The sequence below is a fragment of the Vibrio sp. LB10LO1 genome, from assembly GCF_010092875.1.
GTDB lineage: Bacteria > Pseudomonadota > Gammaproteobacteria > Enterobacterales > Vibrionaceae > Vibrio > Vibrio campbellii.
The window spans coordinates 114,364-172,034 of sequence record NZ_JAADJW010000008.1 but is presented as its reverse complement, the minus strand read 5'-3'; the positions used below and the strand labels follow the sequence as shown (position 1 = coordinate 172,034).

Annotated in this window: 47 protein-coding genes (2 of these 47 only partly in view); 21 read left to right on the top strand and 26 right to left on the bottom strand. The window is 45.8% G+C overall.

The features are described 5' to 3' along the window. A protein-coding gene (gene pulA, locus GXP65_RS08330; protein ID WP_162092527.1) for a pullulanase-type alpha-1,6-glucosidase crosses the window boundary here: on the bottom strand, nucleotides 1–1,815 show its beginning. The gene continues 2,172 nt to the left of window position 1, outside the view; the window shows 1,815 of its 3,987 coding nt (coding positions 1–1,815); the start codon lies at nucleotides 1,813–1,815; its stop codon lies beyond the left edge, outside the window. A gap of 509 nt (nucleotides 1,816–2,324) precedes the next feature. Here pulA and GXP65_RS08325 point away from each other — a divergent pair. The 6 genes from GXP65_RS08325 to pdxY all read left to right on the top strand — a co-directional run bounded on the left by GXP65_RS08325 (nucleotide 2,325) and on the right by pdxY (nucleotide 10,003). Next, a complete protein-coding gene (locus GXP65_RS08325; protein WP_162092526.1) occupies nucleotides 2,325–3,530 on the top strand; it encodes an SEL1-like repeat protein in 1,206 nt (401 codons plus the stop codon). A gap of 473 nt (nucleotides 3,531–4,003) precedes the next feature. Continuing rightward, nucleotides 4,004–4,450: a helix-turn-helix transcriptional regulator gene (locus tag GXP65_RS08320; protein ID WP_009706527.1), complete on the top strand. Its 447-nt coding sequence runs from the start codon at nucleotides 4,004–4,006 to the stop codon at nucleotides 4,448–4,450. A gap of 710 nt (nucleotides 4,451–5,160) precedes the next feature. After that, nucleotides 5,161–7,341: an ornithine decarboxylase SpeF gene (gene speF / locus GXP65_RS08315; RefSeq protein WP_162092525.1), complete on the top strand. Its 2,181-nt coding sequence runs from the start codon at nucleotides 5,161–5,163 to the stop codon at nucleotides 7,339–7,341. A 65-nt stretch (nucleotides 7,342–7,406) separates the two neighbouring features. Then, entirely contained in the window at nucleotides 7,407–8,717 is a 1,311-nt protein-coding gene (gene potE / locus GXP65_RS08310) for a putrescine-ornithine antiporter (protein WP_005437812.1), read from the top strand. 126 nt (nucleotides 8,718–8,843) lie between these two features. Continuing rightward, complete coding sequence (locus GXP65_RS08305; protein WP_020195607.1) at nucleotides 8,844–9,026, top strand: AbrB/MazE/SpoVT family DNA-binding domain-containing protein; 183 nt, start codon at nucleotides 8,844–8,846, stop codon at nucleotides 9,024–9,026. Between the two features lie 107 nt (nucleotides 9,027–9,133). Next, complete coding sequence (gene pdxY, locus GXP65_RS08300) at nucleotides 9,134–10,003, top strand: pyridoxal kinase PdxY (RefSeq protein WP_162092524.1); 870 nt, start codon at nucleotides 9,134–9,136, stop codon at nucleotides 10,001–10,003. An 83-nt stretch (nucleotides 10,004–10,086) separates the two neighbouring features. Here the strand turns inward: pdxY and GXP65_RS08295 are convergent, their stop codons facing one another. From GXP65_RS08295 to malT, 9 genes are all read right to left on the bottom strand, one after another. Further along, entirely contained in the window at nucleotides 10,087–10,581 is a 495-nt protein-coding gene (locus GXP65_RS08295; protein ID WP_162092523.1) for a type IV pilin, read from the bottom strand. A gap of 266 nt (nucleotides 10,582–10,847) precedes the next feature. After that, nucleotides 10,848–12,065 (bottom strand): serine/threonine transporter SstT, encoded by a 1,218-nt coding sequence (gene sstT, locus GXP65_RS08290; RefSeq protein WP_105066466.1) that lies wholly within the window; start codon nucleotides 12,063–12,065, stop codon nucleotides 10,848–10,850. A 364-nt stretch (nucleotides 12,066–12,429) separates the two neighbouring features. After that, nucleotides 12,430–13,506: a ribosome small subunit-dependent GTPase A gene (rsgA, locus tag GXP65_RS08285; protein ID WP_162092522.1), complete on the bottom strand. Its 1,077-nt coding sequence runs from the start codon at nucleotides 13,504–13,506 to the stop codon at nucleotides 12,430–12,432. Nucleotides 13,507–13,764: 258 nt separating this feature from the next. Next, nucleotides 13,765–14,073, bottom strand: a complete 309-nt coding sequence (locus GXP65_RS08280) for a PTS glucose/sucrose transporter subunit IIB (protein ID WP_162092521.1) — start codon at nucleotides 14,071–14,073, stop codon at nucleotides 13,765–13,767. Nucleotides 14,074–14,262: 189 nt separating this feature from the next. Continuing rightward, nucleotides 14,263–14,730, bottom strand: coding sequence for a copper chaperone PCu(A)C (locus GXP65_RS08275; protein WP_162092520.1), 468 nt, complete (start codon nucleotides 14,728–14,730; stop codon nucleotides 14,263–14,265). Then, nucleotides 14,720–15,334, bottom strand: coding sequence for an SCO family protein (locus GXP65_RS08270; protein WP_005532504.1), 615 nt, complete (start codon nucleotides 15,332–15,334; stop codon nucleotides 14,720–14,722). The genes GXP65_RS08275 and GXP65_RS08270 overlap by 11 nt, the downstream gene beginning before the upstream one ends. A 9-nt stretch (nucleotides 15,335–15,343) precedes the next feature. Beyond that, the gene (locus GXP65_RS08265) at nucleotides 15,344–15,769 is read right to left on the bottom strand and encodes a hypothetical protein (protein WP_005429251.1); all 426 of its coding nucleotides are present in this window, start codon (nucleotides 15,767–15,769) and stop codon (nucleotides 15,344–15,346) included. Between the two features lie 185 nt (nucleotides 15,770–15,954). Further along, the gene (locus GXP65_RS08260) at nucleotides 15,955–16,872 is read right to left on the bottom strand and encodes a DUF368 domain-containing protein (protein ID WP_005429253.1); all 918 of its coding nucleotides are present in this window, start codon (nucleotides 16,870–16,872) and stop codon (nucleotides 15,955–15,957) included. A 930-nt stretch (nucleotides 16,873–17,802) separates the two neighbouring features. After that, complete coding sequence (malT, locus tag GXP65_RS08255; protein WP_005429257.1) at nucleotides 17,803–20,511, bottom strand: HTH-type transcriptional regulator MalT; 2,709 nt, start codon at nucleotides 20,509–20,511, stop codon at nucleotides 17,803–17,805. A 568-nt stretch (nucleotides 20,512–21,079) separates the two neighbouring features. Here malT and GXP65_RS08250 point away from each other — a divergent pair. From GXP65_RS08250 to GXP65_RS08230, 5 genes are all read left to right on the top strand, one after another. Continuing rightward, nucleotides 21,080–23,533 carry a glycogen/starch/alpha-glucan phosphorylase gene (locus GXP65_RS08250; protein ID WP_162092519.1) on the top strand — a complete coding sequence of 818 codons (2,454 nt, stop codon included), beginning with the start codon at nucleotides 21,080–21,082 and terminating at the stop codon, nucleotides 23,531–23,533. 117 nt (nucleotides 23,534–23,650) lie between these two features. Continuing rightward, nucleotides 23,651–25,831 (top strand): 4-alpha-glucanotransferase, encoded by a 2,181-nt coding sequence (malQ, locus tag GXP65_RS08245; RefSeq protein ID WP_162092518.1) that lies wholly within the window; start codon nucleotides 23,651–23,653, stop codon nucleotides 25,829–25,831. 226 nt (nucleotides 25,832–26,057) lie between these two features. Further along, nucleotides 26,058–28,286 carry a 1,4-alpha-glucan branching protein GlgB gene (glgB, locus tag GXP65_RS08240; RefSeq protein ID WP_162092517.1) on the top strand — a complete coding sequence of 743 codons (2,229 nt, stop codon included), beginning with the start codon at nucleotides 26,058–26,060 and terminating at the stop codon, nucleotides 28,284–28,286. Between the two features lie 183 nt (nucleotides 28,287–28,469). Further along, on the top strand, nucleotides 28,470–29,147 hold the full coding sequence (gene mtgA / locus GXP65_RS08235; RefSeq protein ID WP_017189694.1) for a monofunctional biosynthetic peptidoglycan transglycosylase: 678 nt from the start codon (nucleotides 28,470–28,472) through the stop codon (nucleotides 29,145–29,147). Between the two features lie 192 nt (nucleotides 29,148–29,339). Next, nucleotides 29,340–31,400, top strand: coding sequence for an alpha-amylase (locus GXP65_RS08230; RefSeq protein WP_162092516.1), 2,061 nt, complete (start codon nucleotides 29,340–29,342; stop codon nucleotides 31,398–31,400). A 113-nt stretch (nucleotides 31,401–31,513) separates the two neighbouring features. Here GXP65_RS08230 and GXP65_RS08225 read toward each other — a convergent pair whose 3' ends face one another. Both GXP65_RS08225 and GXP65_RS08220 read right to left on the bottom strand, forming a co-directional pair. After that, nucleotides 31,514–32,230: a DsbA family protein gene (locus GXP65_RS08225; RefSeq protein ID WP_162092515.1), complete on the bottom strand. Its 717-nt coding sequence runs from the start codon at nucleotides 32,228–32,230 to the stop codon at nucleotides 31,514–31,516. 91 nt (nucleotides 32,231–32,321) lie between these two features. Then, nucleotides 32,322–32,645, bottom strand: coding sequence for a hypothetical protein (locus tag GXP65_RS08220; protein WP_162092539.1), 324 nt, complete (start codon nucleotides 32,643–32,645; stop codon nucleotides 32,322–32,324). A gap of 422 nt (nucleotides 32,646–33,067) precedes the next feature. Here GXP65_RS08220 and GXP65_RS08215 point away from each other — a divergent pair, with 422 nt between their 5' ends. The 4 genes from GXP65_RS08215 to GXP65_RS08200 all read left to right on the top strand — a co-directional run bounded on the left by GXP65_RS08215 (nucleotide 33,068) and on the right by GXP65_RS08200 (nucleotide 35,990). Then, nucleotides 33,068–33,808 (top strand): nucleoside recognition domain-containing protein, encoded by a 741-nt coding sequence (locus GXP65_RS08215; RefSeq protein ID WP_005437881.1) that lies wholly within the window; start codon nucleotides 33,068–33,070, stop codon nucleotides 33,806–33,808. Beyond that, nucleotides 33,808–34,275 carry a YjiG family protein gene (locus GXP65_RS08210; RefSeq protein ID WP_005374849.1) on the top strand — a complete coding sequence of 156 codons (468 nt, stop codon included), beginning with the start codon at nucleotides 33,808–33,810 and terminating at the stop codon, nucleotides 34,273–34,275. Before GXP65_RS08215 ends, GXP65_RS08210 begins: the two co-directional genes overlap by 1 nt. A 9-nt stretch (nucleotides 34,276–34,284) precedes the next feature. Beyond that, nucleotides 34,285–35,409, top strand: coding sequence for a M20 family metallopeptidase (locus tag GXP65_RS08205; protein ID WP_162092514.1), 1,125 nt, complete (start codon nucleotides 34,285–34,287; stop codon nucleotides 35,407–35,409). A 206-nt stretch (nucleotides 35,410–35,615) separates the two neighbouring features. Beyond that, nucleotides 35,616–35,990: a YkvA family protein gene (locus GXP65_RS08200; RefSeq protein ID WP_050909609.1), complete on the top strand. Its 375-nt coding sequence runs from the start codon at nucleotides 35,616–35,618 to the stop codon at nucleotides 35,988–35,990. Between the two features lie 99 nt (nucleotides 35,991–36,089). Here GXP65_RS08200 and GXP65_RS08195 read toward each other — a convergent pair whose 3' ends face one another. The 4 genes from GXP65_RS08195 to GXP65_RS08180 form a co-directional block, all read right to left on the bottom strand. Then, entirely contained in the window at nucleotides 36,090–37,394 is a 1,305-nt protein-coding gene (locus GXP65_RS08195; RefSeq protein ID WP_005429278.1) for a dicarboxylate/amino acid:cation symporter, read from the bottom strand. 321 nt (nucleotides 37,395–37,715) lie between these two features. Beyond that, nucleotides 37,716–38,780 carry a DUF4056 domain-containing protein gene (locus GXP65_RS08190; RefSeq protein ID WP_162092513.1) on the bottom strand — a complete coding sequence of 355 codons (1,065 nt, stop codon included), beginning with the start codon at nucleotides 38,778–38,780 and terminating at the stop codon, nucleotides 37,716–37,718. A 9-nt stretch (nucleotides 38,781–38,789) separates the two neighbouring features. Beyond that, nucleotides 38,790–39,914 carry a BamA/TamA family outer membrane protein gene (locus tag GXP65_RS08185; RefSeq protein WP_122020305.1) on the bottom strand — a complete coding sequence of 375 codons (1,125 nt, stop codon included), beginning with the start codon at nucleotides 39,912–39,914 and terminating at the stop codon, nucleotides 38,790–38,792. A 12-nt stretch (nucleotides 39,915–39,926) separates the two neighbouring features. Beyond that, complete coding sequence (locus GXP65_RS08180; RefSeq protein WP_009706495.1) at nucleotides 39,927–40,733, bottom strand: hypothetical protein; 807 nt, start codon at nucleotides 40,731–40,733, stop codon at nucleotides 39,927–39,929. Nucleotides 40,734–41,014: 281 nt separating this feature from the next. Here GXP65_RS08180 and GXP65_RS08175 point away from each other — a divergent pair, with 281 nt between their 5' ends. Then, complete coding sequence (locus GXP65_RS08175; RefSeq protein WP_162092512.1) at nucleotides 41,015–41,611, top strand: TetR/AcrR family transcriptional regulator; 597 nt, start codon at nucleotides 41,015–41,017, stop codon at nucleotides 41,609–41,611. A 17-nt stretch (nucleotides 41,612–41,628) separates the two neighbouring features. Here the strand turns inward: GXP65_RS08175 and GXP65_RS08170 are convergent, their stop codons facing one another. The 4 genes from GXP65_RS08170 to GXP65_RS08155 form a co-directional block, all read right to left on the bottom strand. After that, complete coding sequence (locus GXP65_RS08170) at nucleotides 41,629–42,900, bottom strand: DUF1835 domain-containing protein (protein ID WP_162092511.1); 1,272 nt, start codon at nucleotides 42,898–42,900, stop codon at nucleotides 41,629–41,631. A gap of 395 nt (nucleotides 42,901–43,295) precedes the next feature. After that, nucleotides 43,296–45,464, bottom strand: a complete 2,169-nt coding sequence (locus GXP65_RS08165) for a polysaccharide biosynthesis tyrosine autokinase (RefSeq protein ID WP_162092510.1) — start codon at nucleotides 45,462–45,464, stop codon at nucleotides 43,296–43,298. 53 nt (nucleotides 45,465–45,517) lie between these two features. Then, nucleotides 45,518–45,958: a low molecular weight phosphotyrosine protein phosphatase gene (locus GXP65_RS08160; RefSeq protein ID WP_162092509.1), complete on the bottom strand. Its 441-nt coding sequence runs from the start codon at nucleotides 45,956–45,958 to the stop codon at nucleotides 45,518–45,520. A 104-nt stretch (nucleotides 45,959–46,062) separates the two neighbouring features. Further along, nucleotides 46,063–47,181: a polysaccharide export protein gene (locus tag GXP65_RS08155; protein WP_005429303.1), complete on the bottom strand. Its 1,119-nt coding sequence runs from the start codon at nucleotides 47,179–47,181 to the stop codon at nucleotides 46,063–46,065. 460 nt (nucleotides 47,182–47,641) lie between these two features. On the opposite strand from GXP65_RS08155, the gene GXP65_RS08150 reads away from it, so the two are divergent. Beyond that, nucleotides 47,642–48,538: a hypothetical protein gene (locus tag GXP65_RS08150; RefSeq protein WP_005429305.1), complete on the top strand. Its 897-nt coding sequence runs from the start codon at nucleotides 47,642–47,644 to the stop codon at nucleotides 48,536–48,538. 78 nt (nucleotides 48,539–48,616) lie between these two features. Here the strand turns inward: GXP65_RS08150 and nfsA are convergent, their stop codons facing one another. Beyond that, nucleotides 48,617–49,339 (bottom strand): oxygen-insensitive NADPH nitroreductase, encoded by a 723-nt coding sequence (gene nfsA, locus GXP65_RS08145; protein WP_162092508.1) that lies wholly within the window; start codon nucleotides 49,337–49,339, stop codon nucleotides 48,617–48,619. Nucleotides 49,340–49,552: 213 nt separating this feature from the next. Between nfsA and GXP65_RS08140 the strand changes: the two genes are divergently transcribed. Then, entirely contained in the window at nucleotides 49,553–50,194 is a 642-nt protein-coding gene (locus GXP65_RS08140; RefSeq protein WP_162092507.1) for a MarC family protein, read from the top strand. 181 nt (nucleotides 50,195–50,375) lie between these two features. Continuing rightward, complete coding sequence (locus GXP65_RS08135; protein WP_162092506.1) at nucleotides 50,376–51,248, top strand: patatin family protein; 873 nt, start codon at nucleotides 50,376–50,378, stop codon at nucleotides 51,246–51,248. A 19-nt stretch (nucleotides 51,249–51,267) separates the two neighbouring features. Here the strand turns inward: GXP65_RS08135 and GXP65_RS08130 are convergent, their stop codons facing one another. From GXP65_RS08130 to GXP65_RS08120, 3 genes are all read right to left on the bottom strand, one after another. Further along, nucleotides 51,268–51,957, bottom strand: a complete 690-nt coding sequence (locus GXP65_RS08130) for a flavin reductase (RefSeq protein WP_162092505.1) — start codon at nucleotides 51,955–51,957, stop codon at nucleotides 51,268–51,270. Nucleotides 51,958–52,001: 44 nt separating this feature from the next. After that, entirely contained in the window at nucleotides 52,002–52,502 is a 501-nt protein-coding gene (locus GXP65_RS08125) for a fasciclin domain-containing protein (RefSeq protein WP_162092504.1), read from the bottom strand. A 79-nt stretch (nucleotides 52,503–52,581) separates the two neighbouring features. Continuing rightward, a complete protein-coding gene (locus GXP65_RS08120; protein ID WP_162092503.1) occupies nucleotides 52,582–54,063 on the bottom strand; it encodes a deoxyribodipyrimidine photo-lyase in 1,482 nt (493 codons plus the stop codon). 109 nt (nucleotides 54,064–54,172) lie between these two features. On the opposite strand from GXP65_RS08120, the gene GXP65_RS08115 reads away from it, so the two are divergent. Next, nucleotides 54,173–54,478 (top strand): DUF6482 family protein, encoded by a 306-nt coding sequence (locus GXP65_RS08115; protein WP_050907436.1) that lies wholly within the window; start codon nucleotides 54,173–54,175, stop codon nucleotides 54,476–54,478. Nucleotides 54,479–54,535: 57 nt separating this feature from the next. Here GXP65_RS08115 and GXP65_RS08110 read toward each other — a convergent pair whose 3' ends face one another. Beyond that, nucleotides 54,536–55,516, bottom strand: coding sequence for a rhodanese-related sulfurtransferase (locus GXP65_RS08110; protein WP_038891950.1), 981 nt, complete (start codon nucleotides 55,514–55,516; stop codon nucleotides 54,536–54,538). Nucleotides 55,517–55,881: 365 nt separating this feature from the next. On the opposite strand from GXP65_RS08110, the gene GXP65_RS08105 reads away from it, so the two are divergent. Beyond that, nucleotides 55,882–56,370 (top strand): GNAT family N-acetyltransferase, encoded by a 489-nt coding sequence (locus GXP65_RS08105; RefSeq protein WP_162092502.1) that lies wholly within the window; start codon nucleotides 55,882–55,884, stop codon nucleotides 56,368–56,370. Between the two features lie 101 nt (nucleotides 56,371–56,471). Here GXP65_RS08105 and GXP65_RS08100 read toward each other — a convergent pair whose 3' ends face one another. Next, nucleotides 56,472–57,671, bottom strand: the 3' portion of a protein-coding gene (locus GXP65_RS08100) for an alpha/beta fold hydrolase (RefSeq protein WP_162092501.1). The gene runs 96 nt beyond the window's last position; 1,200 of the gene's 1,296 nt are visible here — the last part of the coding sequence; its start codon lies beyond the right edge, outside the window; its stop codon occupies nucleotides 56,472–56,474.

Genomic DNA, 57,671 nt, shown 5'->3' with positions numbered 1-57,671 from the left:
CACGTCCATCACCAGCTTCAGATCCATTTTGTGTGTCGCTTGAACCATTTCACGGAATTCAAGGATACGTTTAGAACCGTTTGGATCGGTCGCGTAGCTGCCCTCTGGCACAGTGTAGTGGAATGGGTCGTAACCCCAGTTGAAGCTGTCTAGCATGCGTAGATCGTTCATCAGTGCTTGTGCTGCACCCGTTGCTGGATCGTAGCTGTTTAGTACATCTTCAATGATTTTAGCGTCGTCTTCTGTTTCACAGATTGAAGCCGCTGGTTTGATGCCACATAGCTTGCCCACGGTATCGGTGATATCAACGCGGTTTGCTGCGTTTTCGTCAACCGTTGCAATATCGAACGCTGGAAGAATGTGAAGTGTTGTTAGACCTGCGTCTTTCAGTGCTTGAAGGTGAGTAACTGACTCACGCTCAGGCTCTGTCAGTGCAAGGTACTTACCGTTTAGAGATTGCGTGCCTTTAGTATCGCTAAAGCTGAAGTCACGAAGGTGTGATTCGTAAAGAACGTGGTCTTCATCTTTTGCAACCGTTGGGCGGTCGTAGTTATCCCACTCTGCTGGTTTCAACGCAGCGCTGTCTAGATCGACAACTTGTGAGTACATTGAGTTTTGCGACAAGCTTAGCGAGTAAGGGTCAGTCACTAGGCGAGTTTCAACAACACCAGTCGTTGGGTGATAAACCTTCACTTGGTAACGGTAGAATTTGTTCAGTACGTTGCCTTGCGCTTCCGATTCCCAGATACCTGTTTCTGGGTTCTCAGTCATTGCAACTGTCGCTTCTTCCGCAAAGTTCGCATCGTAGATGATTAGGTCAACGTCTTGCGCTGTTGGTGCCCAAAGTTTGAATGTTGCCGCGCTACCTTCAACAATTGCGCCCAACTCTTCACTGATTGCATTACCTGCATCTTCATCTGCAAATACGGCATCAAGCACGCCTGGTTTTTGTACTTCAGTAGCTGAAGTCACATCGCCATCGGCATTGTAAGCGACCATTACGATTTGTGATTTCAAAATCGTACGTAGTGTCTCGGCATTCACGTCAATACCCGCAGCTTGTAGGCTAGCAAGGTGACGGAAGCGCTCTTTTAGTTCATCAGACAAGTCGCCAGCTTTTGTCAGCTCAACCGCTGTACCGCCAGTGATTTGCTTGTCTTCATCCATCTTGATGTCATTGGTCAAGCTGTAGTAAAGCTTCATTGAGTCAGCGCTACCTGCCGCTTCCCAAGCGATGGTTTCAGCGTCTAACCAGTGGGCTTTTTGGCCATCGATGTCTACTGGGCGTTCTTCGATTGGCTCGTAGTAAAGCTCGCTGCTGCCATGGAAGCCGAATAGACCTTGTGATTCACCTAGCTTGGTCAGTTCCACTTTAGAGTTTGCGCTGCCGAAGGCTTTTTCGTCGCCTTTGTGCAGAATGAAGTTCATACAGTTATGTGGGTCAGACGCATCTGGATCGACTTTAAGCACGTAGTACGCACCGTAAGTGTCGCTGATGCCATCGAATGGAAGTGGTGATGCCCAGTCTGTACCGCCATCAGCAATCCCCATTGCTTCTAGGTCAGTACTGGTACAGCCTTCACCATTCCAAAGGTGCAGACCCCAGCCATCGTAGTCGTTTGCTGTTGAAGCTGATGCTACGTCACGTTTGTAATAGATGACAACTTCGTTCTCTCCCGCAGGGTGTAGGCCAGAGCCCGGGTTCGTTGTGTCATCGCTAGAGCTATCACTGCCACAACCGCTGATAACCGCTACGGAAATCAAAGGCAGAACGGTTTTGGCGATCGCTGATAATTTAAATGTTTTATTGTCCACGTTTACAAATCCATTGTTATTGAATTGATAATAGGTTGGCAAAATGCCGAAAAGGAAATGTTCAACTAGATGCTAATACACTGAACTATCAGCAAAATGTGAAAGCAGGCCGTTAAGTTTTTTACAAGTGAAAATTTTCTATCACAGTAGATTTTGTTCACAAATTAAATAATAAATCTGTCGCATAGTGAGATATCGAGCACAGCCTAATGATGTAAATTTTTATAGGAGGAGAAAGGGGGGATGATAGGGGATGAGAATATCTAAGCCCCAAAACTGTGACTCATTTCTATAAAATTTGGGGTGTTATTTTTTATCTAAAAATAAGTGGCAGTGATATTAACGAAAAAGCCACCATTCGGGACCAGTAAACTTCAGATTTTACTCGATTGGTCGTTATATAATAGAGCGTTGCGTGCTGTGGTTAATGCAGTCGCACAATCACTAAGAATTTTGAAGGTTTCCCAAAGCGGGAAGCCACGATGGGCTCTGACCTAAAGAGGCGGTTTATGAGTAGTATGGGCATTGCTATTGCAGCAACTGGCCTTTCACTCATCCTGATATTTGTTTGGATGATCTCGCTGTCGATGCGTAAACAACGCCTCGAAGCTGAGAGGAAAGCGCGCGAGGCGGCGTATCGAAAGGCGATGCAAAAAGCGCGAGAGCAAGAACGTAAAGAACGTGCGTTTAAGGCGGAAACGGGCCATGTGCCGACCATTCTCTATTTAGCAAAAGAAGCGGAACGAGAAAACATCAAGCAAGCTCTGTATTGGTACGACAAAGCCGCCAAACTGGATAACGTTACCGGCATGTACGGTGTCGTTCGTTTGGCAGAGCGTATGCGTGAAGACGTGATCTTAAGAGAGCAAGCCAACTTTTGGCGCACGGCGATTGCGGGCTTAGAGGGGGATGTTGAGGCAAAGTTTGCCACTGGTAAAGCGCTCGTATTTGGGCGTGGTACAGAGAAAAACATTCCCAAAGGTCACCAATTAATCGAAGAAGCTGCTGATGAAGGCTGTATTCCAGCCATGCTATATATGGGTGAGTGGCAGTTGTCACCAGAAAATACATCAGGTCAGCTAGCAGATGCCTTATTTTGGTTTATGAAAGCCGCAGAACAAGACAGTGCGGATGGCAAAATCCAAGTTGGCCTTTGTTACCTCAATGGCATTGGTACTGAGAAGAGCATGGTAAAAGGCTGCTACTGGTTAGAACGAGCAGCAGAATGTGGCAGTGCAGAGGCCATGTATCATGCTGGTGAAGCTTGGAAAGACACGGGCAAAACAGGTAACGCGATTGCTTACGTTTGGTTGTTCTTGTCTGCGAACATGGGGTATGAGCCTGCGAGAGTTGTGCGCGATGAGGTTGCCAGCAACATCGGTGTCGATGTGGTGGTTGGCTTACAATCAATCGCTAAGCCGCTACAAAGAAAGTTAGCGTCTGGTGTTGTGAAGAAGCATTCCATTATTCGTGCATTGAACAAGGTCTACAAGCGTGAAGTTTACTTCCCTGGTGAAGAGGAGCTAAACGAGCTGCTCAGTGAGGAACATCATGATGAAGCAAGCCTCCTCGGTGACACTCCAGAGTTGAACTTTGAAGCGGAGATGCCTGTTCAACAAGAGTTTGCTTCTCCACCGAAACAACCTTCCAAAGAAGTGCTCGATTTTACGCAAAACTTTTTACAGCCACAGAATCTCAACAAGCCTCATTCGTGAGGCTTTTTTATCACTCAAATTCTTCTTTATTCTATCGCTTGCATAATTGTTGAGTGATCTTTATGCAAAGCTTCAACAGAATTTTACTTGCCACCAATCTATTCTTATATAAACCGATAAATAGAGGGAAATCCCCCCTTGCTGCAAATACATGAATTAAGCTCAAATCCGTTATTATTGATTAGCTCGTACTATAGCTATGAAAATAATTTGTTAGCTTAAATTGTGTTTTTCTAATGACACTCATTAATTTAACTAATATTTGGTATTAAGTTTTATATTACTAAATCTTAATTTCTATTTTTGGTTTCAATTAGTGTCTGTTGATCTTTAACTAAATTAAGCGCAATATACCAAAAAATAAAAATAGCGCACACTCTGCGTATAAATACAGTAAGAAGCAACCTGTTATTATCCTTTTCAACATAAAGGGGCAACGTCATGCTCTTTTTATGTCCATTAGAGATTTGTGTATGTTGAGAATCATTAGTGCAGATAAGTTCATCTCTTCTAGGTTTATCTTGGAATACAGCAAAGTGGAATTTGCATCTTTGTTGGGTGTTTCCGTTGCTAAGATAACCAATATAGAGAACGGCAAAACATCGATTCCCCCGGTGTACGATTACGCCATCAATCACTTGCTTAGTGAGCACCCGTTTAAAGACAGTGCGATGGATGCCTTGTGTTCCCATGAAACGCTTAACTTTGCTCGCCGTGTCGATGTAAACAGTAAGGTGCAACGCTTGTCGTGTAAGCGCTGTGATAGCCGAAGGCTACATGTGATGGCTGGCATGAGTGGCCTGTATTTTGTCGAATGTATGGACTGCAAGCACACCATGTATTCGTCAGGTAACGCGGTGAAACGGTATCAATTGTGGTCGAATAACGGCGTTAAACTCGATAGCCATTTGTTCGATTAGACTGGCTCTCTACGTTTATCGAAGAAAGCACCAAAGAAAAAACAATAACGTGAAAAGCCATCAGCAGAAATGTTGATGGCTTTTTGTTTATACCCAAGTAACCTCGATATGCTAGGTTCAGCGAGACTGACTTGGTTTGTAGACGCGGCGGCGATTTAAAGGTTTAGTGGGTCTAAATCGAGAATCGGCAACAAAGTATACAAGCCAAGGCAGCTCGCCCTTTGGGAGCGTGTCATTGACCCGATTGCTGCGTCAAACAACTTGGAAAGAGCTGGCTATTACACTGCGTTGTTTTCTTTGCTCTCGAATCAATGACAACGCTCTGAATCCTGCATCTTGAAGTTACTTGGGTATATAGTTTATAACTTGTTAAATATAAGCGTATTTATTGTGTTTTTTATTGCTAATAAATCAATCTAGTTAAATATAGAGTGATGAAAATCGCAAAATTTTATTTTCTTTTGATTCCTTTTTTAATAATAACTGGTGAGGTCACATAATTCTTCACCTGAATTCAATTTAAACCAAAATTCAATATCATTGGCTTATCGAAAGGAAAGTGATAAAGATCGCGAAATTTTATTTCGAGAAAATAAGAGTTTTAATTATGAACGAATAATCACGAAATTTGTTTTTTGAATTTTAAATATTAATTTCACTTGTAATATCTGTGCTTGTCGTCTTTACAGAACAAATAAGAGATATTTCAAATGAAACGTTTAATTATCGGTGTTAGTAATTACATGCCAGAAGACTTCAGTTTATTATCTGAATCTTTGGATGAGCAATTTAACCGAACTTTAAAACCACTTGAGCACGTCGAATTAACTGACGTTGGCGCTGCAATTATTACTTCTGCAGATATTAAGGCTGGTCTACACAAAATTATTTCTGAAACGGGTTATGGCATTCCGGTTTTCTTAGTAACAGATGAAAACCCAGTTTCAGCAGAAGATTACGTATGGTTAACCGGCGTTATCGATTTGGAAAGACAGTCAATCGAATACTACGGTCGCCAAATCAATGAGGCTGTCACCAAATACGAATGTCGCCTACTTCCACCTTTCTTCAAACAATTGACTCACTACGTGGAAATGGGCAACTCTGCATTCGACTGTCCAGGACACCAAGGCGGTCAGTTCTTCAAAAAACACCCAGCGGGTAAACAGTTCTACGATTTCTTCGGTGAAAACCTATTCCGTAGTGACTTGTGTAACGCGGACGTTGATTTAGGTGACTTGCTGATCCACGAAGGTTCTGCTCACCAAGCTCAAGCGCACGCAGCAAAAGTGTTCAACTCAGACAAAACCTACTTCGTACTTAACGGTACTTCGGCTTCAAACAAAGTGGTTTGTAACGCGTTAGTAACCGAGGGTGACTTGGTGATGTTTGACCGTAACAACCACAAATCAAACCACCACGGTGCATTGATCCAAGCGGGCGGTATGCCAGTTTACCTAGAAACGGCACGTAACCCTTGGGGCTTTATCGGTGGTATGGATGAGCACTGTTTTGATGAAGAATACATCCGTGCTCAAATCGCGAAAGTGTCACCAGAGCGTGCTCGTGATGAACGTCCATTCCGTCTTGCGATCATCCAATTGGGTACTTACGACGGTACCATCTACAACGCACGTTACGTGATGGATAAGATTGGTCATCTATGTGATTACATCCTATTCGACTCGGCATGGGTGGGCTACGAGCAGTTCATTCCTATGATGAAAGACTGTTCTCCACTGCTACTGGATCTGAAACCAGAAGATGCGGGTGTGATTGTGACTCAGTCTGTTCACAAGCAACAAGCAGGCTTCTCTCAAACCTCGCAAATCCACAAAAAAGACCACCATATCAAAGGTCAGGCTCGCTACTGTAACCATAAACGCTTCAACAACGCGTTTATGATGCACGCGTCTACTTCACCATTCTATGCGCTGTTCTCAGCATTGGATGTGAACGCGAAGATCCACGATGGTGAAGCGGGTCTGCGCCTATGGCGTGATGCGGTTAAGACTGGTATCGAAGCACGTAAAGAAATCCTGAAAAGTTGTGAGCTGATTCGTCCGTTCATTCCTGACCAAGTGGATGGTCAACCATGGGGCAGTTACGACACCGATCTTATCGCAACTAATAAGAAGTTCTTCATGTTCGAGCCAGACGCAAACTGGCATAAATTTGAAGGCTACGGTGAAGGTCAGTACTTCGTTGACCCATGTAAATTGCTACTCACTACAGCCGGTATTGCTGAAGATGGTAGCTACGCAGACTTTGGTATTCCTGCAACGTTATTGGCTAACTTCCTACGTGAGAACGGCATCATCCCTGAGAAGTGTGACTTGAACTCTATCTTATTCCTTCTCACTCCAGCAGAGGATATGGGTAAGATCCGTCATCTTGTGGCGCAAATTAACCGCTTCGAAAAATTCATTCGTGATGACGCGCCGCTAAACATCGTGCTTCCTCGCGTCTATGAAGCGAACAAAGAGCGTTACCGCGGCTACACCATCCGTCAGCTATGTCAGGAAATGCATGACATGTATAAAGAGCTGAATGTGAAACAGCTACAAAAAGCGATGTTCCGTAGCGAATACTTCCCAACTATGGTGCACAAACCAGATGTGGCAACACGCAAATACTTCCGCGGCGAGTGTGATTACTTGCCTCTGAAAGAAGCGGTAGGTCGTGTCGCAGCAGAAGGTGCGCTTCCTTACCCTCCAGGCATTATCTGTGTGATCACGGGCGAAATCTGGACTCAACAAGTGGTCGATTACTTCTTATCTCTAGAAGAAGGCATCAACCGATTCCCAGGCTTCGCACCAGAGATTCAAGGTGTGTACCTAGAAGACGTCAATGGTCGCACCACCGCCCATTGCTACGCCCTTAAAGATTAATCTACCCCGTTCGCATCGTGACTTGGTTGTCGCGGTGCGAACCGTTTATTCGTGGAGAATAATTTATGAGTACTGAAACCAAAAAAATGTCGGTGGTGCAGCTAACCATTCTGACATTCATTAACATGGCTGGCTCGGGCATCATTATGCTGCCAAGTAAGCTGGCGCAAGTGGGCACGATTTCGATTCTATCTTGGCTGATTACTGCGGCGGGTTCATTGGCATTGGCTTATGTGTTTGCAAAATGTGGTCGCTTTAGCAAACGTGACGGTGGTATGAACGGTTATGCGTCGTACGCGTTTGGTAAATCGGGTGCGTTTATGGCGGGTTGGACCTATGGCTTGTCATTGTTGATTGCCAACATTGCGATTGCGATTACCTGTGTCGGTTATGGCTCGGCTTTCTTCGAAGTGACCTTGTCGCCAGTCGAAACCTGTCTGTACACCATCGCTATCCTTTGGATTTGTACCTTCGCTAACTTTGGTGGTGCGAAGATCACCGGTCAAATCGGTTCGTTTACGGTCTGGGGCGTTATCCTTCCTGTGTGTTCTTTGGGTATTGTTGGTTGGTTCTACTTCAGCCCAACCATGTACGTAGAAGCGTGGAACCCACACCACCTACCATTTGGTGAAGCGGTAAGTGCTTCGATCGCGATGACACTTTGGGCATTCCTAGGTCTTGAATCGGCTTGTGCGAACTCAGAAGCAGTAGAAAACCCAGAGAAGAACGTACCGATCGCAGTATTGGGCGGTACGCTGATTGCGGCAGTGGTTTACATTGTTTCAACCAACATCTGTTCTGGTATCGTAGCGAACTCTGAACTTGCTGCCTCTACAGCGCCATTCTCAACAGTATGGACAGTGATGCTAGGTTCTACGGCTGGTAAAGTGGTTGCGGGCATGGCGGTTCTTGCTTGTGCAGGTTCACTACTGGGTTGGCAGTTCACTATCGCGTCCGTATTCAAATCATCTTCAGACGCAGGCTTCTTCCCGAAACTGTTCTCACAAGTTGATAAACGCGGCACACCAATCAAAGGTATGGTGGCCATCACGGTTATCCAATCGGTGCTTTCTTTAATGACTATCTCGCCAACATTGAACGAGCAATTTGAAGCGCTGGTTAACCTCGCGGTAGTGACGAACGTTATTCCTTACATCCTATGTATGGGCGCAATCTTCATCATGCAGCAAGTGGCGCACGTGCCTGAGCGCGAAATGAAGACAACGAATATCATTGCGTTAGTCGGTTCTCTATACAGCTTCTATGCGTTGTACGGCTCTGGCTACGAAGCCATGATGTGGGGTTCAATCGTTACATTCCTAGGTTGGAGTGCGTACGGCCTGATTGCTTCTAAGCATGAACCTCTCGTGAACTAGTTTTTTCAATCGAGCCTTCCCATACGCGGTGTGGAAGGCTCTTTTGCTTTTTATCCATTCAGTAAGTTAAGGAAACAACACCACTCACAACGTGAAAACTCATTTTCGACAATTGGGGGACGAAAGATGATTAGCCAACCTGTTAAGATCGGTGACGATACCGTCGTAGTCATTCCAAGCGTGATCCTGAGCGAGCTCGGGATAAGGGAAGGGGACACCCTCGAAATTGCGCTCAATAAAGACAAAATGGAAATTAAGAAAATGGTACTGAAAACCAGCTCTCCAAACGATTCCAGCGAAGAAGGCTAGAATTGAGTTAGAGAATCTTGGTTTGTCGGATACACTACTGGTTTCGCAAATCTGGCGCTCGCCGCTGTATTTGAACTATTGATAACAACAAGAAGAGGTCTGGTACTATGCAAGGTATCCTCTCTATACAATCTCATGTTTCTTTTGGTCACGCTGGTAACAGCAGTGCCGTTTTCCCAATGCAACGCATGGGTTTCGAAGTGTGGCCTATTCACACGGTTCAATTTTCTAACCACACCCAGTATCAAGAAGGCTGGACGGGTCGCGCGTTTTCGGCTGATGACATCAGCGAATTAGTTCGTGGTCTTGGCAATATTGGTGCGCTAGAAAAGTGCCAAGCCGTTCTGACCGGTTACCAAGGAAGTGCTGAGCAATGTCTGGCAGTAGAAGATACCGTCACTAAAGTTAAACAAGCAAATCCGGAAGCGCTTTACGTGTGTGACCCAGTAATGGGCGCGCCAGACAAAGGCTGTATTGTGGCGCCGGGTATCGCAGAAAACTTGTTGAATCGTCTAATGCCAATGGCGGATGTGATCGTACCTAACCAGTTCGAACTAAGCCAATTTGCTGAGATGGAAATTCATACGTTGGATGACGCGATTAACGCTTGTCAGCGTGCGCTAGCAAAAGGCCCTAAAGTGGTGTTGGTGAAGCACCTTTACTGCCTGTCAGATGACAGCTTCAACATGCTACTTGCGACGTCAGAAGGCACTTACCTAGCGAAGCGTCCACATTTTGAATTTGTTAAAGCACCCGTAGGCGCTGGCGATTTGATTTCGGCGATTTTCACTGCTGGCTTGCTGAAAGGTTGGACGCCAAAACAAGCGTTCCAACACTGCCATGATGCTTGCTATGGCGTACTTAACGCAACTTACCAAGCGGGCGAATGGGAACTGCAAACCATTGCAGCACAACAAGAGTTCGTTGAGCCTAGCGCGCACTTCCCATTGGAAGAAGTGACACTCAGCCAAGCGTAATTTCAGGCTGTAAGCAGTAAAAAGGGAGCACTTAGCTCCCTTTTTGATTTCTATACCCTGTTCTATACAGCGTTAAGTCTGCCCTAACAGCGGGAGGTATCAACCTTAAAGCTGTGTCCATCAATGCCTTTTCCATCCATTCGGTAATAGGCGTAGCATTTTCCTGCCATCAGTGCCTCTGGTGATTCGTCATTACCGTAACCGACAATTGAATAACGATTGTTTTCGATAAAGACCAAGTCTGCTTGTTTCATCTCATCAGTGATGGTCAGATTGTCGAAAAATCCAACTTGCTCACCACACTCACTTTGGGTTTCTGGGTAGCCATTGTAAAACTCTTGATACCCAGCGGCGGTTAAAACGCACTGATCGGCCCCGTGGTCTTGCTTAAAGGCTTTCGCATTCTGATTCAGAATAGAAACGTGATACTGCATGTCAGCGAAGATCACTTGGATGGCGGCTGTGCGAGCATCAGAAGTACGTTGCTTGGAGTGATAAACGGCATAAGCGGTTAAACCACCGAGCACCACGGCTGTAAAAAGCCACTCTTTTGACGAGAATCCAGACAACAATCTCATTGGTTTTTTACCCTATGTACAACTCAACCATACGCATAACAGGGCGGGATTCTACGCATCGATTTTCGAAAATTTAAGGGCAAGTTGCGTATTTCAGAAAATCCTGACGCAAAGTTGAAGTATGATCAAAGTATGAGTAGAGGAGCATATTGCTCCTCTTGCATTTAGAGTTAATTTGGTGTGGCGGTATTAATTGGCGTTTACACAAAAAAGGGGAGCCGCGTTAGCTCCCCTTTCTATTTTTATATCTTACAGATACTCAAGTCTTACTGAATTTTCTTCTGTTCTGATTTGCAAACAGCGGCAGTGAAGATAACGTCTGTTGAGCTGTTTAGCGCTGTTTCAGCCGAGTCTTGAATCACACCGATGATGAAACCAACCGCTACAACCTGCATTGCTACGTCGTTTGAGATACCAAACAGACCACACGCCAGTGGGATAAGCAGTAGAGAACCACCTGCAACACCAGATGCGCCGCACGCTGATACCGCTGCAACAACACTTAGTAGTACTGCCGTCATTAGGTCAACTTCGATACCCATAGTGTGTACCGCTGCTAGCGTTAGGGTAGTGATAGTGATTGCTGCACCTGCCATGTTGATAGTTGCGCCTAGTGGGATAGACACTGAGTACGTATCTTCGTCTAAGTCTAGCTTCTTACATAGGTTCATGTTCACAGGAATGTTCGCAGCACTTGAACGCGTAAAGAATGCCGTTACGCCACTTTCACGTAGACATTGGAACACCAATGGGTATGGGTTTTCTTTGGTTTTGAAGTACACGATCGCTGGGTTAACCACTAGCGCGATGATCATCATTGAGCCTAGTAGTACCGCTAGGAGGTGAGCGTAGCTTGCTAGTGCGCCGAAGCCTGTTGTAGCAAACGTTGATGCAACCAAACCAAAGATACCGAAAGGCGCAAGACGAATGATGAAGCGAACAATGTGAGAAACACTGTGGCTTAGATCTTCGAATACCGCTTTTGTCGTTGCTGATGCGTGGTGAAGTGCAAGACCAAGGCCCACGCCCCAAGCAAGAATACCGATGTAGTTAGCTTCTACTAGCGCGTTTACTGGGTTATCAACCAGTTTGAACAGCAAGGTTTGTAGAACTTCTGCGATACCTTGTGGTGGCGTTGCACCTTCAGCGCCTGTTACTAGCGTTAGATTGGTCGGGAAAAGGAAGCTTAGTAACACTGCGGTTAATGCTGCAAAGAAAGTGCCCGCTAGGTAAAGAACTACGATTGGACGCATGTAAGTGTGTTGGTTTTTCTTTTGGTTCGCGATAGACGCAGCAACCAAGATGAATACCAATATTGGAGCAATCGCTTTTAGCGCACCTACAAATAGACTACCCAGCATACCAACGCTTTCAGCGTGGCTTGGTGAGATCGTTGCAAGCAAGATACCAAAGACGATACCGACAAGGATTTGGAGAACGAGGTTACCGCGAGCGTATCGGGCAACGAGACTGTTGTGTTGCATTTGCATACATCATTCCTGCAATTTTTTGCCTCAGCAACAGCGCAAATTCAGTCATCACACGGCGTAATATTCCCTTGCGTTAAGGGGGCTGAATCTTGTTATTGCGTTGCTAAGACGTCCTGATTATCAATTATCCTGTATTTATAAATTCAGCTATTTTCTTGCTGAATATCACATATCTTAGCTTGGTAATATTTTGTGTCTAGTTTTAGTTTGTTCTTAGTTTAAATGTTTGCTCAATGTTATCGTTATTGGTCTTTTGTGTTGCTTTGTATGGCAAAGTATGAATGATGATTTTTCAGTAAGTTATTAAAAAAGGAGGCCTTAGCCTCCTTTGTTCTATTGATTACGTACTGCTAACAAACTAGTAACCTTGTTGTCGTTTGCGCTTTTCGCCGACCACGCTACGTACCATTTTGCCAAACTGTTTGTTCTGCGCTCGCTGTTTTGCAAGTGTTGCACCGTTATGAGCTTGCTCGCGTAATAACTTTTGATAGTTAGTAAAGCGGCGCGACTCCAATGAACCACCTTCAATCGCGGCTTGAACCGCACATCCAGGTTCGGTTTGATGTTGGCAATCATTGAATCGGCAGTCTTCTGCTAGCGCTTCAATATCAGCAAAGGTTTCGCTGACCCCTGTTTCGCTATCTGCCAACTGGATCTCACGCATTCCTGGTGTATCCATGAGGATTGCACCAGAGGGCAGTAGATGGATTGAACGAGAGGTCGTAGTGTGTCGACCTTTGCTGTCATCTTCACGGATACCACCTGTCGCTTGTTCTTGCTCGCCAAGTAGAGTGTTCACCAAGGTGGACTTTCCTACTCCTGAAGAGCCGATGAACGCGACGGTTTGACCTTCGCCGCACCAACTCATCAACGTAGCAACGCTCGATTCGTCCAGACCATTCACGCTTTCCACCATAAGCAGCGGATCGAGTCTTTGTACTTGAGCCTTGAGTTCGTCAGCATCCTCGCATAAGTCTGCTTTCGTTAGCACAATAACAGGCTCGACGTCGGCTTCATTAACGAGTGATAAGTAACGTTCAATGCGGCTCAGGTTAAAGTCGTGGTTGAGTGAACAAACGATAAATACTGTGTCTATGTTGGCGGCGATAAGCTGCTCAGCGACCTTGCTACCTGCGGCTTTACGGCTAAATAAGCTGCGACGCTCGAGTAAACGAGAGAACTGCTGCTGGTGGTTTAATATTACCCAATCGCCAACGGTCATACTGGGTAATGATGTTTGGATAGGTAAGTGAGTTTCACCTTGTTCGCTAACCACAACGTAACCACTACGATGGTGAGCAATCACTCGCGCGAAAAGCGTGTTCTCGTAATCGTCTAACGTCAGTTGTTGTTGAAAAAATGGTTTCCAACCTAATCGCTTTAATGGGTTAGGCTGAGTTAGTAGTGTTTCACAAAAAGAATGTGTTTTATTCATTGTTGAATTATCCCAGACGCAACAAAGCGCCTTAATACAAATCGCATTAGGGTCTAATTCGCATAGAGCTGACCCCGGTGAAAACCGGGCAAAGAAGGGAGGAGTTGTGGCTTAGCCACGAGAAAAAAGTTGGACGTTTACCCTTTCACTGCCCAGTTAGTGTTATTCATTACAATCATCATATTTCCTCTTAGTTGGTGAGTTAACGGCCGGAGTATAGCGACTGTGCTCCGATTCTTACAACTCCTTTGCGCTTTTTTAGAGCGATACGTGCTTTATTCGACGTTCTTCCATCTCTTGTGAATAGGTGTTGGCTTTTACGCCGTAGATGATTTGGATATGTTGTTTATCAATGATCACCACACCATGTGCCCCGTGTGCTTTCAATGCTTTTTGATTCACGATAGAGGTGTCTTTTAGAGTTAGGCGTAATCTTGTCGCGCAAGCACCGGTTTCCACCAAGTTATCCATGCCACCGATAGCGTCAATGATGGTGTCGACGTCTTGTTCTAGATTTGGATTCACTTGCGTCAGCATTTTGAAGGCGCGAGAAAGGGCTTTTAACATCGCGAGAAACTCGTTTGGCAGCAAAGCCTTGTTTATATCTCAGCGGAGGCTGCTTCGCGCTGATTTAGGACATAAAACTTTGCATTGATTACTTGAGAGATGGTTTCTGATAGCTGTTTAGGGAAAAGATAGAGGTATAAAAAAGCTCCTCACGTTGGAGGAGCTTTGAATTGATTTTCCGATCAACAATTAATGGTGATGTTCGTGCTTTTTCATTCCCGCCGTGACTTTTTTGACCGGTGCGGTAAAGCTTTGTTTCTGACCGTTGTCGTAAGTCACGGTGACTTCGATTTCGTCGCCTTCATTAAGCGGCTGCTTAAGATCGAATAGCATGATGTGTAGACTGCCCGGTTTTAGCTCGGTGGTCCCTTTTGCCGCTAGCGTGATGTGGTCGACTTGACGCATCTTCATCATATCGCCTTCTTTAATCACATCGTGTAGCTCGACTTTTCCTGCCGCTGGGGTTTCCGCTGCAACGATATTGATGTCTTCTTGGCTTCGGTTAGCAAAGGTCACAAACACAGCGCTAGTGACCGCACCTGGCGCCATGGCTCGTGCATACGGCTCATGTGGCATCACGTTGAGATTTGCTTGCGCCAAAGGGCTTAGAAGTAGGGCGGAGAGTGCCAACGTTTTGATTGCATGCTTAGCTTTCATTGGTTTTTCCTTCTGCAGTCAGTTTGGTTATTGCCTCGACAATTGGCGCAGGCGTTAAGGTATGCGGCACTTTGGTGATGAGTGTGCCGTCAGGCTTCAAGAAATAGAAGTAAGAGCTGTGGTCGAGTGTGTATTTCAGCTCCGAGCCTTCAAGCTCTGTTTTACGGAAAATGACACCGTACTTATGAGCAAGTGGGGTGGTCACATCAAGTGGCGCTGACAGACCTTCAATCATTGGGTGGAAGTAATGGGCGTACTTAGCGGATGCATCTGCTTCGTCGCGTTCTGGATCAAGTGAGATGAACATCGGACGCAACTGTGCTTTTTGTGCATCGTCGATTTGGTTGAGAGCGCCGGCTAGCATGGCTAATGAGGTTGGGCACACATCTGGGCAGCGCGTAAAGCCAAAGTAAACAATACGAATTCGATCATCACTAGTGTCGAAGATATCGACAGGTTTATCGCCTTCGCCAAACAACACGCTTTGTTCGGTAGCGACTTGTTGCGGTTTTTTCTCTACCTCTTTTTGGCCGTCTAGATACGTTTTAGTACCAAAGCCGAGAACGAAAGCAACCACGAGAAAAAGAGACCAGTTACGGCTCATAGTTATTCCTTATCTTTGCATTTTGAGGGCTGGGTAGATGGTGTCTTTACCGTCGGAAAGCTCACCAACCCACGTCATTGAATCTTGTGTACAAACGGGCAATGTCACATCGCCCACAAATTTACCCGGCGCCACTTTCTTCAGCATGAATTTTGGCTCGCCCATTTCCATTTCTCGACCAACCAAACTTAATACGAGCTGATCCGCTTCGCTGTCTTGCCATTCGACTTCGAGCTGAGCTGGGATCAGAGGTTGAGCAGTATCGACGCTAAGCGTCATCGCAACATCATGTTGGATGCAAGGTTCAGTAGAGAGGAAACAGTATTCATCGAGCGACTTAGGCTCGGGCGCTGAAGAGAAGTTTTTGAACAGGGTAGGCGCGTAAAAGCCAGCAACCAGTGCAACGGCTATCCCTGCGATTTGTAACACTTTCATTAAGATTCAGTATTTATCACTTAACATTGCCAGCATCCTAGCACAGATGGGATGTAGGAAAACTCGTAACTTCAACAAATTGTGCACTATCCCGATCTATTTGAAACTTTTTTTTTTGTAAAGCGTAAACAAAAAAAGCGGAGCCAATGGCTCCGCTTCCTAAATGTTTAAACAGTGATTTTGCTCTACTTGTTTGAATCTGCAAACTTCTCTAAACCAAGCACCAGCGCGATAGCAGCTAGCATCATGATAACGGCTAACACCAGTTGTGATGGTTGAGACGTGATGTGCTCAAACTCAAACGGTGACAGGTTTTGCTCTAGCAATGGTACTTGTTCACCTTTCGAGTTTGTACGCCATGTTAGCGTCTCTTTCCAAGGCCAGATCTTTGGCAGCGTACCGATCATCAAGCCTGTTAGGAACATCAGAGTGACATCGCGGAACTTGCGGAGTAACCAAGATAACAGATGAGAGAAAGACAACAGACCGACCACACAGCCAACAAGGAACAGCGCAAGGATATCAATTTGGAAACCTTTCACTGCGCCTAAAACAGGTGCGTACATGCCAATCAACAGCAGAATAAAGCTACCTGAGATGCCCGGTAGAATCATCGCACAGATTGCGATGGCACCAGCAAGAATGGTGTTGATCGCCGTTGGTTCCATATGAAGTGGTTTTAGCACCGTGATGCTGTAAGCAAAGCCAACACCAATTAATAGTGCGACAAAGCGAATCGCATCGCGCTTTTCTACTTGGCGAATGATGTGGTAAACCGACACCAAAATCAGACCAAAGAAGAATGACCAAATCGGAATTGGATGGGTCTCTAGTAACCAACTGATCAGTTTGGCCAGAGTTGCGATGCTGGTGAAGATGCCTGCAAACAATGAAATCAGGAAGAAGCCGTTAATGTGGCTAAATGCGGCTTTGAAGCCATCTTTTTTCCAAATCGAGAAAAGTGATGGGTTAATACGTCGAATGCTTTCTAGCAGCGTGTCGTAAATGCCGGTAATGAATGCGATGGTGCCGCCTGATACGCCAGGGACAACATCAGCTGCACCCATAGCCATTCCTTTAAAGTAGGTGATTAGATAGTTCATTTCTCAAGTACTAAGTCATGTTGATGGCAGTGAGTATACAAACATTGATGTCAAAAAAGTATGAAATAGTGCTGCTGAAGATATCGAAATGATTGCTTATCAGAACATCTCGGGTGAAGTTGCGAGTTTCAACAAACCAAAACAGGCAGATAAGCGAGATTGGACGACAAAGACGTTGAAATATAAAAATCGACAAATGGTATAAATTGCCTAGGGCAAACGATAATTCTGGTGAATTTGGTTAATTGATGATTTATTTATCACTTATGTGACCAGTTTGCGTCTTGCAATTGCGCTTTGCATTTTGGTTTTGCATAATGCAAAAGTTGAGGATGTAACAAGATTTGATATGAGATCTTGTGCCCAAAAATAGTGCTTTTCAAATTGGCATGATTAATGCATAATTCTTTTCGACCCTTCTTAAGCCGAGGGTCACCTAGCCAACTGACGTTGTTAGTGAATACACATTGTTCACAAAATACATAAGCCAATCGCCCTAATTGCGGTTGGCTATTTTTTTGTTTGTAATATACCCAAGTGACTTCAAAATGCAGGATTCAGAGCGTTGTCATTGATTCGGGGGCAAGGAAAACAACGCCGTGTAATAGCTAGCTCTTTCCAAGTTGTTTGACGCAGCAATCGAGTCAATGACACGCTCCCGAAGGGCACTCTTTACAAATAGTAAGGGTCTTGGCTTGTATACTTTGTTGCCGATTCTTGATTTAGACCCACTAAACCTTTAAATCGCCGCCGCGTCTACAAACCAAGTCATTCTCGCTGAAAACCTAGCATCTCGAGGTTACTTGGGTATATATGTACAACGTTTCCTACGTGCTTTGCAATTTGCACTTTTCAAAGATTATTGAGTAATAAAAAAGGGCTGACGCATAACGCCAACCCTTGTGTTCACCACTTATTTACTTAATCCAATCAGTAACCCATTAGTTGCAATAAGTTTTCCGCTGTTACGATCGCTTCCTTACGGTTGGCAATGTTGAGCTTCTGGTACAAGTTACGAATGTGAGTCTTAATTGTTGTGCCTGCGACATCCAACTCTTGTGCGATTTGTTCGTTACTAAAGCCTGAGTAAATCAGGCCAAGTACTTGCCATTCGCGTTGAGTCAGTGGGCTAGTACGAACCAATTCTGGTACATTCGGGTGATTGACTAGCTTCTCGATAAAGTCTTCATCGAAGTGAATAGAACGGCTGCGTTGGTTAGATGAAATGTCTTTCATCAACTGTTGCGCACGATGGCGTTCTAGATCGCCCAATTCATGACGCAAGCTCAGCTTCTCTAGCAGACCACCAATGGTTGCGCCGTCAGTTAAGAAGTTACCTACCATGCCTGTCTGATTTGTCATGACCAGTGCTTCTTTCAGCAGTGTTTTGGCTTGCTCTTCGTCTTTCTGGCGTGCTGCCAAGATGGCTTCGACAACCAAGTTACGGTTCGTATCCGTCACCAAATTCGTACGGCGAGCTTCGCTTTGTAAAAAGTCCAGTGCTTCGCGCGCTTCATCATACTGACCAAGGTTGATATGAGCACGAGCAATATTACGCCATTGCAACTGTTGGAAGTGGTTACATGCCGATTCAGGACGAACGGCGGTGTTCAACCATTCTTGAATCGCTTCTGTATTGCCGCGCGCTTGCCAGAATAAGATCAGAGAAAGTGAGGCATTTGCTGTCCAGTCAACGTGGTAAGTGGATTGCTTCATCAAATGCTGGATGTGTTCGATGAATTTGCCAGCTTTATCCAACTCACCACGGCCAATGGCAATGCGAGCCAACATTGAGTAGCTGTGTAAGTGTTTACTTGGTGAGTGGTTTTCTAGGATTTGCAGGCCTTTGTACGCACATTCTTCCGCTTCATCCAAACGGTTCCAGCACCACAATACCTGCGCACGAATACGTAACAAGAACTCATGAAGAGGAACGTGTTGAAGTTGCTGATCTTCAATCAGACGGAAGCCTGAATCTTGAAGTTCAAATGCGGCTTGAACGTAGCCTTGGGCGATCATGATTTCGCTTTGCTGCAAGATTGCCCACAACGCTTGGTGGTAAACCTGATACTGGCGCGCCAGTTTTTCGGTTTGCTGCATCATTGGCAATGCGCGATCCAGTTTGCCTAATACGTGGTTAACTTCGCCGACGACCGACGTAGCCACAATACGGCTGCGGTATACGGTTGGGTCAAGCTGACTTAAGGCAAGCTCGGCAAGTTCTAATGCGTGCTCTGGTTGGTTGCTGTTGATCGCGACCTGAGCGAGTAGGGCATTTGCTTGGCCTTGATAGCCAGAATCGATCTCAATATTACGCTTTTTGTGCTCTTCTTCTGCTTCTGCTAGCAGTTTGCCTACTTGGTTATAGCGGTGTTGACTCTGCGCTAGCCAAGCGCGCAACATCGATAATTTCGGATGGCTGAACAGCAGATCTTTATCAAGTTGGTTGATGGCAGACTCTAGGGTTGTCAACTCGCCTTGGTTGAACATCTTCCAGCCGAACTCATTCAAAATTTCTACGATCAGGTCGGTGTCGTTGGACTTTTGGGCGTGATGAATCGCTTGATGAGGGGCCTTTTGTTTAAGCCAAGCAACCGCGGCATTTCGGTGTAGGTCTTTTTCTTGTTGAGGAATGCGAGCAAGGCGTTCATGAGACAAGAACTCACCAAATAGGTTATGGAAGCGGAACCAGTTTTGCTCACCTTCTAATGGATAGATAAACAAGCCGAAGCGGTTGAGTGATTCAATCATGCCTAGCGCGTCTTCACGCTGAGTCAGGGCAAACACGAGCTCGTCGTTAAAGTGGTCAAGCACCGACACTTGCATTAAGAAATGACGGGTTTCTTGGTCGAGAAGGTCAAAGACTTCCTCTACGAGGTAATCCCACAGATGCGCGTGGTTAAACTGAGACACCGATTCTACGGTTTGTGCCAGTGTGCGGTTCTGGTGCTGCGCCTGCAGTGCGATTAGCTGTAGTGCAGATGGCCAGCCCTCTACGTAAGTGCGCAGGTTATTGGCCATATCTTCATCGATGCCATCGGCAATGCGTTGGTTAAAGAAACGAGTGGTTTCTTCGGTATCGAACGCCAACATTTCGTTGCCAATTTCAATCATCAGATCACGGACGCGAAGGTTCGCAGTGCCCAATGGTGGCGCCGCACGGCTAGTGACCACCACAGTCAGGTTGTCTGGCATGTGCTTTAGGAAGAAGCGCATTGACTCGTGAATTTCGTCGTTAGTGATCAAATGGTAGTCATCTAAAACGACATAGCACTCGTGCTGAAAATCCGCCATCTCAGCGAAAACTTCGCTGAATAAAGAGCGTAAAGAAGAGAACTGACGTTTCTCAGCCAATTTTTGTGCGTTGGAACAGTTGTAGTTGGTGGCTTTGTTTAAAGCTTGCAGCAAATAGTTGACGAAGCGAAAACCATCGTTGTCACTGTCATCTATGCTGTACCAACCCACATTCGGTTTATCTGATAGCCACTGTGCTGCCATGGTGGTTTTCCCGTAACCAGCTGGCGAGCGAAACAGTACCAGTTTGTAGTAAGGCGCTTGTTGTAGTAAGTCCAATACTCGCGGGCGGACGATCGCATTATGCAAGCGGCCAGGGCGAGTAAGTTTTGATGGAATCCACATTATTAATTCTGTCCTTAAATTTTTTAAGCTAGCGAAACTAGAAATTGACTCACACCACTAAATTCTAGTTTGTATAAAAAGTGTACAAGCTTGCGAGTCGTTGTGGATGTTACGACATCAGAAATGCCTCTTACTTTGATCCACTTCCTAATTCTCGAGAGTTGATGTAAATGCCATCAACTACGCCCTGTATTTGTGATTTTGGTCACTTAAAAGCCAGTGGTATTGATCCCATGTAGAAAGAGTTGCACATCTATTAAGGAGAAATTATCAATGTTAAAAGACGTAATGTGATCGATAAGACAGTTTTTACAATGGAGTGAGAAGGGTGAATAAAAAACGTCATGAACAAATTTTAATCTTTCCATTAGGTGGCTGTGATCCGAATCACTAAGAATCGGACGATAGGCTGCTGTGTTGCGATTTAGATCACTAAGTTTGCAAGCTTACGCCCTCTACGCCCTACCCCCTCCTCCTTGTGGGGAGGACAAATGGGAGGATGTTTATTCACAGAGGGAAATGCACGATGTATGGCAGATGAATTACTAAAAGACGTGAGAATTTCTTAATGAAACCTACTCAACAGAAACAATTTGACAAGAAGTCGTTCCAAGAAAGCGTGAAGAAACATCTATCTGTAACTTACGCTCACACGATTGAAAATGCAGATAGCCGCGCATGGTACCTAGCAATGGGTCGCGCACTGGCTGAATTTACGACTTGTGATTTGCTTGCTACTGAAGCGGACGCTCGCATCCAAGAAGCGAAAAGCGTTAACTACCTTTCACTAGAATTCCTTATCGGTCGTTTGACTGGTAACAACCTAATCAGCATGGGTCTTTACGAAGAGATCACTGAAGCTATGGCTGAGCTAGGTCACAACCTAACAGACCTTCTAGAAGAAGAACGCGACCCGTCACTGGGTAACGGTGGTCTAGGTCGTCTAGCAGCATGTTTCATGGATTCATGTGCAGCACAAGAATTCCCAACTGTAGGTTACGGCCTGCATTACGAATACGGTCTATTTAAGCAGTCGTTCAAAGACGGCCGCCAACAAGAAGCACCAGACGCATGGCGTGGTGTAGAAGGTTACCCTTGGGAAGTGGCTCGCCCTGAGCTTGCGCAAGAAATCGGCTTCTACGGTCACGTTGAAGTGGTAAACGAGAACGGTAAAGAAGTTCGTAAATGGGTTCCTGGCATGTCTGTAAAAGCAATGCCTTGGGATCTACCTATCGTAGGTTACGAATCAGACACGGTTTACCCTCTACGTCTTTGGGAATGTCAGGCAATTGCACCATTCTCACTAGAAAGCTTTAACAACGGTGATTACTTCGAAGCTCAGCACGCGCTGATCGACGCAGGTAACATCACTAAAGTGCTTTACCCGAACGACAACCACGAAAAAGGTAAAACACTGCGTCTAATGCAACAGTACTTCCACTCAGCAGCGTCTGTACGCGACATCCTACGTCGCCACGAAGCAGCAGGTTACTCGCTAGCGGATCTACCTAAGCAAGAGACAATCCAGCTTAACGATACGCACCCAACAATTGCTATCCCTGAGCTAATGCGCATCCTAGTGGACGAAAAAGGTCTTACTTGGGAAGCGGCTTGGGAAATCAGTTCTCAGACATTCGCGTACACTAACCACACGCTACTTCCAGAAGCACTAGAGACATGGCCAGAGTCGCTAATCCAGCGTCTACTTCCACGTCACATGGAAATCATTTTTGAAATCAACCACCGCTTCCTACAAGAAGTTCGTAAGATGTGGCCTGGTGACGGTGAGAAGCAAGCGAAGCTTTCTATCATCCAAGAAGGTTTCAACCGCATGGTTCGCATGGCTAACCTATGTGTGATTGGTTCTTACGCGGTAAACGGCGTAGCAGCACTTCACTCTGAGTTGGTTAAGAAAGACCTATTCCCAGAGTTCCACGAGATGTACCCAACTCGTCTACACAACGTAACGAACGGTATCACGCCACGTCGTTGGTTGAAGTTCTGTAACCCAGGTCTTTCTAAGTTAATCACTGAGAAAATTGGTCCAGAATGGCCAGCGAAACTAGAGCAGCTAGAAGGTATTGCTAAGTACGCAACAGACGCGAAATTCCAAAAAGAATTCATGGCTGTTAAGAAAGAGAACAAAGAGCGCCTAGCTAACTGGGTGAAAGAGAACATGGGTATCGAACTAGATACTAATGCTATCTTCGATGTTCAAATCAAGCGTCTACACGAGTACAAGCGTCAGCACCTAGATCTGCTGCACATTCTGTCTCTATACCACCGCATCCTGAACGAACCAGGTTTCGAGTGTGAGCCACGCGTATGTTTCTTCGCAGCAAAAGCTGCACCGGGTTACCACCTAGCGAAAGAAATTATGTTCGCAGTGAACAAGGTTGCAGAGAAGATCAACAATGATCCTCGCATCGGTAACAAGCTGAAAGTGGTATTCATCCCTGACTACCGCGTGAGCATGGCTGAGATCATCATCCCTGCGGCAGACGTTTCACAACAAATCTCGCTAGCGGGTAAAGAAGCATCTGGTACAGGTAACATGAAGATGGCTCTTAACGGTGCCCTAACTATCGGTACGATGGATGGTGCTAACGTTGAGATTCGTGAAGAAGTGGGCGACGAGAACATCTACATCTTCGGTCTTGATGTTGAAGGCGTGAAAGCGGTTAAAGCAGCTGGCTACAACCCTTACGACTACTACAACGCAGATCACCTACTGAAAGCGTCTCTAGACCTACTAACAGGTGAAGAGTTTACGCCAGGTCAACCAGGCCTACTACGCGCTACATTCGATAGCCTACTAGATGGCGGTGACCCATACCTATGTCTTGCTGACTTCGCATCTTATGTGAAAGCGCATGAAGAAATGGGCAAACAATACAAAGACCAAGCAGGCTGGGCTAAGAAAGCGATTCTTAACACTGCCCTAGTTGGTAAGTTCACATCAGATCGCTCTATCCGCGACTACGTGAACAACATCTGGAAACTTGAAGCGGTGAAACGCTAATAGGACCCAGTTAAGACCAAGGTAGCCGAGTGCTACCTTTGGTCATTTTCAAGAATTAGTTATTGATAACAATAAAACCCTACATGGAAGGTGTTGGTATTACCTTCGGAGAAAGCGATGAAAGAACAAACAGCATTAAAGAAAGTCGCAGACATGGCGCGATTAGCTGATAGCTACGTCAGCGCGTGGGGAGACGAGGCAAAAGTTTCTGAAGAAACACTGCGCCGCTTGCTCACTTCACTTGGCTACGATACTAGCAGCGATGAGAAGCTATTGGCTTCTGCTGAGAAAAAACATAAGAAAGACGTACTAGCCCCTGTTCTTGTTTTACGCGACGGCGACCCAGTCGAAGTGGAACTAAACCTAGGTACGAGTGCTCGTGAGAGCGAATTTAGCTGGCGTTTAGAAACAGAACAAGGAGAGGTACTTGAAGGCTATCTTCAGTCGCAAATTGTTCGTGATGAACGAGCTGAGGGTGGCCCTCTAGTGTTTGCATTGCCAAAGAACTTGGCATGGGGTTACCACAAACTGATCATCAGCCGTAAGCGTCGCAAGACCCCTTACGAAATGTCGCTGATCATCACACCTAAAGCGTGTTTCAAACAAGAAGACCTAAACCAACACAAAAAGCTATGGGGTCCAAGCATCCAGCTTTATACACTGCGTACTCAGCACAACTGGGGTATCGGTGACTTCGGTGACCTGAAGCAGTTGGTGAGTGACATCGCATCTCGTGGCGGTGACTTCATTGGTTTGAACCCAATTCATTCATTGTTCCCAGCGAACCCAGAAGGTGCGAGCCCATACAGCCCGTCTTCTCGTCGTTGGTTGAACATCATGTACATCGACGTAAGCTCTGTGCCTGAATTTGCGCTAAGTGCAGAAGCACAACAACGCGTTGGCAGCGCTGAATTCCAACAACGTCTACAAAAAGCACGTGAATCACATTGGGTGAACTACACCGAAGTGTCTGAGCTTAAGATGAGCATTCTTCCGCTGCTATTTAGCGAGTTTAAAGCGCGTCATCTAGACAAGAACACAGACCGTGCTCGTGCATTCCTTGAGTTTGTAGAACTTGGTGGCGAGAGCCTGCTTCACCAAGCGGCATTCGATGCGCTACACGGTGAACTGCACGCTGAAGATTCAAGCGTTTGGGGTTGGCCGGTATTCCCTGAGAAGTTCCGCACGTTCGATGCAGCAGCAACTCAGAAGTACATCAAAGACAACGCAGATCGTGTTCACCTGTACATGTACCTACAGTGGATTGCAGACGATCAAATCAAAGAAGCGCAAGCGCTAGCTGAAGAAAAAGGCATGACAGTTGGTCTGTACCGCGACCTTGCTGTAGGTGTTGCAGATTCAGGCAGCGAGACTTGGGCTGACGACGGCGCGCTAGTATTGGATGCAAGCATCGGTGCACCACCAGATGTGCTTGGCCCACTAGGCCAAAACTGGGGTCTACCACCGCTAAACCCACAAGTGTTGGAAGCAACAGGCTACGATGCATACATCAAGCTACTGCGTGCAAACATGAAACACTGTGGCGCACTGCGTATTGACCACGTTCTTGGTCTGCTTCGTTTATGGTGGATTCCAAAAGGCGAGAAAGCGACAGAAGGTGCTTACCTGTATTACCCAGTTGAAGACATGCTAGCAATCCTAGCACTTGAGTCTCACCGTCATCAGTGTTCTGTAATCGGTGAAGACTTGGGTACTGTGCCTGATGAAATCGTAGATATCCTACGTGACGCAGGTGTCCACTCATACAAAGTGTTCTTCTTCGAAACATCAAAAGACGACGGCGGCTTTATTTCTCCGAAGCACTACGCTGAGCAGTCTATGGCGGCACTGTGTACGCACGATATGCCAACACTACGTGGTTTCTGGCACTGCGACGACTTGAAGATGGGTCGTGAGATCGGTCTATACCCAGACGAGCAACAATTAGAAGGTCTATTTGAGGATCGTTTGAAGTGTAAGCAAGGCATTCTCGACAGCGTACGTTGGCACGGTTACCTGCCAGAAGGTATCGGCTATGATGCGCAATACGTACCAATGGACTCTTACCTAAGTGAAGCATTGCAGTTGCATGTGGCTGCGGGTGATTCAGCACTACTGAGTGTTCAGCTTGAAGACTGGCTAGAGATGGACCAACCGGTCAACATTCCTGGCACGGTCGATGAGTATCCAAACTGGCGTCGTAAACTGTCGATGAACCTCGATGAAATCTTCAGCCGTGAAGACGTTAACCGTATTTCTAAGCGCCTGACTGAAGTGCGCGCGAAAGCGAGCAAATAAGGTGGAATGAGTGATGTAGGAATCCGCGAATTTAATTGCGCTGAGGTACGAAAGTACAGCCTAGGTCACTCATTAAATCGGCACAATCCGTTAGGATGGAGTACCGTTATTATGCCCGCAACAATAGCGGGCATTTTTGTTTTTTGACGCTATTTTATTCATCTCTTGGATAGAGTGCGGCTTTTTATAATTGTGTGAATTCACAACGTTTGGCTGAGGAAATCCGATGTTCAAAAACCATAAGGAGAATATCGGTGCTAGGGAGAAAGATTTGAAAACCAAGGTAAAGAAAAAACACGAACGCGCTTACCAATTATTAGCTGAGGCGGCTTACTCAGACCCGTTTGCGTCACTTGGTCCATTCATTGATGACGGCGAAGGATCGTTACGCGTTTGGATGCCAGGTGCAGACAAAGTTGAATTGGTTATCAGCGGCGAACCTCGAATTGAGCTAGAGCGTGAAGATGAAAGCGGCTTCATCTTAAAAGACAAGCGTGACTTGCATCTAACGCATTACCAACTTGCAGTCGACTGGAATGGTGTAGAGCAGCTCATCGACGACCCTTACCAATACCACAACATTTATCAAGAATACGAACATCTACACACACCAAAAGACATGTACCGCTACATGGGTTCACAGTTTGTGACCAGCGAGCGCGGTGGTGAAAACATCTCTGGTGTTCGTTTCCTTGTTTATGCGCCTCATGCATCTGCTATCAGCCTAGTGGGTAGCTTTAACCAGTGGGATGGCCGTCGTCATCCAATGCAACGCTTAGATTACGGTATTTGGGGCCTATTCATTCCTGGTTTGGAAGAGGGCGTACAATACAAATTTGAACTCAAAGGTCCAAATGGGGAAGGTCTTCCTCATAAACAAGACCCTTGGGGCTTCTACTCTGAACAATACCCGTCATTCGCGTCGATCACATACGATCACAACCGTTACCAATGGCAAGATGCGAAATGGCAAAACCGTCCAGTGACGCAGAAACGTGATGAAGCGTTGTCTTTCTACGAACTGCACGCGGGTTCCTGGAAGCGCAACGCAGACGGCGATTTCCTAAACTACCGTGAACTGGCCGCTGAGTTAGTACCTTACCTTGTAGACATGGGCTACACCCACGTTGAACTGATGCCAGTTTCTGAACATCCGTTCTTTGGCTCTTGGGGTTACCAACCTGTTGGCTTGTTTGCGCCGACCAGTCGTTACGGCTCTCCGGATGATTTCAAGTTCTTCGTTGATGCGTGTCACCAAGCTGGCTTGGGCGTGGTACTGGATTGGGTACCTGCGCACTTCCCGTCGGATGATCATGGCTTAGCGAATTTTGATGGTACGCCTCTGTTCCACGATCCAGATCCTCGCCGTGGTTGGCACCAAGACTGGAACTCTTACATCTACGATCTAGGTCGTGAGCATGTGCGCCGTTTCCTTGTGTCTAACGCGCTTTACTGGTTTGAGCAATTCCATATTGATGGTATCCGTGTGGACGCTGTCGCGTCGATGCTCTACCTAGACTACTCACGCAGTCACGATCAGTGGATTCCAAATGTGGACGGCGGTAACGAGAACTACGATGCGATCGCAACGCTGAAGTGGATGAACGAAGAAGTGTACAAGCACTTCCCGAATGCAATGACCATTGCAGAAGAATCGACGGCATTCCCGGGCGTATCTGCACCGACCTTTATGGGCGGTTTAGGCTTTGGCTTTAAGTGGAATATGGGTTGGATGCACGACAGTCTTTCTTACATCCAAGAAGACCCTATTCATCGCAAATACCACCATAATACCATCACATTCCCGCTTGTTTACGCACACAGCGAGAACTATGTGCTGTCGCTATCTCATGATGAAGTGGTGTACGGCAAAGGCTCTATCCATAACAAGATGCCGGGTGATGAATGGCAACAAACGGCGAACCTACGTGCTTACTTCGGTTACATGTATGGTCAACCGGGTAAGAAGCTAAACTTCATGGGCGCTGAGCTTGGTCAGACCGCAGAATGGAACCACGACGATCAGTTGCAATGGTTCTTACTAGAATTTGGTCGTCACCAAGGTGTGCAAGCGCTGATTCGAGACTTGAACCATTTGTACCGTGATGAAGCGGCGATGCACGATCAAGATTGTGTGCCAGCTGGTTTTGAATGGCGTTTGCAAGATGAAGCGGAAGCAAGCATTCTTGCGCACGAGCGTATTAGCCAAGATGGCGAACGCGTATTAGTGATCAGCAACTTTACCCCAGTGCCGCATGAAAATTTCCGTTTGGGCGTGCCGATGGAAGGTAAGTACGAACTTCTGCTTAACACGGACGATGCGAAATACGACGGCAGCGGTTTTGATGTGCTAAACAGCGTAGAAGCGCAAGAAGTAGAAAGTGAGTCACTACCTCAATCTCTAGAGTTGCGTTTGCCACCGCTATCGACGGTATTCTACAAGCTGATTAAATAATTGCCTATAATCAGATGCTAAGCCCGGTTTACATTGTAAATCGGGCTTTTTTTAACCAATTTTTGACCTTGTAAACTTGTTGTTCTACCTTGAATCAGGCAATCTTCGCTCCCATTTAATTAAACAGCCACAAATAGAGATTCATCAGTGGCGTATCCCTTACTCTGGCTAGGCAAATAAAGCATGCTGAAAAGACTGAAGTCCTTTCTATTTAAAATTTCATTGGTTTTGTTACTGACTCCTGTGTTGTTGGTAGGTTTCGTCAAGTATGTAAATCCGCCACTGTGGGGATGGAAGATCAGTCGTATGATCTCGCCACCAGAAGGATACCCAGAAACTAGCCAACAAGAGTGGGTGCCACTGTCTGAGATTTCAAAAAACATCCAACTAGCAGTAATGGCAACGGAAGATCAGAAATTTCCCCATCATTATGGAGTGGACTTTGATTCGTTATTTTCCGTTATCTCACAAGCCGGTGAGAACGGACCTTCTCGCGGCGCGAGCACGATTACTCAACAAACTGCAAAGAACGTATTTCTGTTCCCTGCACACTCTTATGTGCGCAAAGCGTACGAGCTTTACTTTGCTTTGTTGATGGAAGCGATGTGGAGTAAAGAACGCATCCTCGAAGTGTATTTAAATGTGGTGGAGTTTGGTCCCGGTATATACGGTATCGAGGCGGCTGCGCAAAACTATTACGGTATTCATGCCAGCCAACTGACCCAATGGCAAGCGGCAAGATTGGCAGTGGTCTTACCTAATCCGTACAAGATCAAAGTGTATCCGCACACTAACTACACCCAACACCGTACCAATTGGGCGCTGACCCAAATGCGTAACCTTGGTAATGTTGAGTTGTAAGTGTCTATTTTTTATCGTTTATCCCACATACTTAAATAGAACTACGCCCCAATAAAAGCAAACTGTGAAGCGCCACAAGGTTTGGGGCGTAGGCATATAGAATGATGTGCTCAAAATTTAGTCCAAGTATCATTTTAGTGAACAAAACTAATAAATTAGCGCAGCAAACATGCGCAACCAATGGACTGAACGATGAAACTGAATCTGATTACGACTACCTTATTGCTTGCATCGGCAAGTGCCATCGCCGAGCCAAACATCACCATATCTACCACGACCAACAGCCGTGACTTTCCTTTAAGTGCAGAGCAGCCCTTGGTTGTACCCTTAACCAAAGATGGCTACACGCTCAAAATCACTGGCGTTGAAGGCGATTGTGTCGCGCCTGATGGTCAGAAGGTGAAATTCAACAAACCGATCGCACTGAACTGTGGAAAGCCAACGGAACTGCCGTTAAAAATCCGCTTTACCGGCGATTACTCTTTTGCTTTTGATGCGGAAGCGAAAACACTGCGCTTCAAGCGTGAACCTAAGAAAGCTGCCAAGACTGAGTTCAAGCGCCCAATCCCACAAGTGCAATGTGAGGTTTACCAAGGCGGCGAAGTCACCATCGCGTTAGGTGACAGTTTCCCAGATGGCACCAAGTTGCGTGATGCTTACTCTGGGCAAATGGTCGAAGTAAAAGATCAGCAAGTATCGCTGACGCCAAGCAAAGACTCTGGCGGTTTGGTGCTGCTAGAGCCAGTGAAGAAAACCAAAGAAGCAGTAACGTTTGATTATCGCAATGCCAACATTTACTTCGTGATGGTCGACCGTTTCAATAATGCCGATACGAGCAATGACAACAGCTATGGGCGCAAGAAAGATGGCAAAGAAGAGATTGGTACCTTCCACGGTGGTGACCTAAAAGGCGTGATCGAAAAGTTAGATTACATCAAGAGCCTAGGTACAGATGCGATTTGGTTGTCGCCAATCGTTGAGCAAGTGCATGGTTTTGTGGGTGGCGGCGATAGCGGATCATTCCCATTCTACGCTTATCATGGCTACTGGACGCGTGATTTCACCAAGATAGATGAGAACTTCGGTAACGAAGATGATCTTAAAAAGCTGGTGGAAGAGGCACACAAACGTGGCCTTAAAGTCTTGATGGACGCAGTAATCAACCACACCGGTTACTCAACGTTAGCCGATGTGCAATTTGACGGTATTGAGGTGTTAAAACCAAACGCTGATTTACCGAAGAAGTGGGGCGACTGGCAACCAAAAGCGGGTGAAAATTGGCATAGCTACCACCAGAATATTGATTACCAGAGTCCAAACTGGGTGAAATGGTGGGGCGGCGACTGGGTAAGAACGGGTCTACCGGGCTACCCTGCACCTGGCAGCAGCGATATCACCATGTCATTGGCGGGTTTACCTGACTTTATCACTGAATCAGACAAAGCCGTGAAGCCTGCGCAGTGGCTATTGGATAACCCTGGTACTCGCGTAGAGGCGCGTGACAATTACACCGTCTCGGATTACTTGATTGAGTGGCAAACTGATTGGGTGAAACGCTTTGGTATTGATGGCTACCGTGTTGATACGGTGAAGCACGTTGAAGGCGATGTGTGGAAACGCTTGAAAGAAGAGGCATCGAGCAGTCTTGAGCAATGGCGTAAAGAGAACGGAAAATCGGGTCAGCCATTCTGGATGATGGGCGAAGTATGGGGACATACCGCTTATCGCAGCCCATATTTTGACGATGGCTTTGATGCGTTGATTAACTTTGATATGCAGAAGAAGTTAGACAAAGGCGCGGCGTGTTTCAGCCAAATGGCAGACACCTACCAAAGTTATGCAAACACAATCGCTAACGAGAAAGACTTTAACCCAGTGAGTTACATGTCTTCTCACGATACTGAGTTGTTCTTCTCTCGCTTCAAAGATTACGGCATGCAGCGTAATGCCGCGAATGCACTGCTTCTAAGCCCAGGAGCTGTTCAGGTTTACTATGGTGATGAAGTGGGTCGTAACATTGGTCCTTACGCGGATGATTTCCACCAAGGTACACGCTCTGACATGGTGTGGAAGCTATCTGATGAGAAGCAATCGCTGCTCAAACACTGGCAAACCCTTGGTCAGTTCCGTAAAGCGCACCCAGCGATTGGTGCGGGTCAGCATCAAGTAATTGAACAAGAAGGCGCGTACGTGTTCTCTCGCTCGCTTGGCAATGACAAAGTCGTTGTGGCGTTTGTGGGACGTGACAAGTAGTTAGAACTTTGTTTTAAGTCTAGATAGAAAAAGCCCTTCCTTGAGTTCTCAGGGAAGGGCTTTGTTGGTTTTGATTGTTACTTATCTATTTCAATAGCTATCTATTTTGATAGTTATTTCTTTAGCTCTTGGTCGATGACTTTCTCAAGCTCCTCGAAAGGCACATAACCCGGAATGACTTGGTCATTTATGATGATCGCTGGTGTGCCTCGTAGACCTAAGCGAGTGAAGTAGTCATAGTTTTTATCCAACAACGCTTTGGTCTCTTTGTCGTCGACAAGCTGTGCTTCTGTGCCGGTCTTCTTCGCGATTTTTTGTAGTGAACTTGCATCATGTGGTCCCGGTTTTTTCACCAACAAGTCGTGCACTTCTTTGTACTTGTCATGTTGGTTCTGCCAAACGTTCAATGCGTAACTTGCCGAGTTGTAACCGTTCTTTTCGTACTGCTCTTTGAACGATACCGTCATGTTCAGCACTTTTACCTGCGGGTATTCTTTCTCGACTTTAACTAACTCACCTTCTAGACGCTTACAGAAAGGACAGCTGTAATCGGTCACGTTGATGATGGTTAACTCAGGATTCTCAGCACCAAAATACGAGTGCTTGCCATCGTTCAAGTAAGTGCGTACTTCATCCAACGTCGAGCTAAACGTTTTTTGGTAAGTCACGTAATCCTGCAGGTTCTGATGCAGAGCATCGAGGATCTGAGGATTCTCTTTAAGCAGTTGGTTGATTTCGTCCAATTTCTCTTGCGATGTCTTTTCTGCTGCATGTGAAAACAGTGGGGTGAGTGCGATAGCTACGGTTAATAGTGTGCGTGTGAATTTCATGATTTTTCCTAAAACTCTCTTTCTTCGCGGTTTTTGTCGCGAAGTGATTAAAAATAAAACAATTGATTTGAGGATGAATAGCAATCGGGTTTTATTCTCTAAACACACATAGCTTAAGGTGCACCCGAACTTTTTCGGGTATCGGTTCGGTATGATGACGGAAAGCGTTACGTTCACCGCCACTGATGGAGAGCAAGACCAATGCAAATAGGAATAAGGGCACAATGAAGCTGTCGAGATGGTTTTGTGAAACCTGAATCAGCTTTTCAGACAGTTCACACTGTTTTGTCAGCCCTTTCTCGCTCTTTTGTTGCTGCGCAGTAGCGTGCTCAGGTGTCACTTGCGCGCCAATCAGAGGGCAAGATTGGTAGAAGCCTGCATTTTTACTTAAACAGATCACGATAACCCAAGCCACAAGGGCAAGTGTCCATCGAGCGATGTTGGATTGTGATCGAAGCAAAAGGCAAACCCTAGATAATTCTCTTAGTTATGACCGAACCACCCTAAATTAAATTGCACAGAAAATTTGTTAGTTTTTGGTCAAGAAATCTCAAATAAGCAACAAACTATGAAGCACGTCGAGAATGTGGCTAATCACAGAATTGTTCCAAACTTTAGCTTGCTTTGTTAATGGATTGGATAAGCGGGTAATTAGATAAATCTACCTTATCTTGGTCATAAATATTTATTATCTTTTAAGTGTGATTAAAATCATAAAATAAAACTTCATAATTGACCGGCATGATTGTTCGGTAATTGGATTGATTTTGATCATCTCTCTAGCACACCTTTCAAGGGATCATCTATGTGTTCTGTTCCACATACATAGGTGAATTTATGACAAGCCCTGTTCATGCTGAACGCAAGGTGACGATCGGGTGTTACATTGCACTCGCGTTTGCGGTTGTGTTCTTTTCTGGTCTGATGCAATCCAACGAATGGTACGGTGTATTCGACTTTACAACGCTTAATGGCTCTTTCGGTAAAGTGGCTTACGGCGTAACGGAAGGTGCGGATGGCGCGGTACAAGCTGCGACCACATCTTTCCGCGGTACTGGCGGTAGCGGTGCTCGTGACGGTTTCATTTTCGCACTTACTTTGATTCCAACCGTTATGTTCGCATTAGGTATGATCAACGTACTTGAGCACTACGGTGCACTTGAAGCAGCTCGTAAGCTTCTTACTCCTCTTCTACGTCCTCTAATGGGCATCCCTGGTAACTCTGGTCTGGCTCTGATTGCTTCTCTACAAAGTACCGATGCAGGTGCGGCAATGACGCGTCAGCTAAAAGATGAAGGTCACCTAACTAAGCGTGAAACGGATGTATTTACCATGTTCCAGTTCACTGCGGGTGCAACCATCGTGAACTTCTTCTCATCGGGTGCCGTGCTGTTCACATTGACGATGGCTGACGGCTCTCTAGCGGTAACTTCTTCTATTGGTTTAGCGGTTGTGGTGATGTTCGCATTCAAGATCATCGGCGCGAACCTGTTCCGTATCTACCTAAACATGACGGAAGGTAAAGAAGACAAACAAGACCAAAACAAATCAGAGAACCTAAAAGAGGAGACGGCATAATGGGTGACGTTAAAGCGAAAAAACCAATGGTGACGGATATCTTCGTCGAAGGTGCTAAGAAAGGTTGGGTGATTGCGACTACCTCTACGGTTCCTAACGTATTGATGGCGTTCGTTATCATCAAAGCGCTGCAAATCACTGGCGCGTTGGATCTGATGGGTACGGTGTTTTCTCCAATCATGGCGGTGTTTGGCCTTCCAGGTGAAGCTGCAGCGGTATTGATCGGTGCTTGGATGTCGATGGGCGGAGCGGTTGGTGTAGTGATTACGTTATTTGACCAAGGCATCCTAAACGGTACGCACATTGCGATTCTTGCACCTGCTATCTACCTAATGGGCTCTCAAGTTCAGTACATGGGGCGTATCATGGGCCCAATCGGTACTGAAGGTCGTTACATCCCAGTTATGATTGCAATCTCAGTATTGAACGCATTTGGCGCAATGCTGGTGATGAATCTGTTTGTCTAGGAGTGAGTCATGCAATTCTCTCTAAATGAATATCTAGAAGAGTTACGTCCGCTAATCAATGTGGATTGTGGCACTTACACCACTGATGGTATCGAGTTTATCGCTTCTCAATTTGAAGAGAAGTACCAAGCGATGTCAGGTTGGAGCGTAAAACGCATCGACTGTGGTAGAGCGGGCATCGGTCTTGAAGTTCGAAACAAGCCGGAAGCTGAGCAAATCGACGTGATGCTGATTGGTCATATGGATACCGTGTTCCCTGTGGGTACTGCTGAGCTTCGTCCAATGTCTCAAGATGCAGAGAAAGCCTACGGTCCGGGCGTCTCGGACATGAAATCTGGCTTGCTGAACATCGTATACGCGATGCGCAATCTAGACCAAGCGGTGTTGGATAAGCTGTCTATCGCTATCTGCATGAACCCAGATGAAGAGACGGGCTCTCTGGACTCTGTGGATTGGATTCAATCAGTAGCGAAAAACGCTAAGAATGTACTGGTTGCAGAAGCAGCACGTGCAGACGGTGGTTTAGTGAAAGCGCGCAAAGGCATGGCTCGCTACAAAATGATTTTTAATGGCGTTGCAGCTCACGCTGGTAACGAGCCAGAGAATGGCCGCAGCGCAATCACTGAGATGGCGAATTGGATTCTGGCTGTCAATGCAATGACCAACTTTGAATCTGGTACCACGTTGAACGTCGGTATTGTCTCTGGTGGTAACGGTGCGAACATTGTCCCGGAGCATGCTGAAGCGATCGTGGATGTGCGTTTCTGGAGCAATGAAGAATACGATGATGTCGATAGCAAGCTAAATGGCATGCTGGAAACACCATTCGTTGATGGCGTAAGTATCGAATTGGTTCGTGAAGCTTATAAGCCTTCTATGGTGCCAAGCGCGCAAACTGAAAGCTTAATGACATTAGTTGAAGAAGCCGCAAGTGAACTGGCGATCGACATCAACTGGAAAGAAGTGGGTGGTGGCTCTGATGCAAACAATACGGCGATTCTTGGCGTTCCAACTTTGGATGGTCTAGGGCCTATCGGTGCAGGCTTCCACAGTGACCAAGAGTACTTGTTGCTTGAGTCTATTGAACCACGTATCAAAATGCTGATGCGTGTATTGGAGAAGATTGCTCAATAAGGCATTCTGCTTCTAAAGCTTGGTTCCCAAAGCTTTTGGTTTCAAAACTTTTAGTTTCCAAGGCAATAATCCCCGGACTTCGGTTTGGGGATTTTTTTTATCTAGCCATTTTGTTTCCTTTCTTCATTATCATTGCTCGCTATTAATCTTACGTTCAGGTTCATCGCCTTAATATCTATGCCACAGTCATAAATTTAGGAGGCACGATGACCACAAGCATGTCTGTAAATTCGGCGTCCGATGATGTCTTAGACCAAACGATGCAAGCACCAGATGAGAAAACCTTCTGGCGTAAAATGAAAAACTCCGTCAAGAAAGCAGGCGAAGAGATTGCTGTTATGGGCATCAAATCATGGCTTGCGATGGCAGATTCCAATACCTCTGTTCGCCATAAAGCTATCTTAGGTGGCGCGCTGGCTTATTTCGTCTTGCCAACTGATATGGTGCCAGACGTACTAGCTGGTGTCGGCTTTACCGATGACATGGCGGCACTGACTCTGGCGGTGAACTCGGTCGGCAATGCCATCACCGACGAGCATGAAGAACAAGCGAGAGAAAAACTGAGTTCAATGACGGAGTAGGGCAGCTATGACCTATTCTTTAGATTGCAGATAAAACAAAAGCCCCGATGTTTCCATCGGGGCTTTCATTTAGACAGGATAGTTTAATCGTAGAACGATTTAGGCGTCAGCACGTTTCAGATGTACTTCTTCTTCGGCTACGCCGGCCATTGGATCATTGAAGCGAGCTTCATCCAATGCACCTTCCGATTTAGCAACAATGATCGTCACTGCGCTGTCACCGGTGATGTTAACTGCGGTACGAATCATATCAAGTAGACGGTCAACACCCATGATAAGTGCAATGCCCTCTAGCGGCAGACCTACTTGGTTCAATACCATTGCCAACATTACTAGACCAACACCAGGAACGCCTGCGGTACCGATAGACGCCAATGTCGCCGTCATGATAACCATTAGGTAGTCACCCATAGTTAGGTCGATGTTGAATGCCTGTGCGATGAACGCTGTCGCCACACCTTGCATGATCGCCGTGCCGTCCATGTTCACGGTTGCGCCTAGTGGCACTGTGAACGATGATACGCGGTTCTCAACACCCATGCGGTGCTTAGCCGTTTCCATTGTCACTGGAATGGTCGCGTTCGATGATGCTGTAGAGAAAGCAAACATGATTGCGTCTTCCATCTTACGTAGGAACGTAATTGGGTTTAGACCAGTGAAGCCTTTTAGCATCAAGCTGTAAGTCACCAGACCGTGCAGCAATAGCGTACCTGCCAGTACAACAAAGTATTCAGCAAGGTTGAAGATTGCGCTTAGACCAAGACCTGTAAACAGCTTCGCCATTAGGAAGAACACACCGTAAGGCGCTAGGTTCATCAGAATCGCAACCAATTTCATGATCACTTCATTCAGATCAGAGAAGAAAGCGGCGATACGCTCACCAGGCTTACCAGCTGCACTGATTGCGATACCGAATAGTACGGCGAACACGATCACTTGCAGAGTTTTACCTTCTGCCATTGCGCTGATTGGGTTAGTCGGGAACATATCAATGATCACTTGACCCAAAGATGGCGCTTCTGCTGATTTGAATGAACTTGCTGCGGTTAGGTCTGCACCAGCGCCCGGCTGGAATAGCGTACCCATGGTTAGAGCAAGTGTGATTGCGATAGCAGTCGTTGCTACGTAGAAAGCAAGGGTTTTACCACCCATGCGACCTAATGTAGATAGGTCTTTTAGAGAGCTTGTACCACAAACTAGTGAAACGAACACCAGTGGTACTACAAGCATTTTTAAGCTGGCAACGAAGATCTGTCCACCAACTTCGAATAATCCATTAACAATGTATGCGTCGACAAATCCGTTGTCGGCGAAAAGTGTGCGAATTGCAAATCCTGTCAAGATACCCGCTACCATACCCAAAATTACGCGGCTGGTGAGCGACATCGGTTTCTTGGTATTCATGAGAACACTCCTTATAGTTATGCACCTTGAGTTCACTTCAAGGCGGCGAGCAGATTAGCAGTGGAGTGTGAAAATACGAAAGAATAATCGTCTAAATGGTTAATAGATGTGAAGCTAATCACTTTAAAAAATAGAGTTTTAACCAAATGATAACTATATGGATGGGTAAAAAGTTTGTAATTTAACAAATTTATCGAATTTACAACCGATAGAAAAGATTTCTTACATTCTCAAATGGTGGGAAACTGCATGCATAAAAGCGTGGTTTTAAGTGCCTAGTGCATAACTAGGCAGTACCTATTCATTTTATATAATGAGTCTTTATTTGAGTGGTGGGCGTGTCTTGTTGTCGACAGAACGAGCGAAATCTGAAATCTGTTGGTAATCTTCAGGTGTCCAAATTGATTTTGAGGTCAATGATTTAGGTAGCTCAGAGAAGGCCTTTTCCTTGTCGCTTGCTCTAAACTCAACGCTCATCCATTGGTCGATCGGCTGCTGGTTTGCAAAGGTTGCAGATAGTGAAAGTTCATGGCTCGCAGTAGGGGAGTTGGGTGTTAAACTCAAAGCCATATGGTAATCACGGAATCGAACCACCCACTTATCCGGTAGGCGTCTTGAGCTGTCCCACCAATCTCCATCAAGCTGCTGAATTTTCTCTTTAGTAACCGCTTTGGACTGGGCTTTGAGATCCTTAAGTGCTTGCTTAAAAGCGCTGTCCATTGCTTTTGAAAAGCCTTTTTGATCGAGTTTAGGGTTGTCCAGAAGGACTTGCTTGGCTAACTTTGCTCCAAGCATGTTGGAGTACAGATCTTCAGATGAAAAGGCAGATGCCAACTCTTTAAATCCACTGACGGATACCATACCGAACCACTGAGCAATCTCATGCCATTGAGCAAGACGAAACGCGGTTAGCGCTGCAGCCTGAGCACTGCGATCGAGCTTTTCCTCTTCGCTAAGCTTCTCTTTTTGTTCATACCAACGAATACGACGAACACGAAGTTCTTTAGGCAAGTCCAGATGCGCTGCGCGACCGAGATAATGTTGGTTGAGAGTAAACAAATAGTAGGTGTAATCTGCGGTATCACGGACGTGAGCCGTATCAATAAAGCCGCCTAGTTCGGTAAAGATAATGCCGTTAGCTTCTTCATTTAGGCCCAGCAAGCTGCCAGAGACTGACTCGCTGCCATCATTATAGTGGTGAGTACCCACTTCGTTGCTGGATAAGACATTCTCGAGGGAGAAGAAAGGAACTGGCACACTTCCTAATTGCGCTTTGAGATCGACACCAAATGCACAACACGGTCTTACGCCAACCGGTGCTTTCAGTTCTTGTGCTTGGATAAACCCACTACAAAGGCTTAGTAGTAATAGTGCTGCTTTCTTCAAACCCTACTCCTAGAATGCTTCATTAATTTGGAAATAAAAACCGGTACTGTCTTTGCCTACGCCTAAATCGACGCGCACGTTAATACGTGCCTTAAAGGCAAATCGATAGCCAACTCCGACAGTCGGTAGCCAGCTACTTTCAAATAAGTCGTGATAAGTTGGTGCGATATTGCCGGCGCCTAGCCAACCAACCACACCATGGCGGCCAGCAATGGTATGGCGGATCTCTACTTGCGTTGAAAGCTGATGTTTATCGCGATATTGACCTTGGTAGTAACCACGCATGCGCTGGTCATCACCCAGCTGGGCGTAATCAAACCAAGGGGCGTCACCGAAAATCGATTGTGAATATACCTCCATTGCAACAATCGTCGTGTCAGACCATTGTTGGTAAAGGCGATAGTTGGCAACTAGGTTATCGTAATCTTCATCGCTACCGAGTGAATCGCGGTTTGCTATCCATTCGATATCGAGAAACTGCCCTTGCATTGGGTTTGGCTCGAAATCGCGCGTATCGTATTCCATCCCAAGTAACACGCCGCTGCTGGTGGCATTGGTAACTTCTGAAGGAAGAATATCGCCATCTACACCGTCTACTTTGTTGAATGATTGCCACTGCCAGCCGAGTTTAGCGTAAGTATTTGGCGCAATTTCTACGGCGACTTTTGGGCTCAGCTGTAACCGTTGGCCTTCGTATTGCACTTTATTACTATCGTTTTCAGCAGCTTGGCTGCCGATACCCCAATAGTATCCGGGAGTATGGCTGATCCACGCTTCACCAAGTAGACGTACTTTGTCACCCTTCAAATAGGTGCGGTTGTTTAACCCCAAGCCGTAAGAGCCAGAAGTTGAACCGTAAGATGTGACGGTGACGGTTGAGTACGGGTCGCCTTTCTGCCAGTCATAAGGGGTATACAAGCCCACCGCGGCAACGCCGATGCCAAATCCTTGCTCTGGATTGACGAATGGTCCCGGTAAGATGCCCCAGTCGATCAATTTCGACTCATCCACGGTTTCGCTAGAGCCTAGTTTGGTTAGGATGTCATCCACCAAACTGCTTTCGTCTTGCTGCATAGCAAAAACGTGTGGTGTGCAAAACAGTGCTGCAATGACTAGGGAATAAGAAGCTTTCATCTTCTCTTTACCTTAGAAACGGCGATCGAGGGAGAAGAAGATACTTTGACGGTCGCCAAAGCCAGCTTCCCCCAACAAATACCAGTCGTCATTAATCTGGTATTGCATGCCGGCAAGGGTGTTCCACTCAGATTCCAAGCGCTGCTTAACGTCAAAGCGACCAGACAGGTTGATGCCAGCTTGTTTTAATGTTCCGGATAATTCTTGCTCAACGTTTTGGTACATCGCACCGACCCAGAAACGCAGAGGTACGCCATTTTTATGGAAGTCGTAACCGACTCGTGGAGACACGACTATTGCATCGATAGCGCCATCGATAACATTCAAATTCGTTTGGGTGTAGCTGGCATCAACAAGAGCAAACAGTTGGTCGTAGCCTCCCGCTAATACGAAGCCACCACCATAGGTGTAACCATCGAGATCGAGACGAAAAGGGAATTCGCCCAACTGCTTGCCAAGCAGGCTAACTTTGACATTGGTTTCTGAATAGCCATCTAGCGTGCCCACTAAGCCATACACATTTAAGAATGGGAACAACCAAACGTCACCACGAAGTGTCATGACATCGCTGGCTTGTTTCCCCCCGCTGGCTTCCATTTTTAATAGTTTTTCTAAGCCATGTAATCCACTCAGAGAAATGGAGTCGACGTTGATGCCTTGTTCCATACTCATGTAGCTCAGGTTGACGCCAAAGGGCTTTGGTAAGTCATAACCGAGTGCTTCTGCTTTATCTTTCCAGATTGGCAGAGAAATCGAATCAGCGTTTGCCGTACCAGTAAGGAGGCAGGAAACGGCAACGAGCAAGGAGCGTAATTTCATAAGTTACTTCATTAAACGTGACGATCACAACAACACCAGGGGCCTTGTAATAAGGGCATCGACTCTGGAGTTTGTGTCACGGAAAAATCACAGCTTTATCTGACAGACAAAGCGCCACAGCGTGAGTTAGGAGTGATTCTATTTTGATATTTTTCTTAGGATCTTAACTTCGGCGAGCGCATCTTACTCCTAAAATTAAAAAAGTAAACTTCAAAGTATACTTTTGATTATTGTGCGCTATACTCTGCGTCCACTTACATGAGGTTGGTGAATCTAGAGCGATGAAACTGTCAGAAAAAAAACGCTTAGCGCTGATTGAAGCGGCTCAACAGGAGTTTATTGAGCAAGGTTTTAGTTGTGCCAATATGGACAGAGTATGTGAGCGAGCAGGGACGTCAAAGCGCACCTTGTATCGCCATTTTGAAAGCAAAGACGTGTTGTTTATCGAGTCTATTCAAACTGTGCTCGAAACTCAGCGTGCGCGTTTACAGCTTAAGTACACATCAGACATTGATGTCGAAACTCAGCTTAGAGCTTATCTGCATGCAAAACTGGATTCCATGTATGAGGACTTTGGCTTGCCATTGGCAAAAATGGTGATCAGTGAATTTATGCGCACACCAGAATTGGCAGAGAACTATTTACATCAACTTCAACGCCAAGACGAATTGCTGGAGAATTGGTTTACCGAGGCTATTGCAGATAACAAGGTTAAAGCGTATGACCCAGCAATGATGAGCAGCATGCTGATGTGCTTGTTAAAAGGAAACTGCTTGTGGCCTCAGTTGGTTGCCAATCAAGCGGTGCCAAGCGTCGAGCAGCGTAAGAAAATCGTCGAAGATATCCTTACGCTGTTTCTAGGTGGCTACCGTTACTAGCTTGTCATCACTCTCATCTAATTAATAGATAAGTGGCGTAAGGTAGAAAGCTGGGTGTGATTCCATATCCAGCGGTTTTGTGCGTGGTTGTGGATCCCTCCGCTCCAGTAGTCCTGAATGAAAGCACCTTTCCCAATCAAACAAGTTTTGCCTCGCGAGCTTATACTGACTTCTTGCTCCCACCAATTCTTATCCAATGAATCAAAAGTGACCAGGGGATTCTCTGCTTGTGCCAGTGGCAACATCAAAGCATAAAACATCACGTCACCGAGAGTAGGAAGTGGTTCTCGTTGTTGGCTCTTCTGAAACCATTCTTTCACGGAAATTGGTGCGCTTTGCTCGTTCAATATCTGCAAAGCCAAATGTTGGGTGAAGCTCAACCCTGACTCTGAGTGTGGCAGTTCTTGAAGGTGTCGAGTGATGACTGCCTTGATGTTCGGTAAACAATCCAGTTTATGATGCTCTAGCAAGTTAACGAGTGGCTGGGGTGTTGGAGAGAGTAAGGCATTCCAGCAGAGTTTAGCTTGGCTGAATAACTTGGCCGTCACAGGCTTTCGATACTGCCAACACGATCGAATCGCCTCTGCAGGAAGTTGCCCAAAGCCAATAAACCGCTCGGTTCCCGGAAACTGTTTGAACTCGATGATTTCAATGACTTTACCTTCGGTGTTATCTAGCAGAGATAGCCCTCGAAGTAGCATGAATTGATCGTAGGCATCATGTTCAACCCAAAACACGATGCGCTCATACTGCTCATCAAGCAGGGTATTGATGTTGCTCTGCTCTAATTGGGCGATGTCTTGCACCGAGTCTTTTCGCCTCATCACAGGTAATAACGTATCAACGACATATTGTGCACGGATTGCGATAAAAGCCTTTTCATCATTTGGAATGGGGCCGATGCACAATGGATCAATCATGGGTAAGAAGTCACCTTTAAACCCACATGTCTTCAATTGTTGCTGAATGTCATACCCACAACGGACGTGCAGTGTTCTTAATTCTGTATCCAGCGGTTTTTCTTGATTGTTGATGGCGAGTTTGTGACTTTCTAACTCTTCAACATGCGCCTTTAACTTCCTCCAACTGGGCAAGCCAAGTTCTCTAGCTAAGGCGTGTTGAACATCTGCAAGTTGGATAGACTCTGGCGTGAGGCTTTCTGGTTGGGAATGAAACAGTCTAACCTGCTCAAGTGCGTTGGCATCATTTTGGCGGATCGCTTTTAGACGCTTTTTCGCGACAGACTTTTGCTGGTTGAGGTTAATAGAGAAGCTATTGTGAGATTGCATTTTTCACCTTTCTTATCTCTTCCACACTCGCCTTATTAGAAGTTTAAAAGAAGGTAAAAACAGATTGTTCCTGCTAACGAAAGCAGGGAAGTTGAGTTGCCATGAACCGAGTTCTTTCCGCGAGTGTTGGGTGCTTTAGGCTTGAGCTCATTGATAGTAGGCGCTTATGTCTTCGCATGCAATAAGCTGCCAGAGAATCGTGTCACAAATTAATGACTTAACTCGTACGCTTTTATTCGATAAGCAGGACTTTGTAATCTCTACATTTTTAATTTGATGCTGTTTATCAGATGCTTTCTGGTGAGACCTGACGGGGGGCTTTACATTTCTGGGCAAATGAAGCGGTAACAAAAAGCCCCGCGATAATGGCGGGGCTTTGCGTTTCTAGCTAGATGTTACTCACTTTTATAACTGTAGTTGTAGTAACCGTAGCCATATCCATAAGAGTTTGATGCCTTCTTCTCAACTGCGTTCAGAATCACGCCTTTTACCTCTACGCCTGATTGTTCAAATCGGCCTTGGGCAACTTCAATCTCTTTCAATGTCGTCTGGTCAAAACGAGCAACCATCAAGGTTGTACCTGCTAGCGCACCAACAATGCTCGGATCCGTTACCGCAAGTACAGGTGGTGTATCGATAATAACCAAGTCATATTTTTCTGACATCGCGTCGATGAAGTTTTTGAAGCGTGGGTGCATTAACAGTTCAGAAGGGTTTGGTGGCACTTGACCACGAGTAACCACATCTAGGTTTTCGATAGAGGTTGATTTGATGATTTGTTGTGACTCTACTTTACCGCTTAGGTGATCTGATAGACCGTCATCCCAACGAAGACCGAAACATTGCTGTAGATAGCCTTTACGCATATCCGCATCGATAAGCAGTACTTTCTGACCCGTTTTTGCTGCCACTGCCGCAAAGTTGGTAGAAACGAAAGTTTTACCGATAGATGGCGCCGGACCTGAAATCATCAGGATATTATTCTTCGCTTCCATCATCGCAAAATGCAGGCTTGTACGCAGGCTTCTAAGCGCTTCAATAGACAGGTCGGCAGGGTTTGCCTCTGCAAGTAGCACTAGCTCCTTATTGCCCTTACCTTTATTGCGTTTTAGTTTGCTTGCGAATTCAAGTTGCTGAATAGACTTAGGTACACTCGCGTATACAGGCATGCCCAATTGTTCGATTTGATCAGGTGTTTCTACTCCACGATGGAAAGCTGCACGGATAAGCACAAATGCAACACCAACCATGCCACCAAGTAGCGTCGCTAATACAACAATCAACGCTTTCTTAGGTTTAATAGGTTTAGAGAATGACTGCGCACTGTCTAAGATACGTACATTACCAACCGTTCCTGCTTTGATAATGTTCAGCTCTTGAACTTTGTTTAGAAGCTGGATGTAAATTTGTTGGTTTACTTCAACGTCACGTGTCATACGCAGTACTTCACGTTGTGTCTTAGGCAGTTTTTGAACTTGTTTGTTTAGGCGCTCTTTCTCTTTTAGAAGTGTTTGACGCTTATCAAGTAGTGACTTGTACGCAGGGTGATCTTGAGTAAAGCGTTGGCTGATTTCACTTTCTTTGAAAGTCAGTTCATTCAATTGTGCTTCAAGTTCAACCATAACCTTAAGCGTTGACTGGGCTTCTAGGCCAAGGTCAATAGATTCGTTCTCTTGACGGAAACGGTTCAAGATATCTTCAGAAGCAGTGAGTTTGACCTTGATGTCAGGCAGATGACCCTTGAGAAATTCTAGGCTTTGCTCTGCTTCAGCAGAGTTACGTTGAACGTTCTGCAAGAAGTAATTTTGGCTAATGTCATTCAAAATTGCTTGGATACGAGCGCGATCTTCACCAGAGAAGCTTAAAGAAATAATGCCAGTTTGCTTTCCTCGTTCACTGATGGACAGGTTTTGTTGAAGCTGGTTAATTGCATCTAGCTTACTGATTTTGCTTACCGTAAAGGTTGCGCCATCTTGGGCAAACATTTCATTTGCCATGAACTGGTAACCGTCTTTTTCTATCAACTCGCCGACTTTACCTTCCAAAACCACGCGGCCATCATCTTGAAGCAGTTTGAACGTTTTTTGTTCTGAGTCGATCACTTCTAGCGTGTGTGGGATGCCAAGTGCATATGATGGGATGTTGAAGCGAGAGACAGAAAGGCTGTTTTGTTCTCCTTGCAGACGAGCGAGGCCTTTGCCTATCAATGGCATGTAGTTTGGTGTAACGACGGTGGTTAGGTTGAATTTATCAACGGTATCACCAAGGATCATGCGTGACTTGATGATTTCAATTTCAGTCGTTGCGGATGATTCGGCTGAGAACAGTTCGCCCATATCACCAACCATGGCCGAAATGCCACCTGAGCTTTTCTTCTCAATTTGGATAAGCGCGTCAGCTTTATAAATGGGGGTTGAGAGAATGGCAACAGCGATGCCTATTACTGAGAATAGGAAAACGGTACATAAAATAAGCCATTTGGCATCCAGGATGATTCCAAACAACTTTCCCAAATCGATTTCATCGTCGACTTGACGTGATTGCTTAATAGTTTGTGTTGTCATTACATTAACTTCTTAAATACCTGCCATAGGCGTTTGAAAATGAGCCTTGCGGCTTATAGTTTTTTTGTCCAAGCGTGCGCAGCTTCTTCTATCAGTGCGTAAGCATGGTCGAATGCTTCTCTGCTCTGACGGTGTGGATCTGGAATGTTCTTTCCATCAATCCATTGACCGAACAACATAGTTTTGCCACGAGCTTCTGGAGCGATCTTAGTTAAGGCTTCTTGGTGGCCTTTCTCCATCACTAAAATCAAATCATATTTAGCGCATAATTCGGGTGTCAGTTGCTGAGCACTGTGTCCCTCTAAGCTGATATCGTGTTCTAGTGCTACGGTACTTGCCATGTCGTCAGCGGGTTTACCTGTAAGGTGGCTCTTTTCGACAGCAATACCTGCAGATGCAACTTTTTTGTTTGGTAACAGTGACTGTAAAAGTCGTTCGCCAGTTGGGGAGCGACATATATTGCCGACACAAACCACTAAAATGTTAGAAAACAAAGTCTTTTCCTTTTTAAGTGAACGGGTCTACAAAGCTAGGCTCGTTGCTTAAAAGTGATGCGATTAGGAGGAGCAATTATGCTCCTCCTAGAAAGCACATTACATTATGGCCAATTACGAATACGTAGAGCGCCTTCGGTTAATTCGTTGAAGCCTGAGATGGTTGGTACTAGCTGAGCAATAACTCGGTTCCAACGGCTGATTGGTGCAGCGGTGACATAAACGATGTCATAAGGATTTAAATCAAACTCAGTACCAATCACGAGGGCAGATGCATCTGATACATCAAGTTGATAGATGTCAGCCATCTTAGACTCTTCTTTTGAACGTCTAATGACAAATACACCTGTCGCGTCTGCAGAAATTTGACTGATGCCGCCCACGTTGCTCAATGCCTCAGTTAGGCTCATGCCTGCACGATCGATTTTAAGCAGTTTAGGGTCGTTAACTTCACCCATAACAAATACTTTTTGTGCATCGTTACGCGGCACGTGAACAATATCTCCTGACTGCAGCAAGCGGTTCTGAGTAAGGTCGCCCTGCTGCATCAGTGCATATAGCGAAACATTCTGAACGGTTCCGTCTCGTGTCAGTGTTGCGTTACGCCAATCCGCGTCTTGTGCTAAACCGCCAGCACGGTTAACGGCGTCTAGAAGAGTTAGTGGGATATTAGTGATGGCTTGTTGACCTGGTTTGTTGACTTCTCCCGTTACATAAGTCTTTTTCGAACGGAAGGCTGCAACGCTGACATCAACTTGAGGGCTTTCGATGTATTTTGCGAGGCGCTGGGCGATGTCGGTACGGATTTGACGAACGTTCTTTCCTTCGACATGGACAATACCAATATATGGATAGAAGATGGTTCCGTCTGCGTGCACCCAGTTACCCGCTTCAGCGGAACTACGGTAAGAGCCCGCAGGAATGGTAAGCTCTGGATGGTCCCAAATAGTAATGTTTAGAATGTCACCAGGCCCAACAACGTACTCGTACTTAGCGATTTCAACATCGAGCTTTGGGTTTGGCTGAGAAAATGGCTCCGCTGCATTTAAAGAACCGACGCGATCTAACGTAAGGGGATAAACGGTGACTTGAGACTCAATGTCTGCTGCTTCGGTAGTCATTACCGTCTTGTCACTAGTGGAAAGGTGGCTGCCGGGTACGGTACACCCAGCTAGAACGATTGGAAGAAACGTTATCCCCAAAAATTTGTTAAATGTATTCATTGGTTTCTAGCTACCGAAAGAAAATTTGCCGACTGAAATTGGTTCACTTTTGAATGATGAGGGTGCTGCCTATAAATGGCGCTTATCTCATCGTTCTTAGCCTGATTAAAACGATTCCATTCAGTATTATTTATGTAATAAATGCTCTAAAAACGCATTTAACGATTCAGAGTCCTCATTTTTATTTATGAAGGTTGCATTTCTGCCCATCAAAAAATAGACAACTATTATCCATCTTGTTGCAATGAAGGCAACCAGAACCTTAAAAAATACTGACAAATACCTGACAAAAATGGGGCTATCTCAAGTTAAAGGCGAAAATGCGCTATTTTGCACATGTAAACAATTATTAATGTGAAAAAACTCATACCAAAGTTCTATGCATCCTATTTACAGTATATGCAACTGCCGTTATGCTTTCTGTTGCGGTCGGATATAACAAAAAATATTGGAGCTAATTTTGAAAATCAAACTTTTAACGGCAAGTGTGGCGGCGGTGCTACTGGCTGGCTGTGGCAGTGACAGCGATCCTGTAGTGAAAACTTATTCAGTTCAGGCTTACGATCCAGCTGTTATTGACATGAAGGTGTCATACACCTGTGGCGAATTAACAGGTGAAGCGGATGAGTTAACGACAAACTATAAAGGTATGGTTGGTCAAGCTCGTATTAGTCATGTTGATGTAGTAACAGCACCTCACGAGTGTGAATTTGTACTAAGTCCAACAGAGACAAGCCGTGACTCGTCTAACGGTAAGCCAATCACAACGGAATACACTATTCCTCAAGGTCTAGCGCAGGTCGATGGTCTAGTAACGGGTTCTCCGTTTACAACGTTAATCGCTTCTTCCCTTGAAGATGGTGAAGTGTACTCTCCAGAAGTTGCTGAGAAAGTGTTCTCAGATCTTGGTATCGATATCAACGCAATCGGTGTTTCTGTGGATGAGCTTCTACTGAACACAGAACAAGTTGTTCAAGATCTGCAAGCGCAAGAAGATGAAGGCGCGTCTGCTATTGCGACACAGCTAATCGCAACTGCGAACGTTGTTTCTGATGTTATCAAAGCTAACCCAGAAGCTTCTCCAGAATCTATTTCAGTAGCAGCAAAATCGATCACAGAAGAAGTAATCACAGCAAACCCGGATTACCCTAAGAGTGAAACAGGTGAAGTTATCTACGTAACTATTCCAGCTGAAGATACTCAGAAGGTTGTTGGTGATGTACAAGATGCTATCGATGCTGGCACTCCAACAGACGAGATCAAACCTGACGTACCAACGATTCCAGAACCAGAAGTTGGTGAACCTATTGACCCTGTAGATCCACCAACAGGTACAGGCGGTACAGGCGGTAACTAATCGCTATTAAACCAATTAATACTAAAGGCCTCATGCGAGGCCTTTTTTGATCTTTCAGTTGATTAGCGAACTATATCATTAGCGTTTAGCCAACCCCTTGCTATTCAAATAAGGCAGAATGTGAGGACGAGACTCTCCTGCTAGCTTTCCGGCGGTTTCTTGTGACCATGTACTCTGTTTTTGATTACTTGTTCGGCTTGCGTAGTATTCTTGCATGGTTTTATCGTAGGTTTGTACATCGTCAACGTTAAGTGCTTGGTATTGGTTCTCATGAACAATCACATGTGCTGGCAGACGTGGCTTTGTTTCTGGACTTTGGTCCGGGTGACCCAAGCACATACCAAACAGAATGGCGGTATTTTTAGGTAAACAGAGCAGTTCATCCACTTGTGCGGCGCTGTTCCTTAACCCACCAATGTATACACCACCCAATCCCATAGACTCGGCAGCAAGCAAACAGTTTTGCGCCATGATGCCAGAGTCTACTGCACCAATCAGAGTCAATTCAGTAAAGTCGGCTTGAACGTCTGGGTTGATAGTGGCGTGACGCTGGTAATCGATACAAAACACCAAAAACTCTGCGGCACTTTCAACGTAAGCTTGGTTACCAGCGTATTGCGCTAACAGTTTGCGCTTTTCTGTATCTGTTACTCGAATGATCGACACGACTTGCAGCATGCTCGAAGAAGAGGCAGCTAACCCCGATTGGAGAATCGTTTGTAGTTGCTCACTTGCAATTGGCTCAGAGGTGAACTTACGAATAGAGCGATGGCCGAGAATGGTTTCAATCGTACTGTTCATGATGAATCAACTTCCTTGGCTTGTTGTTGGTATTGGCTGAATCTTCACCATAACGCTATTTATATTGGGCGTAAACCAATAGGGCTTTCAAGTTGGTACTAGTGGGTAACAGATAACAATCATAGATAATGATGCGAACATAAAGTGACGTTATTTATAAAGTTGGGTATATAATGATTTTTAATAATCAATAAGTTACCGAATGTGGAGAACATGAAAGAGCTGATACTTCATACGGTCACAGTGTTTATGGGCTTTTTTGCCATCATGAACCCGATCGCCAATATCCCTATCTTTTTGAGCTTAACGGCGGATGAAGATAAACAAACGGTTCGATCAATTGCGTTTCGTTCTGTTTTCATCGCCTTTGTTATCGTGGCTGTGTTTGCTGTTGCAGGTAAAGTGATTTTCGACTTGTTCGGCATTACGTTATACGCACTGCGCATTACCGGTGGTATTTTGGTGTTTTTGATTGGTTTCCATATGCTTCAGGGGGAATCAACGCATCAAAAAACCAAAGAAAAGGCTTATTCGCCAGAGCAAGAGCGAGCAGCACTTAGCATTGCCGTTTCGCCATTAGCAATGCCTATCTTGGCTGGACCCGGTACGATTGCGACCGCAATGAACTTTGCTACTGCTGGTGGGTTCGACCAAACCATCATTACAATTGCGTCGTTCGCCGCACTGTGTGCGATCACTTATGTGCTATTTTTATTTGGTGACAAGCTGGTTAAAGCCGTTGGTCCAAGTGCACTGAATGTGATCACCAAAATGATGGGTTTGATCCTAGCCGTGATTGGTACCCAAATGTTTATTGATGGCGCAGCAGAGGCGTATAAAACCGTTTTTGCTTAACCCCGTTTCTACTCCTTAGAATCCACATTGACTACTCAGTTGATGTGGATTTTTTGATCCTAAGTTTCCACTTAAAAAGCAAGAAACACATAGACTTCGCCTATCTCAATAATAAGAATAACCGATTGTTGCTGTAGCATGAATTTCAGTAATCTTTTTAACGTCTTTATTGGGGGGAAACATGGCAACAAAAGCAATCGTAGTCGAGGGTGGCGCAATGCGTGGCGTCTTTGCTAGCGGCGTATTAGATGCATTCTTAGAACAAGACTACAAACCATTTGATTTTGCGATTGGTGTGTCGGCAGGGGCTTCAAATTTGATCGGTTATTTGACCGACTACCCGCACCGTAGCATCAACGTCATTACTAAATTAGCAACCAGCAAACGTTTTTTCGATCCTACTCGTTTTTTAAAAGGCGGTGATTTGATCGATGTGAAATGGTTGTTTGAAGAATCAAATCGTTTGTACCCAGTCGATGAAGCGAAACTGTTTGAGGGTATCCCTTTCTTAGCGGCGACGACGAACGTGAATACGGGTAAGGCGGATTATTACCGTGTGAACCGCCATAACTTTCATAACGCGATGGAAGCGACGACGGCACTGCCTATTGCTTACAAACACACTCCTTGTTTCTCTGGTGGTTGTTATACCGATGGTGGTGTGGCGGACTCTATTCCTGTTCGAGAAGCATACCGCCGTGGTGCTCGTGACATAACAGTGGTTCTCTCACACCCGTTGGCTTACGAGAAAAAGCCGGTGAAAACGCCTTGGTTAATGAAGAAGTTGTTCGCTGAGCATCCACAGATGGCAGAGGCAATGCTGCACCGTTCAGAGAACTACAATGAATCGCTAGATTTCATTCGTAACCCTCCAAAAGACACGCACATTCGCGTTATCGCACCGCCGGATGAATTCAGTGTACAACGTCTATCAATGCGCCAGTCGGTATTGCTAGAAGGTTACGAAATGGGATTGGAAGCAGGGCGCACTCACCTTACCAACTGGGCCGGTGAACACGGCTTAGACAGAGAAAACTGCCACTTCTGTATTTAGCTTTTGATATCTAAAGAGGTTAGTCCATATCGACTTCAAGTGCTCCCCAAGACGAAGGCTCTCCTTCTCTCGTTAGAGGGAATAGGCGAGAGTCTGGTTTGGCATAACTTAACCTATGCAGACGTTGAGTGACGTGGTAGCTATCCAGCCCGGAAATGGTCACTAAGTCGAGCAGTTCCAAATCGAGATAACCATCGGGCATGATGGCTCTTTCAGGTGCGTGCACCGCCAACACTTCACCAATCAACATCTCTGTCTGATTGCTTTCGATCTTGATGTGCTCTCTCAACACCAACCCCATTTTGAGATTGCTCTCCAGGACGAATGGCGCAGGAAACGCATCATCGTAGTAAGGAGCAAGTCCCACCGCTTCAAACTCTGATATCTGTTTTGGGTAGCGGGCGGAGGTCTGGTGTGCTTTTTGGACGAAATCGACGCCGATGGCATTAATGGTGAAGTGCTTGGTATCGAGGATGTTTTCTAATGTATGACGACGGCTTTTGCGTGGACGTACAATAAAACCAAACAGTGGTGGATGTGAGCCTAAGTGGATCACAGAGCTTACGATAGCTAGGTTCTCTTGTCCTTGCCTGTCTCTTGTTCCGATGAGGTTCGCGCTTTTGTATCCCGCAAGGGAGTTGACCAATCGAGTTCTTTGGCGCTGCTCCATCGTTTGTATATCGTGCTTTGAAAGTTTGATGTTTTCCATGTCCTAAAAAGGGGCGAGAAACCTCGCCCTTCCATGTTATGTCGTTATTTCGGCATGATTACGGTGTCGATAACGTGTATCACGCCATTCTTAGCGTTTACGTCAGTCGCAATGACAGTTGCGTTGTTTACCATGACTTTGTCGCCCATGGTTTTTATCATCACGTCTTGTCCTTGCACTGTCGTCGCTTTATTCATCTTGACCACGTCTGCGGCCATCACTTTTCCCGGAACCACATGGTAAGTGAGAATCGCAACCAGCTGATCTTTGTTCTCGGGCATGAGTAGCATGTCGACTGTTCCATCTGGTAGCTTAGCAAATGCTTCATCCGTGGGAGCAAACACAGTGAATGGACCTTCACCTTTCAGCGTATCCACTAAGCCTGCGGCTTTGACTGCTGCGACCAACGTATTGAACGAGCCATTTGCTACAGCCACATCAACGATGTCTTCTTTCATCATTCCATGTTCATGTGCTTGCGCTGGCAGTAAAAAAGTTAGGGTGGCGAACAAAACCGTGGTCGTAACCAAGATGCGTTTCAACATAATGCGTTCCTTTTGTTGTTGGGGTACTGCTCTCTCCCTGATAAAGTCCCTGTTTGTACGCACGCCTTTTTCTTGGCGATCAACTGGCTTTCTTTTTATTAGAAGGACGGACGTGCTGAGCTAAAATGCGTGTGCCTTCCATTTTTACGTCGACACGTTTTCGCCAAGCCCATAAGCGTTCTCTGGCTGCTTTCGCACTCGCTTCTAAATCGATTGTTGGGGCGAGGTATTTTGAATCCGGTTCTAACTGGTACATTACGACTTCCATTGCGGTCATTTTCCAAGGTTCAAACAACAGTGGGGCGGGCACCTTAGCGAGCTCCGGAATCCACTTATGAATGAATTCACCATCTGTATCGTGTTCTTGTGCTTGTTTCGTCGGATTGTAGATACGAATGGTATTGGTGCCCGTCACGCCGGCCTGCATTTGAAACTGTGGGTAATGGATACCCGGTTCAAAATCGAGAAAGAGCTGTGCTAGGTGAGTTACGCCATCGCGCCAGTCCATGTTCATATGATGTGTTAAAAAGCTCACTAACATCGCACGCATGCGAAAGTTGATGTATCCGGTGTGATGAAGGCAGCGCATACAGGCATCGACGAGAGGTATGCCGGTGGTTCCCGCCTTCCAAGCATCTAGTCGGATTGGGTCGTTGTTGCTCGCTTGGCGAAGCAAGGGGTCATAGGCTTGGTTCACACAGCGAAATTCCATCTCACATTCAGATTCAAATTTCTGCATAAAATGACAATGCCAATGAAGCCTTGAAGACAACGCAATTAGGCTGCGACGAAACCCCGTCACTTGCCAATGTTGCAACAGGTACTGATACACTTCTCGAAGTGAAATATTACCCCATGCAAGATAGGGAGAGAGGCGAGTACAGGCTGTCCGAGATGCAGTCGGGCTAGAAATACTGCGGTAATAATCTCGTCCTCGGCGTTGAAAAAAGTCTTCCAATGTTTGCCAAGCGAGTGAGCTCCCGCCAGTTTGCATGCCTTTTACTTTTTCTAACCAAGAAGGGGGAGGAGTAAAGGTGAAACCTAGCGCTTCGACATCGAGAGTAATAAGAGAAGCGCTTTCAAGTTCAACCTCTTCTATCGGAGATCGCATAACGGTATCCCAATGTTTGTCCCAGCCGAATCGGTCTTTTGCGCCTCGCACAACTGCGCCATGTTCAAACTCATGCCATGGAATGCCTTGTGCTTGAAGCCATGCTGATACTTGTTTGTCTCGCTCAAACGTACGATTCAATCCAATTTCTTGATGGGAGAAAACGGCATCGATGCTGAATTGGTTTTGAATCGCACTCAAACAATCCCGAGCATTGCCAAACATTACTGAGACTTTTTGGCCGTATGAAGTAAGTTGTGCGTTCATGTCTTGGAGTGACTGCCAAACAAAGCGCCAATGACGTTCGGAGTAATGTGGGTCATCCAGCAGCATGGGCTCGAAAATATAGAGCAGCACTGTTGGATTCTTAGAAGATAGAGCATGCTGCAAAGGGAGGTGGTCGGTCAGGCGTAAGTCGCGTTTTAGCCATACTAAGTTGATTGTTTGCATCGGAGCCCTCACTGGTTTTCCGATTTCTACGCATGAGAGAGGCAAATTTCTCACTCGGTGATCGATTTTATTGCAGTTGACGTAAAGGCACGGAGCAAGGAGGTGCTTTATGTCTATGCCACTCAGTAAACTGGAAAAATTCTTCTATATCGACAAGCTTGTCATCTACTCTCTCGATCTCGCTTTGTATCAGGTTTCAGTATTTGTCGATGGAGAAGAGCACTTTGTCACAGATGACAAAGGGAAGTTTTTAAGGGCGCATTCGATACTGGAGTTGCAAAAACAGTGTCGTAATTTGAAAGCGAACAAACAGGTGCTTCGCCAACAAAGTGCCTATGATGAAATGGTTGGACAGCCAAGTAGGAGTGGTACGAATGAGCTGGAAGTGTTGCTGAAAGACAACGAGCTCTATTGAAATTAGATTGAAAGAGGAGAAAGTGCGAGCTCAGTTTGTTAGCTCGCACCTTACTAATTACGCTTGTTTACGTTGTGCGTCTTTCTTTGCCAGTTTTTCTGCACGTCGTTGCTGACGTTGTTTGGCACTCTCACCACCGACGTGCTGCTCGCCACGAACCGCAGCTAACGATACTTGCTTTTCACGTTCACGGAAGCGCGCTACTTGTTCTTCGCTGTGTTTACCAAAACATTTTGGGCAGCTTACGCCTTGCTCAAACTGCTCTGATCGTTTGTCTTCTTCTGTGATTGGCAGTCGGCAAGCGTTACACAAGTCGTAGTCTGCTTTTTCCAACTGATGGTTAACCGCAACGCGACCGTCGAATACGTAGCAGTCGCCTTCCCACATGCTTTCTTCTTCTGGTACTTCTTCAAGGTATTTCAGAATACCGCCTTCTAGGTGGTAAACCTCATCAAAACCCTGCTCTTTCATGTAAGCAGTCGACTTTTCACAGCGAATACCACCAGTACAGAACATCGCGACTTTTTTGTGTTTCTCTGGGTCCATGTTTTGTTTTACATAGTCAGGAAATTCGCGGAACGTGTCCGTATTTGGGTTAACTGCACCTTTAAATGTTCCGATCTCAATTTCATAGTCGTTACGAGTATCAACCACAAATACCTCTGGATCAGCAATCAGATCGTTCCAATCTTGAGGCTTCACATAGGTGCCAACGACATGGCGAGGATCGATGCCTTCAACGCCCAATGTCACGATCTCTTTCTTGAGTTTTACCTTGGTGCGGTTAAACGGTTGAGTATCTGAGTATGACTCTTTGTAAACAATGCCATTAAGGCGAGGCTCGTCATTTAGCCATGCAAGCAGTGTATCAATACCTTCACGTTTCGCTGCAACCGTACCATTAATACCTTCACTCGCCAGTAGCAACGTTCCATGTACACCGTGGGCTTCCATTAGGGCAAGCAATGGCTCGCGTAACTCTTGGTAGTTTTCCAGTTCCACAAACTTATACAAGGCGCAGACAACATACTGACTCATGATTATTCCTTACTTTAAGGTTCGATGGTTCGACACGTCGCTAGTTTGACGACTCGATACCTAACAATTTTAGCGGCTCGGAGTATACCTGAGTAATTTAGTCGGAAATACGGACAAACTATGCGGATATTTCTTCCATCAATACAGCACCGTGCTATTGAGGGTTATTGGATTGAATCACCCTAAATTCTTTGTGGGTGTTCAAGTTATCAGTAAAAACCCAGAAAAGTGTAGAAAACGTACTCGACATGCATGGTCGAAATTTGTACTGTTGATTTGCTTCACATTCCTAAAACTTCTTATCCGATAACCAGTTGAAGCAAAGATCTGTGCTTGATGCAGATCGGTTGGCAAAGGAATTCAATATGCAACAGTTCCATATCAGAAGATTAAGAGAAGAAGACGTACCACTGTTGAAAACGCTCTTAGTTGAACTCGACACTTCCCACTATGAGGCTGAGCCAGACTTCTACCGCTCACCGGAGGAAATGGCAAAGCTCAGAGAGGAACGTAATACCTTCGATAAATACTTTGATGGCAGCATCACGGCTTTTATTGCTTGTTCACACCGAGAAGTGGTTGGTTTTATCTCTGGTACCATTCGAGAGGTTAACTCGATGCTTTCTCCGGAAAAACGCGTTGGTTATATCAACGAGTTGGTGGTGTCTGAAAGCCACCGAAACTTAGGTATTGGTTTGTCTTTGATGGATAAAATCGAGAGCGATTTATGCAGCCAAGGCATTGAAGAAATTGGTTTAACCGTGGCTTCATTTAATCACGAAGGCGAGGATTTTTATCATAAGATGGGTTACCGCGTGATCACCAAAATGATGACCAAGCGGGTCAAAGATTAATCGTAATAAGCACTCAAACCAGAATAAAAAGCGCCTCTCTATCTCGTGATAAAGAGGCGTTTTTCTATCTAGGTTATTAGCGGATATCTGGCGTTAGCCGCTTATTTCAGTGTCGCTTCGGTTTGTTTTCCCATTGCAATTAACTTGTCGAGAATGCGCTCGCCATCCGCGCGAAGACCGTTGTGCTCATATTCGTTGGTGATCCACGCTTTTGAGTTTGGCATCGCAGCGAGTGTTTCACGGCTGATGTCCATCTCCACAAACATATCGTCAGCATAGACGGCGCAGCTTACCGGCACCTTATTGTTTGCCAGTTGCTGCGCATCGTATAGTGGCGTCCAATCGGCTTTTTCTGCCAGTAATTCTGCTGCCTCTTTTAATGGCTTTAGATTTACGTATTGGTCGAACATCCAAGGGAAGACCATTTCTCCGGTGAAGTAGAACGGCTTGCCTTGTTCGTAGTTGAACGCATCGTGCTCTTGACGTACTCGGTGCGCGCTCCATTGAGAAGCAAACCCTTGGCAGTAAATCGACTCGTGTAGAATCGCGTAAATTGGATTGGTCTGGAAGTTTTGTTGCGCCAGCATATCGTTGAGGAATTCATAACGAAGCTGAGGTTTACCGTTCACCTCAATCAATGCACTTTCTAGCCAGTAGTAAGTTGGCAAGAAGGTATCACTGACGCCAAAGTTAATCCCGATTTGTTGGAACTGTTCGACAGTAAAACGCTGACCATTCGGCAGAAACTCTTCATTCGCCAACAGATGATTAGCAATGTTCTGGCACAGCTGCTGCGCTTGTGGGAATTGCTGGAAGAAGGCTTGGTTCTTCTCCATCGTACGTTTGAAGGTTGCGTGATAGACATCATCCGCATGACGAGAAACCGAAGGTACACCACCCGTGATATAGCTTTGCAGCAAGCTGTCTGGGAATAGCGATAGGTAAGTTAATGAACAAAAACCACCAAAGCTCTGACCCAAAATCGCCCACTTCTCAACACCAAATTGTTCACGGATAAATTCCGCATCGCGAACAATGTTGTTTGCGCGGAAGTGGCTTAAGTAGTCTGCTTGTTGCTCCGGTGTGAGGGGGGCAAGCGTCTGGTGGTTAATCACGCTGCTGTTGCCTGTGCCGCGTTGGTCGAGCAACAGTACACGATACTCACTCAATGCGCGTTTGATCCAGCCGTTGTTTCCGTTTGGACGAGGAGAAGGGAAGCCCGGACCGCCTTGAAAATACACTAACCACGGTTTGTCTGAGTCTTCATCGCCGACCAAACAAACGGAGCGAGCGAAGACGCT

Coding starts and splice junctions, on each gene's coding strand:
- malQ (WP_162092518.1), top strand. CDS start 23,651: ATGAAAGAACAAACAGCATTAAAGAAAGTCGCAGACATGGCGCGATTA.
- nfsA (WP_162092508.1), bottom strand. CDS start 49,339: ATGAACAGTACGATTGAAACCATTCTCGGCCATCGCTCTATTCGTAAG.
- GXP65_RS08225 (WP_162092515.1), bottom strand. CDS start 32,230: ATGAAATTCACACGCACACTATTAACCGTAGCTATCGCACTCACCCCA.
- GXP65_RS08230 (WP_162092516.1), top strand. CDS start 29,340: ATGAAACTGAATCTGATTACGACTACCTTATTGCTTGCATCGGCAAGT.
- GXP65_RS08105 (WP_162092502.1), top strand. CDS start 55,882: ATGCAACAGTTCCATATCAGAAGATTAAGAGAAGAAGACGTACCACTG.
- GXP65_RS08325 (WP_162092526.1), top strand. CDS start 2,325: ATGAGTAGTATGGGCATTGCTATTGCAGCAACTGGCCTTTCACTCATC.
- rsgA (WP_162092522.1), bottom strand. CDS start 13,506: ATGAATAAAACACATTCTTTTTGTGAAACACTACTAACTCAGCCTAAC.
- GXP65_RS08170 (WP_162092511.1), bottom strand. CDS start 42,900: ATGCAATCTCACAATAGCTTCTCTATTAACCTCAACCAGCAAAAGTCT.
- GXP65_RS08155 (WP_005429303.1), bottom strand. CDS start 47,181: ATGAATACATTTAACAAATTTTTGGGGATAACGTTTCTTCCAATCGTT.
- GXP65_RS08280 (WP_162092521.1), bottom strand. CDS start 14,073: ATGTTAAAAGCCCTTTCTCGCGCCTTCAAAATGCTGACGCAAGTGAAT.
- GXP65_RS08210 (WP_005374849.1), top strand. CDS start 33,808: ATGGGTGACGTTAAAGCGAAAAAACCAATGGTGACGGATATCTTCGTC.
- GXP65_RS08265 (WP_005429251.1), bottom strand. CDS start 15,769: ATGAAAGTGTTACAAATCGCAGGGATAGCCGTTGCACTGGTTGCTGGC.
- GXP65_RS08305 (WP_020195607.1), top strand. CDS start 8,844: ATGATTAGCCAACCTGTTAAGATCGGTGACGATACCGTCGTAGTCATT.
- GXP65_RS08115 (WP_050907436.1), top strand. CDS start 54,173: ATGTCTATGCCACTCAGTAAACTGGAAAAATTCTTCTATATCGACAAG.
- GXP65_RS08295 (WP_162092523.1), bottom strand. CDS start 10,581: ATGAGATTGTTGTCTGGATTCTCGTCAAAAGAGTGGCTTTTTACAGCC.
- sstT (WP_105066466.1), bottom strand. CDS start 12,065: ATGCAACACAACAGTCTCGTTGCCCGATACGCTCGCGGTAACCTCGTT.
- GXP65_RS08260 (WP_005429253.1), bottom strand. CDS start 16,872: ATGAACTATCTAATCACCTACTTTAAAGGAATGGCTATGGGTGCAGCT.
- GXP65_RS08125 (WP_162092504.1), bottom strand. CDS start 52,502: ATGTTGAAACGCATCTTGGTTACGACCACGGTTTTGTTCGCCACCCTA.
- GXP65_RS08215 (WP_005437881.1), top strand. CDS start 33,068: ATGACAAGCCCTGTTCATGCTGAACGCAAGGTGACGATCGGGTGTTAC.
- potE (WP_005437812.1), top strand. CDS start 7,407: ATGAGTACTGAAACCAAAAAAATGTCGGTGGTGCAGCTAACCATTCTG.
- GXP65_RS08270 (WP_005532504.1), bottom strand. CDS start 15,334: ATGAGCCGTAACTGGTCTCTTTTTCTCGTGGTTGCTTTCGTTCTCGGC.
- GXP65_RS08120 (WP_162092503.1), bottom strand. CDS start 54,063: ATGCAAACAATCAACTTAGTATGGCTAAAACGCGACTTACGCCTGACC.
- speF (WP_162092525.1), top strand. CDS start 5,161: ATGAAACGTTTAATTATCGGTGTTAGTAATTACATGCCAGAAGACTTC.
- GXP65_RS08175 (WP_162092512.1), top strand. CDS start 41,015: ATGAAACTGTCAGAAAAAAAACGCTTAGCGCTGATTGAAGCGGCTCAA.
- GXP65_RS08205 (WP_162092514.1), top strand. CDS start 34,285: ATGCAATTCTCTCTAAATGAATATCTAGAAGAGTTACGTCCGCTAATC.
- GXP65_RS08195 (WP_005429278.1), bottom strand. CDS start 37,394: ATGAATACCAAGAAACCGATGTCGCTCACCAGCCGCGTAATTTTGGGT.
- GXP65_RS08130 (WP_162092505.1), bottom strand. CDS start 51,957: ATGGAAAACATCAAACTTTCAAAGCACGATATACAAACGATGGAGCAG.
- GXP65_RS08110 (WP_038891950.1), bottom strand. CDS start 55,516: ATGAGTCAGTATGTTGTCTGCGCCTTGTATAAGTTTGTGGAACTGGAA.
- GXP65_RS08135 (WP_162092506.1), top strand. CDS start 50,376: ATGGCAACAAAAGCAATCGTAGTCGAGGGTGGCGCAATGCGTGGCGTC.
- pdxY (WP_162092524.1), top strand. CDS start 9,134: ATGCAAGGTATCCTCTCTATACAATCTCATGTTTCTTTTGGTCACGCT.
- malT (WP_005429257.1), bottom strand. CDS start 20,511: ATGTGGATTCCATCAAAACTTACTCGCCCTGGCCGCTTGCATAATGCG.
- GXP65_RS08200 (WP_050909609.1), top strand. CDS start 35,616: ATGACCACAAGCATGTCTGTAAATTCGGCGTCCGATGATGTCTTAGAC.
- GXP65_RS08250 (WP_162092519.1), top strand. CDS start 21,080: ATGAAACCTACTCAACAGAAACAATTTGACAAGAAGTCGTTCCAAGAA.
- GXP65_RS08185 (WP_122020305.1), bottom strand. CDS start 39,914: ATGAAAGCTTCTTATTCCCTAGTCATTGCAGCACTGTTTTGCACACCA.
- GXP65_RS08275 (WP_162092520.1), bottom strand. CDS start 14,730: ATGAAAGCTAAGCATGCAATCAAAACGTTGGCACTCTCCGCCCTACTT.
- GXP65_RS08165 (WP_162092510.1), bottom strand. CDS start 45,464: ATGACAACACAAACTATTAAGCAATCACGTCAAGTCGACGATGAAATC.
- GXP65_RS08180 (WP_009706495.1), bottom strand. CDS start 40,733: ATGAAATTACGCTCCTTGCTCGTTGCCGTTTCCTGCCTCCTTACTGGT.
- GXP65_RS08320 (WP_009706527.1), top strand. CDS start 4,004: ATGTTGAGAATCATTAGTGCAGATAAGTTCATCTCTTCTAGGTTTATC.
- mtgA (WP_017189694.1), top strand. CDS start 28,470: ATGCTGAAAAGACTGAAGTCCTTTCTATTTAAAATTTCATTGGTTTTG.
- glgB (WP_162092517.1), top strand. CDS start 26,058: ATGTTCAAAAACCATAAGGAGAATATCGGTGCTAGGGAGAAAGATTTG.
- GXP65_RS08140 (WP_162092507.1), top strand. CDS start 49,553: ATGAAAGAGCTGATACTTCATACGGTCACAGTGTTTATGGGCTTTTTT.